This is a genomic window from Streptomyces sp. SX-6 (assembly GCF_059089585.1).
On the sequence record NZ_JBTHHU010000015.1, the window covers coordinates 57,341 to 113,880 of the forward strand.

Annotated in this window: 53 protein-coding genes (2 of these 53 running past the window's edge); 32 read left to right on the forward strand and 21 right to left on the reverse strand. The window is 72.2% G+C overall.

What is annotated here, in order from left to right:
* Window positions 1-593, forward strand: partial view of a hypothetical protein gene (locus ACV530_RS19690; RefSeq protein ID WP_494333853.1) — the 3' portion only. It extends 85 nt beyond the left edge of the window; the window shows 593 of its 678 coding nt (coding positions 86-678); its start codon lies off the left edge, out of view; its stop codon occupies window positions 591-593.
* 4 nt (window positions 594-597) lie between these two features.
* On the opposite strand, the gene ACV530_RS19695 is transcribed toward ACV530_RS19690, so the two are convergent.
* From ACV530_RS19695 to ACV530_RS19705, 3 genes are read right to left on the reverse strand one after another with little or no spacing between them, the layout of a single operon-like run.
* Window positions 598-1,755 (reverse strand): Mrp/NBP35 family ATP-binding protein, encoded by a 1,158-nt coding sequence (locus ACV530_RS19695; protein WP_494333854.1) that lies wholly within the window; start codon window positions 1,753-1,755, stop codon window positions 598-600.
* Window positions 1,756-1,798: 43 nt separating this feature from the next.
* A complete protein-coding gene (locus ACV530_RS19700) occupies window positions 1,799-2,395 on the reverse strand; it encodes a DUF1003 domain-containing protein (RefSeq protein ID WP_494333855.1) in 597 nt (198 codons plus the stop codon).
* Window positions 2,385-3,677 (reverse strand): magnesium transporter MgtE N-terminal domain-containing protein, encoded by a 1,293-nt coding sequence (locus tag ACV530_RS19705; RefSeq protein ID WP_494333856.1) that lies wholly within the window; start codon window positions 3,675-3,677, stop codon window positions 2,385-2,387. Before ACV530_RS19705 ends, ACV530_RS19700 begins: the two co-directional genes overlap by 11 nt.
* Window positions 3,678-3,880: 203 nt before the next feature.
* Between ACV530_RS19705 and ACV530_RS19710 the strand changes: the two genes are divergently transcribed.
* Window positions 3,881-4,630, forward strand: a complete 750-nt coding sequence (locus tag ACV530_RS19710; RefSeq protein ID WP_494333953.1) for a hypothetical protein — start codon at window positions 3,881-3,883, stop codon at window positions 4,628-4,630.
* Here ACV530_RS19710 and ACV530_RS19715 read toward each other — a convergent pair.
* Entirely contained in the window at window positions 4,627-5,127 is a 501-nt protein-coding gene (locus ACV530_RS19715) for a hypothetical protein (RefSeq protein ID WP_494333857.1), read from the reverse strand. The genes ACV530_RS19710 and ACV530_RS19715 overlap by 4 nt on opposite strands.
* A gap of 94 nt (window positions 5,128-5,221) precedes the next feature.
* Between ACV530_RS19715 and ACV530_RS19720 the strand changes: the two genes are divergently transcribed.
* A complete protein-coding gene (locus tag ACV530_RS19720; protein ID WP_494333858.1) occupies window positions 5,222-6,178 on the forward strand; it encodes a DMT family transporter in 957 nt (318 codons plus the stop codon).
* On the opposite strand, the gene corA is transcribed toward ACV530_RS19720, so the two are convergent.
* Entirely contained in the window at window positions 6,156-7,250 is a 1,095-nt protein-coding gene (corA, locus tag ACV530_RS19725; RefSeq protein ID WP_494333859.1) for a magnesium/cobalt transporter CorA, read from the reverse strand. The genes ACV530_RS19720 and corA overlap by 23 nt on opposite strands.
* A gap of 433 nt (window positions 7,251-7,683) precedes the next feature.
* On the opposite strand from corA, the gene ACV530_RS19730 reads away from it, so the two are divergent.
* From ACV530_RS19730 to ACV530_RS19745, 4 genes are all read left to right on the forward strand, one after another.
* Window positions 7,684-8,274: a suppressor of fused domain protein gene (locus ACV530_RS19730; RefSeq protein ID WP_494333860.1), complete on the forward strand. Its 591-nt coding sequence runs from the start codon at window positions 7,684-7,686 to the stop codon at window positions 8,272-8,274.
* A 106-nt stretch (window positions 8,275-8,380) separates the two neighbouring features.
* The gene (locus tag ACV530_RS19735; protein WP_494333861.1) at window positions 8,381-9,031 is read left to right on the forward strand and encodes a DUF6758 family protein; all 651 of its coding nucleotides are present in this window, start codon (window positions 8,381-8,383) and stop codon (window positions 9,029-9,031) included.
* 70 nt (window positions 9,032-9,101) lie between these two features.
* The gene (locus ACV530_RS19740) at window positions 9,102-9,956 is read left to right on the forward strand and encodes a PHP domain-containing protein (protein WP_494333862.1); all 855 of its coding nucleotides are present in this window, start codon (window positions 9,102-9,104) and stop codon (window positions 9,954-9,956) included.
* Window positions 9,957-10,101: 145 nt separating this feature from the next.
* Complete coding sequence (locus ACV530_RS19745) at window positions 10,102-10,707, forward strand: MarC family protein (RefSeq protein ID WP_494333863.1); 606 nt, start codon at window positions 10,102-10,104, stop codon at window positions 10,705-10,707.
* A gap of 73 nt (window positions 10,708-10,780) precedes the next feature.
* Here the strand turns inward: ACV530_RS19745 and ACV530_RS19750 are convergent, their stop codons facing one another.
* On the reverse strand, window positions 10,781-10,933 hold the full coding sequence (locus ACV530_RS19750; RefSeq protein ID WP_494333864.1) for a DUF8834 family protein: 153 nt from the start codon (window positions 10,931-10,933) through the stop codon (window positions 10,781-10,783).
* A 136-nt stretch (window positions 10,934-11,069) separates the two neighbouring features.
* On the opposite strand from ACV530_RS19750, the gene ACV530_RS19755 reads away from it, so the two are divergent.
* Together ACV530_RS19755 and ACV530_RS19760 are read left to right on the forward strand one after the other, a co-directional pair.
* Window positions 11,070-11,993 (forward strand): NYN domain-containing protein, encoded by a 924-nt coding sequence (locus ACV530_RS19755; RefSeq protein ID WP_494333865.1) that lies wholly within the window; start codon window positions 11,070-11,072, stop codon window positions 11,991-11,993.
* An 88-nt stretch (window positions 11,994-12,081) separates the two neighbouring features.
* Window positions 12,082-12,855, forward strand: a complete 774-nt coding sequence (locus ACV530_RS19760) for a VOC family protein (RefSeq protein WP_494333866.1) — start codon at window positions 12,082-12,084, stop codon at window positions 12,853-12,855.
* Here the strand turns inward: ACV530_RS19760 and ACV530_RS19765 are convergent.
* Together ACV530_RS19765 and ACV530_RS19770 are read right to left on the reverse strand one after the other, a co-directional pair.
* Complete coding sequence (locus tag ACV530_RS19765) at window positions 12,827-13,714, reverse strand: alpha/beta fold hydrolase (RefSeq protein WP_494333867.1); 888 nt, start codon at window positions 13,712-13,714, stop codon at window positions 12,827-12,829. The genes ACV530_RS19760 and ACV530_RS19765 overlap by 29 nt on opposite strands.
* Before the next feature lie 70 nt (window positions 13,715-13,784).
* A complete protein-coding gene (locus ACV530_RS19770; protein ID WP_494333954.1) occupies window positions 13,785-16,037 on the reverse strand; it encodes a DEAD/DEAH box helicase in 2,253 nt (750 codons plus the stop codon).
* A 530-nt stretch (window positions 16,038-16,567) separates the two neighbouring features.
* Between ACV530_RS19770 and ACV530_RS19775 the strand changes: the two genes are divergently transcribed.
* Window positions 16,568-17,284, forward strand: coding sequence for a ferritin-like fold-containing protein (locus tag ACV530_RS19775; protein WP_494333868.1), 717 nt, complete (start codon window positions 16,568-16,570; stop codon window positions 17,282-17,284).
* Window positions 17,285-17,322: 38 nt separating this feature from the next.
* Here ACV530_RS19775 and ACV530_RS19780 read toward each other — a convergent pair whose 3' ends face one another.
* From ACV530_RS19780 to ACV530_RS19795, 4 genes are all read right to left on the reverse strand, one after another.
* Entirely contained in the window at window positions 17,323-17,601 is a 279-nt protein-coding gene (locus tag ACV530_RS19780) for a hypothetical protein (RefSeq protein ID WP_494333869.1), read from the reverse strand.
* A gap of 156 nt (window positions 17,602-17,757) precedes the next feature.
* Window positions 17,758-17,985 carry a DUF3107 domain-containing protein gene (locus ACV530_RS19785; RefSeq protein ID WP_494333870.1) on the reverse strand — a complete coding sequence of 76 codons (228 nt, stop codon included), beginning with the start codon at window positions 17,983-17,985 and terminating at the stop codon, window positions 17,758-17,760.
* A gap of 186 nt (window positions 17,986-18,171) precedes the next feature.
* Entirely contained in the window at window positions 18,172-18,807 is a 636-nt protein-coding gene (locus ACV530_RS19790; RefSeq protein WP_494333871.1) for a TetR/AcrR family transcriptional regulator, read from the reverse strand.
* A 175-nt stretch (window positions 18,808-18,982) separates the two neighbouring features.
* Window positions 18,983-19,201, reverse strand: coding sequence for an Rv3202a family protein (locus ACV530_RS19795; protein WP_494333872.1), 219 nt, complete (start codon window positions 19,199-19,201; stop codon window positions 18,983-18,985).
* A gap of 127 nt (window positions 19,202-19,328) precedes the next feature.
* Here ACV530_RS19795 and ACV530_RS19800 point away from each other — a divergent pair, with 127 nt between their 5' ends.
* The 12 genes from ACV530_RS19800 (at window position 19,329) to moeZ (ending at window position 32,663) form a co-directional block, all read left to right on the forward strand.
* Complete coding sequence (locus tag ACV530_RS19800) at window positions 19,329-20,315, forward strand: alpha/beta fold hydrolase (RefSeq protein ID WP_494333873.1); 987 nt, start codon at window positions 19,329-19,331, stop codon at window positions 20,313-20,315.
* A complete protein-coding gene (locus ACV530_RS19805; RefSeq protein WP_494333874.1) occupies window positions 20,308-21,336 on the forward strand; it encodes a DUF3152 domain-containing protein in 1,029 nt (342 codons plus the stop codon). The genes ACV530_RS19800 and ACV530_RS19805 overlap by 8 nt, the downstream gene beginning before the upstream one ends.
* Window positions 21,337-21,408: 72 nt before the next feature.
* Window positions 21,409-21,501 carry an Ms4533A family Cys-rich leader peptide gene (locus ACV530_RS19810; protein ID WP_494333875.1) on the forward strand — a complete coding sequence of 31 codons (93 nt, stop codon included), beginning with the start codon at window positions 21,409-21,411 and terminating at the stop codon, window positions 21,499-21,501.
* A gap of 168 nt (window positions 21,502-21,669) precedes the next feature.
* On the forward strand, window positions 21,670-23,412 hold the full coding sequence (locus ACV530_RS19815) for an ABC transporter substrate-binding protein (RefSeq protein ID WP_494333876.1): 1,743 nt from the start codon (window positions 21,670-21,672) through the stop codon (window positions 23,410-23,412).
* Window positions 23,409-24,377 carry an ABC transporter permease gene (locus ACV530_RS19820; protein WP_494333877.1) on the forward strand — a complete coding sequence of 323 codons (969 nt, stop codon included), beginning with the start codon at window positions 23,409-23,411 and terminating at the stop codon, window positions 24,375-24,377. Before ACV530_RS19815 ends, ACV530_RS19820 begins: the two co-directional genes overlap by 4 nt.
* Window positions 24,374-25,363 carry an ABC transporter permease gene (locus tag ACV530_RS19825; protein WP_494333878.1) on the forward strand — a complete coding sequence of 330 codons (990 nt, stop codon included), beginning with the start codon at window positions 24,374-24,376 and terminating at the stop codon, window positions 25,361-25,363. Before ACV530_RS19820 ends, ACV530_RS19825 begins: the two co-directional genes overlap by 4 nt.
* Window positions 25,360-26,967, forward strand: coding sequence for an ABC transporter ATP-binding protein (locus ACV530_RS19830; RefSeq protein WP_494333879.1), 1,608 nt, complete (start codon window positions 25,360-25,362; stop codon window positions 26,965-26,967). The genes ACV530_RS19825 and ACV530_RS19830 overlap by 4 nt, the downstream gene beginning before the upstream one ends.
* 167 nt (window positions 26,968-27,134) lie before the next feature.
* Entirely contained in the window at window positions 27,135-28,655 is a 1,521-nt protein-coding gene (locus ACV530_RS19835; protein ID WP_494333880.1) for a DUF3492 domain-containing protein, read from the forward strand.
* Entirely contained in the window at window positions 28,652-29,710 is a 1,059-nt protein-coding gene (locus ACV530_RS19840; protein WP_494333881.1) for a hypothetical protein, read from the forward strand. Before ACV530_RS19835 ends, ACV530_RS19840 begins: the two co-directional genes overlap by 4 nt.
* Before the next feature lie 53 nt (window positions 29,711-29,763).
* The gene (locus ACV530_RS19845) at window positions 29,764-30,678 is read left to right on the forward strand and encodes an NAD-dependent epimerase/dehydratase family protein (protein WP_494333882.1); all 915 of its coding nucleotides are present in this window, start codon (window positions 29,764-29,766) and stop codon (window positions 30,676-30,678) included.
* Window positions 30,666-31,421: a spherulation-specific family 4 protein gene (locus ACV530_RS19850; protein ID WP_494333883.1), complete on the forward strand. Its 756-nt coding sequence runs from the start codon at window positions 30,666-30,668 to the stop codon at window positions 31,419-31,421. The genes ACV530_RS19845 and ACV530_RS19850 overlap by 13 nt, the downstream gene beginning before the upstream one ends.
* Before the next feature lie 63 nt (window positions 31,422-31,484).
* Window positions 31,485-32,663, forward strand: a complete 1,179-nt coding sequence (gene moeZ / locus ACV530_RS19855) for an adenylyltransferase/sulfurtransferase MoeZ (protein ID WP_494333884.1) — start codon at window positions 31,485-31,487, stop codon at window positions 32,661-32,663.
* 54 nt (window positions 32,664-32,717) lie between these two features.
* Here moeZ and ACV530_RS19860 read toward each other — a convergent pair whose 3' ends face one another.
* The 7 genes from ACV530_RS19860 to ACV530_RS19890 all read right to left on the reverse strand — a co-directional run bounded on the left by ACV530_RS19860 (window position 32,718) and on the right by ACV530_RS19890 (window position 42,262).
* The gene (locus ACV530_RS19860) at window positions 32,718-34,283 is read right to left on the reverse strand and encodes an alpha/beta hydrolase (RefSeq protein ID WP_494333885.1); all 1,566 of its coding nucleotides are present in this window, start codon (window positions 34,281-34,283) and stop codon (window positions 32,718-32,720) included.
* Window positions 34,284-34,293: 10 nt separating this feature from the next.
* Window positions 34,294-34,536 carry a hypothetical protein gene (locus ACV530_RS19865; RefSeq protein ID WP_494333886.1) on the reverse strand — a complete coding sequence of 81 codons (243 nt, stop codon included), beginning with the start codon at window positions 34,534-34,536 and terminating at the stop codon, window positions 34,294-34,296.
* Between the two features lie 127 nt (window positions 34,537-34,663).
* The gene (locus ACV530_RS19870; RefSeq protein ID WP_494333887.1) at window positions 34,664-36,241 is read right to left on the reverse strand and encodes an alpha/beta hydrolase; all 1,578 of its coding nucleotides are present in this window, start codon (window positions 36,239-36,241) and stop codon (window positions 34,664-34,666) included.
* Window positions 36,242-36,297: 56 nt separating this feature from the next.
* Window positions 36,298-38,352, reverse strand: a complete 2,055-nt coding sequence (locus tag ACV530_RS19875) for an ABC transporter permease (RefSeq protein ID WP_494333888.1) — start codon at window positions 38,350-38,352, stop codon at window positions 36,298-36,300.
* The gene (gene modA / locus ACV530_RS19880; protein WP_494333889.1) at window positions 38,349-39,104 is read right to left on the reverse strand and encodes a molybdate ABC transporter substrate-binding protein; all 756 of its coding nucleotides are present in this window, start codon (window positions 39,102-39,104) and stop codon (window positions 38,349-38,351) included. Before modA ends, ACV530_RS19875 begins: the two co-directional genes overlap by 4 nt.
* The gene (locus ACV530_RS19885) at window positions 39,104-39,505 is read right to left on the reverse strand and encodes a TOBE domain-containing protein (RefSeq protein ID WP_494333890.1); all 402 of its coding nucleotides are present in this window, start codon (window positions 39,503-39,505) and stop codon (window positions 39,104-39,106) included. The genes modA and ACV530_RS19885 overlap by 1 nt, the downstream gene beginning before the upstream one ends.
* A 66-nt stretch (window positions 39,506-39,571) precedes the next feature.
* A complete protein-coding gene (locus ACV530_RS19890) occupies window positions 39,572-42,262 on the reverse strand; it encodes a lysylphosphatidylglycerol synthase transmembrane domain-containing protein (RefSeq protein ID WP_494333955.1) in 2,691 nt (896 codons plus the stop codon).
* A 176-nt stretch (window positions 42,263-42,438) separates the two neighbouring features.
* On the opposite strand from ACV530_RS19890, the gene ACV530_RS19895 reads away from it, so the two are divergent.
* From ACV530_RS19895 to nudC, 5 genes are all read left to right on the forward strand, one after another.
* The gene (locus ACV530_RS19895) at window positions 42,439-42,783 is read left to right on the forward strand and encodes an MGMT family protein (protein ID WP_494333891.1); all 345 of its coding nucleotides are present in this window, start codon (window positions 42,439-42,441) and stop codon (window positions 42,781-42,783) included.
* A gap of 120 nt (window positions 42,784-42,903) precedes the next feature.
* Complete coding sequence (locus ACV530_RS19900; RefSeq protein WP_494333892.1) at window positions 42,904-46,170, forward strand: ATP-dependent helicase; 3,267 nt, start codon at window positions 42,904-42,906, stop codon at window positions 46,168-46,170.
* 34 nt (window positions 46,171-46,204) lie between these two features.
* The gene (locus tag ACV530_RS19905; protein WP_494333893.1) at window positions 46,205-49,669 is read left to right on the forward strand and encodes an ATP-dependent helicase; all 3,465 of its coding nucleotides are present in this window, start codon (window positions 46,205-46,207) and stop codon (window positions 49,667-49,669) included.
* A 61-nt stretch (window positions 49,670-49,730) separates the two neighbouring features.
* Window positions 49,731-51,134 carry a dipeptidase gene (locus tag ACV530_RS19910; protein ID WP_494333894.1) on the forward strand — a complete coding sequence of 468 codons (1,404 nt, stop codon included), beginning with the start codon at window positions 49,731-49,733 and terminating at the stop codon, window positions 51,132-51,134.
* Window positions 51,135-51,192: 58 nt separating this feature from the next.
* Entirely contained in the window at window positions 51,193-52,122 is a 930-nt protein-coding gene (gene nudC / locus ACV530_RS19915) for an NAD(+) diphosphatase (RefSeq protein WP_494333895.1), read from the forward strand.
* A gap of 8 nt (window positions 52,123-52,130) precedes the next feature.
* Here the strand turns inward: nudC and ACV530_RS19920 are convergent, their stop codons facing one another.
* Window positions 52,131-52,373 carry a mycoredoxin gene (locus ACV530_RS19920; RefSeq protein ID WP_494333896.1) on the reverse strand — a complete coding sequence of 81 codons (243 nt, stop codon included), beginning with the start codon at window positions 52,371-52,373 and terminating at the stop codon, window positions 52,131-52,133.
* Between the two features lie 153 nt (window positions 52,374-52,526).
* On the opposite strand from ACV530_RS19920, the gene ACV530_RS19925 reads away from it, so the two are divergent.
* The 5 genes from ACV530_RS19925 to ACV530_RS19945 all read left to right on the forward strand — a co-directional run bounded on the left by ACV530_RS19925 (window position 52,527) and on the right by ACV530_RS19945 (window position 56,319).
* Window positions 52,527-54,731 (forward strand): ATP-dependent DNA helicase UvrD2, encoded by a 2,205-nt coding sequence (locus tag ACV530_RS19925; protein WP_494333897.1) that lies wholly within the window; start codon window positions 52,527-52,529, stop codon window positions 54,729-54,731.
* 141 nt (window positions 54,732-54,872) lie between these two features.
* Window positions 54,873-55,178 carry a hypothetical protein gene (locus ACV530_RS19930; RefSeq protein WP_494333898.1) on the forward strand — a complete coding sequence of 102 codons (306 nt, stop codon included), beginning with the start codon at window positions 54,873-54,875 and terminating at the stop codon, window positions 55,176-55,178.
* A 131-nt stretch (window positions 55,179-55,309) separates the two neighbouring features.
* The gene (locus ACV530_RS19935) at window positions 55,310-55,669 is read left to right on the forward strand and encodes a WhiB family transcriptional regulator (protein ID WP_494333899.1); all 360 of its coding nucleotides are present in this window, start codon (window positions 55,310-55,312) and stop codon (window positions 55,667-55,669) included.
* Entirely contained in the window at window positions 55,666-55,992 is a 327-nt protein-coding gene (locus tag ACV530_RS19940; protein WP_494333900.1) for a putative WhiB-interacting protein, read from the forward strand. Before ACV530_RS19935 ends, ACV530_RS19940 begins: the two co-directional genes overlap by 4 nt.
* A gap of 120 nt (window positions 55,993-56,112) precedes the next feature.
* Window positions 56,113-56,319 carry a hypothetical protein gene (locus tag ACV530_RS19945; RefSeq protein ID WP_494333901.1) on the forward strand — a complete coding sequence of 69 codons (207 nt, stop codon included), beginning with the start codon at window positions 56,113-56,115 and terminating at the stop codon, window positions 56,317-56,319.
* 16 nt (window positions 56,320-56,335) lie between these two features.
* Here the strand turns inward: ACV530_RS19945 and ACV530_RS19950 are convergent, their stop codons facing one another.
* Window positions 56,336-56,540, reverse strand: the end of a protein-coding gene (locus ACV530_RS19950) for an ABC1 kinase family protein (protein ID WP_494333902.1). 1,160 nt of this gene lie beyond the right edge of the window; 205 of the gene's 1,365 nt are visible here — the last part of the coding sequence; its start codon lies off the right edge, out of view — the gene reads right to left on this strand; it ends in the stop codon at window positions 56,336-56,338.

Below are 56,540 nucleotides of genomic sequence, written 5' to 3' on the forward strand. Positions count from 1 at the left end.
GGTACGGCCTGGACGAGGCGTTCACCGGACCGCGCTGGCCGATGCAGGTGGGCACCGCCGCCGACGGCACCGTCGAGCACGGCTCGACCGGGCACGGCACGGAACCCACGCTCCGTGCCGACTGGAACGGCAAACCCGACAAGGCGGCCGGGACCGAGAAGTACTCCGGCGCCCAGCGCTTCGCGGTCGTCGTGACCGTCGCCAGCCGCCCGGTGCGGCGCAGCGCGGACGGCACCGGAGTGCTCGAGGCCACCTCGGTGTCCTCGGCGGCCTGGCTCGCCGGTGCCGGTCTGCTGTCGTACACCTGGCCCGCCCGGATGGAGCGGGCCCTGCGGCAGAACTGGCTCGACCAGCAGACCGCCCTCGCCTGGGAGCTGGCCGACCGGCTCGACGAGGCCCCGTGGTCCACCCTCTCGCTGCCGGTCGACGGCGTGGCGACGGACTTCCGCTACCGCGAGTCCGACTACGGCTGGGTCCTCGCCGGGTCGGCCGAGGGCACCGGGGTGAACATCGGGGCCTACGGGCGCGGCATGAGCGCGTACGGCATGGGCTTCACGGTGGTGAAGGACATCACCGACTACGCACGCCGGTAGCCGGTCAGAACTTGTTGCGCGGCGTGATGCCGAGCGACATGCCGGACAGTCCGCGCTGCCGCCCGCCCAGCTTGCCCGCGATGGCGCGCAGCGCGCTGCCCGCCGGGGAGTCCGGGTCGCTCAGCACGACGGGCTTGCCGTCGTCGCCGCCTTCGCGCAGGCGCACGTCGATCGGGATGGAGCCCAGGACGGGCACGGTGGCGCCCGTGGTGCGGGTCAGGCCGTCGGCGACCGTCTGGCCGCCGCCGGTGCCGAAGACGTCGACCATCTCGTCGCAGTGCGGGCAGGGCAGCCCGGACATGTTCTCCACGACGCCGACGATCTTCTGGTGGGTCTGCACGGCGATGGAGCCGGCGCGCTCGGCGACCTCGGCGGCGGCCTGCTGAGGCGTCGTCACCACCAGGATCTCGGCGTTGGGCACCAGCTGGGCGACGGAGATGGCGATGTCGCCGGTGCCCGGGGGCAGGTCGAGCAGCAGCACGTCGAGGTCGCCCCAGTAGACGTCCGCGAGGAACTGCTGGAGCGCGCGGTGCAGCATCGGGCCGCGCCACACGACCGGGGCGTTGCCCGGGGTGAACATGCCGATCGAGATGACCTTCACGCCGTTCGCCGACGGCGGCATGATCATGTTCTCGACCTGGGTGGGCCGGCCGTCGGCGCCCAGCATGCGCGGCACGGAGTGGCCGTAGATGTCCGCGTCCACGACGCCGACCTTGAGGCCGTCGGCCGCCATCGCGGCGGCGAGGTTGACGGTCACCGAGGACTTGCCGACGCCGCCCTTGCCGGAGGCCACGGCATAGACCCGGGTCAGGGAACCGGGCCTGGCGAAGGGCACCTCGCGCTCGGCCTGGCCGCCGCGGAGCGCGGTGGCGAGCTCGCGCCGCTGCTCGTCGCTCATCACGTCGAGCTCGACGGAGACGCTCGTGACGCCCTCGACGCCCGCGACGGCGTCGCGCACGTTGGCCGTGATCGTCTCGCGCATGGGGCAGCCCGAGACCGTCAGGTACACCGCCACCGCGACCGCGCCGTCCGGCGTGATGTCCACGGATTTGACCATGCCCAGTTCGGTGATCGGCCGGTGGATCTCGGGGTCGTTCACCGTCGCGAGGGCGGCGCGGACCGCCTCTTCGGCGGGTGCGGGGGCATGGGTTTCGGTAGCCATGACCCGATGGTACGGCGCCCCACCGACACCCCGGGAAGGGCCGTCAGCGGTCGCGTTCCTCACTCTCCTGCGGGAATATCCGCCGCTGCTCCATCTCCTTGATCAATTCATGGAACTCCGAGCGGATCCAGTCCCGCGTCGCGACCTCGCCGAGTCCCGTGCGCAGCGCGGCGATCTCCCGCGTCAGGTACTCGGTGTCCGCGATGGACCGCTCGTTCTGCTCGCGGTCCTGCTCCAGGTTGACGCGGTCCCGCTCGTCCTGCCGGTTCTGCGCCAGCAGGATCAGCGGTGCCGCGTAGGAGGCCTGGAGGGAGAGCACCAGGGTCAGGAAGATGAACGGGTACTCGTCGAACCGCAGGTGGCGGGGCGCGGAGGTGTTCCACACCACCCACAGCACGATGAGGACGGTCATCCAGACGATGAACCGCCCGGTGCCCAGGAAGCGGGCGATCTCCTCCGACATCTTGCCGAAGGCCTCGGGGCTGTACTCCGGCAGCCAGCGCCGTCGCCGTGCCTTCGGCTGGTCGAGCCGTACGCGCTGGGACGGCGGGGCCGTCGTCCACTCCACCGGCACCGCGAGGCCACGGTGTTTGCCGTGCTCGCCGCGCCGGTCGTGGTCACGCATGCGGTCAGGGGCCATGGGTGCCCTCCGGCAGATCGTTCATCCCCCGGGGATGGGCGTGGAGTTCGGTCTCCCGCCAGTCGTCCGGGAGCAGGTGGTCCAGGACGTCGTCGACGGTGACCGCGCCGAGCAGTGAGCCGCTCGTGTCCACGACGGGCGCGGCGACCAGGTTGTACGTGGCGAGGTAGCTGGTGACGGCCGGCAGCGGGGTGTCCGGCGCCAGCGGCTGCAGATCGGTGTCGACGACCGCGCCGACGAGCACGAACGGCGGGTCGCGCAGCAGCTTCTGGAAGTGGACGATGCCCAGGTACTTGCCGGTCGGCGTCTCGTCCGGGGGACGGCAGACGTACACCTGCGCGGCGAGCGCGGGGGAGAGGTCGGGGTTGCGGATGCGGGCGAGGGCGTCGGCGATGGTCGCGTCCGGGCGCAGCACGATCGGCTCGGTGGTCATCAGGCCGCCCGCCGTGCGCTCCTCGTAGGCCATGAGCCGCCGGACGTCCGCCGCGTCGCCGGGCTCCATCAGCGTCAGCAGGCGTTCCTTGTCGTCCTCGGGGAGCTCGGAGAGCAGGTCGGCGGCGTCGTCGGGGTCCATGGCCTCGAGGACGTCGGCGGCGCGCTCCTCCTGGAGCTTGCCGAGGATCTCGACCTGGTCGTCCTCCGGCAGCTCCTCCAGGACGTCCGCGAGGCGGGCGTCGTCCAGGGCCGCGGCCACCTCGGCCCGCCGCTTGGGGGAGAGGTGGTGGAGGACATTGGCGAGGTCGGCGGGGCGCAGCTGCTCGAAGGTCGCCAGGAGGTTGGCCGCGCCCTGCCCGTGCTCCTCGAGGGAGAAGCCGGTGACCTGCGACCACTCGACGGTCAGCGTCTCGCCCTTGCGGCTCCACGTGCCGCCCTTGCCGCGGCGTACGAAGACCTTGTCGATCTCCCAGTCGCGGCGGGACTGGAGCTGGGTGATCGAGACGTCGAGGACCGTGACCTCGTCCCCCGAATCCACCATCCGCACCCGGCGGTCGAGGAGTTCGCCGAGGACCAGGGTCTCGGTGGGGCGCCGTTCGAAGCGCCGCATGTTGATCACGCCGGTGGTGATCACCTGGCCGGACTCCACGCCGGTCACCCGGGTCATGGGCAGGAAGACGAGCCTGCGGCCCGGGACCTCCACGACCAGCCCGAGGACGCGCGGCGGACGGGCGCCGACGCGCAGCATCGCCACGACGTCGCGGACCCGGCCGACCCGGTCGCCGTTGGGGTCGAAGACGGCCACTCCGGAGAGATGGGATACGAACACCCTGGCGCTCGCCGCCATGCCGTGCGCACCTCCTCGGTACCGTCCGCTGTGGGTGATGTCCCGATCAGGCTAACGTGGCCGGTTCCGCACTGCCGCAGGGCGGTCTCGTACGGGACGTGCCCGGCACGGGCACCGCAGGGCGCGAGTACGCTGCCGTACTCCACCTGCAACAGGAGGCATGAGCGAAGGTGCGAACCCGGAACACCGTTCCCGTCGTGGCCTTGTGCGTGGGGCTGTCCACCGCCCTCGTGGCCTGTGGCGGTGGCGAGGATCCCGATGCGGGCACCAACGGCGTCGGCAAGCTGCGTGCCGCCGCGATCCAGGAGAAGGCGCAGGCCGCCGCCCGGGCTGCGGAGGCGGTCCATCTGTCGGGCAGCGTCATCAGCGGGCAGCGCACGTACCGGATCGACATGCGGCTCAAGAAGAGCGGCGGCACGGGCCGGGTCTCCTCCGACACCGTCGCGTTCGAGCTGCTGAGGGTCGGGGACGACCTCTTCCTGAAGGCGAACCCGGCCTTCTGGGCGCGGGGCGACGGCGGTACGAACACGAAGACCGCCGCACCGGCGCCGTCCAAGAGCCCGGACGGCAAGGGGGACGGCACCGCGGCCGACAAGCTGGGCGGCAAGTACGTGAAGGTGCCGTCGGGTGACCCGTCCTACCACCGGCTGAGAGGTTTCACCGACAAGGACGTCCTGCTCGACGGCCTGCTCGGGCTGCACGGCAAGCTGCTGCGCGGCGAGCACGGGACCGTGGGCGGCGTCCGCTCGGTCCGCGTCAACGGCGCCGACGACAAGGGCTCCGGCGGGATGCTCGACGTCTCCCTGAGCGGGACGCCCTACCCGCTGCGCGTCCGGCGTCCGGGCGGAGCGGGACAGGTCGAACTGGGCGACTGGGGAAAGGATTTCGCACTGGCCGTCCCGGCGAAGGGGCAGCAGCTCGACTACGGCAAGAAGATTCCCACCGGCAGTTAACGCCGTCCTCTGCGGAGCAGCTTCGGCAGGGCCGCCGGGACCGGTCCTCGGGTCGTCGCGGACGTGGCGAGCGGTACGGCGGTGAGCGGGCCGTCCGGCAGGCCGGCCGTCGCGCCCGTGGGCTCGAGCCGCAGGATCCGGCAGCCGTCGGCCCACCGGTCCTCGATGCCGTCCGCGTCCACGGCGTTGAGCCGCTTGCCCTTGAGCTCGGCGACGGCGCCCGTCCACGCCTCGCCGCGCGGGGGCAGTTCGGCGACCCGGGCGGTCCAGGTGACGAGCCGGCCGCCCTTGTCCTTGCTGCGCACGGTCACGGCGGCCGTGCCGCCGTCGGTGAGGCCGAGGCCGTCCAGCGGCTGTTCGCCGGGGCCGCCGACGAGGTGGGCGGCGCCCTCGTGCCAGACGTGCCACAGGGCCCGGGCGGCCCCCTCGGGACCCTGCACCCAGATGAGGCCGGACTTCTTGGTGGCCTCTTCGACTAGTGCCTGCGTCAGCGTCATGCGCCCACCCTACGGTCCCGCTCCTGGAGACAACGCTGCCTGGTGACAACGCTTCCTGGTGACACTGTGCGACGCATACGCATACGCTCGAGAAGTGAGTGATGCCCGTACGCGAAGCGCAGCGCCGTCGACCGGTCTCTCCGCCTCCGGGACACCGGCGCCGCCCGCGCTCCGTACGGAGTTCGTCCTCCTGGCCGTGGCCGTCGCCATGGTCTCGCTCTCGGCCCCGCTCATCGCGGCCACCGCCGTCCCCTCGCTCGCCATCGCGTTCTGGCGCAATGCGATGGGCGTCGCGGCGCTCACGCCCCTGGTCCTCGCACGGCACCGCACGGAGCTGCGGACGATCGGCCGCCGGGCGGTGCTCCTCGCGGTCGCCGCGGGCTCCCTGCTCGCCCTGCACTTCGGGCTCTGGCTGCCGAGCCTGCGGATGACGTCGGTCGCCTCCTCGACCGCGCTCGTCACCACGACCCCGATCTGGACGATGCTCCTGCTGCGGCTGCGCGGCCGGCGCCAGGCCGGGCTCGTGTGGGGCGGTGCCGCACTCGCCTTCCTCGGCGTGGTGATCCTCACCGGCGTCGACTTCTCCGCCTCGCCGCGCGCCCTGGCCGGGGACGCGCTCGCGCTCGTGGGCGGCATGGCCGCCGCCGGGTACGTCCTGCTCGGCGCCGAGGTGCGCCGGACGGCGAGCACCATCGCGTACTCGTTCGTCTGCTACTCCACCACGGCCGTGCTGCTGCTCGGTGCCTGCCTGGTCAGCGGCACCTCGCTCGGCGGCTACGCCGGGACGGACTGGTCGAAACTCGCGCTGCTCACCGTCACCGCGCAGCTGCTCGGCCACTCGCTCATCAACCGGGTCGTCAAGAGCCTCGGCCCGTCCGTCACTTCGACGGCGATCCTGCTGGAGACGCCGGGAGCCGCCCTCATCGCCGGGCTCTGGCTGGGGCAGCAGCCGCCGGCCGCGGCCTGGCCCGCGCTCGGGGTGATCCTGGCGGGCCTGGCCCTGGTGATCCTGGCCGACCGCAGGAGCGCTACAGCCAGCCGTTCCGCTTGAAGCCGCGGTGGATCGTCACACAGATCGCCACCGTGAGGACCATGACGGCGGGGTAGCCGTACTTCCAGCCCAGCTCCGGCATGTATTTGAAGTTCATGCCGTAGACCCCGGCGATCATCGTCGGTACCGCGCAGATCGCCGCCCAGGAGGTGATCTTGCGCATGTCCTCGTTCTGGGCGACGGACGCCTGCGCGAGGTTGGCCTGGAGGATCGAGTTGAGCAGGTCGTCGAAGGAGACCACCTGCTCGTGCACGCGCGCCAGATGGTCGGCGACGTCCCGGAAGTACTTCTGGATGTCCGGCGCCACCAGCCCCATCGGCCGCTCGCTCAGCAGCTGCATCGGCCGCATCAGCGGGGTGACGGCCCGCTTGAACTCCAGCACCTCGCGCTTGAGCTGGTAGATACGGCCCGCGTCGCCGCCGCGCGAGTTGGAGAAGACGTCGATCTCGACCTCGTCGATGTCGTTCTGCACGGCGTCGGCCACCGCTATGTAGCCGTCGACCACCTGGTCGGCGATCGCGTGCAGCACCGCGGAGGGCCCCTTGGCGAGCAGCTGCGGGTCGTCCTGCAAGCGCAGCCGCAGGGCGCGCAGCGAGCCCTGGCCGCCGTGCCGGACGGTGATGATGAAGTCCGCGCCGGTGAAGCACATCACCTCGCCGGTCTCCACCACCTCGCTGGTGGCGGTGAGTTCGGCGTGCTCGACGTAGTGGATCGTCTTGAAGACGGTGAACAGGGTGTCGTCGTACCGCTCGAGCTTCGGCCGCTGGTGCGCGTGCACCGCGTCCTCCACGGCCAGCGGGTGCAGCCCGAACTCCTTGGCGATGTCGGCGAACTCCGGCTCCGTCGGCTCGTGTAGCCCTATCCACGCGAAGCCGCCCTCCGCGCGCACCGCGCGCATCGCCTCCGCCGGGCTGCAGTGCGCACTCGCGCGCTTGCCCTCGCGGTAGACGGCGCAGTCCACGATGGCGCTGCTGCGGGAAGTGCCGCCGCACGAAGTGTCGTACGGGTACGGGGGTTCGGCCCGGCGCAGGGCGGGACGGACGACGGCACGGAGGTCACGGATCATCGACAAGGCTGGCTCCATTCACGGGCCGGCCACCGGGGCACGGGCGCAACGCTGCCGGGAACGAGGACGTGGCCGCAAACGGGCGTACGTCCGCAAAGCAGGCGGCGCTTCGCGCGGTGCGCGGGGCGGACGGCGTTCGCGGAGAACTTCGCGGAAAACGTGCGAGAGGGGCGGAAGGACAGCGCTCCCGTTCAACTGCTGCGGGCGCGAAGGGACTTCTCGGGGAACGTCTCAGTTCACAAGTCGCGCGTCCGGAGCGGGAGGACGGAAGAGCCGTCGGTACTGCACGGTCGACTAGGATCCACCGCAGCCCCACCTCCTCCGGCCGGTCCCGCTGGGGGACGGACGTAACTCCCTGACCAGAGGCCAAGGCTAGCAGCCGTTCGGGAGCGCGGAAGTCCGCCTTTGGCCATTCGATACACGTTCTATGCTCGGCCTCATGTCAGACGTTCTCGCACTCGTCGAGGCCCGGCTGCGCACCACGTTCGGCGAACCGGACGCTCGTGCCGCGGTGACCTTTCTGGGCACGGACCGCATCGAGGTTCTCCGCTTCACCGTCCCCGGCGAGGGCATCGTCCGCTACGCCACCCTCGGCATGTCCGCACAGCCGATGGCCGACCCGACCTCGCCGCTCGCCGACCCCTTCCGCGGTCCGCGCGCCGAGCTCGTCCTCACCGTGCGCGCCGGGCGGGCCGACACGGACAAGGTGCTGCGCCCGCTCGCCGTGCTGGCCGCCTCGCCGCAGGTGGAGGGCCTCGTCGTGGCGCCGGGCGCCTCGCTGGACACCGGCGAGCCGCTGTGGCCGGGCGCATCGTTCACCGCGGTGCTCGTCGCGGAGTCCGGGGGGCTGGTCGAGGATCTCGAGCTGGACGAGCCGATGGAACCCGTCCGCTTTCTCCCGCTTCTGCCGATGACCCGGAACGAGGCCGCCTGGAAGCGCGTCCACGGCGCCGCCGCGCTGGAGGAGCGCTGGCTGCGGCACGGCACCGATCTGCGGGATCCCCTGCGTGCCGGGGTCGCCCTGGACTGACCGGGCCGCGCTGTCCGGCTGTGCTGATCAGACCTGGCCTGGAGGCAGCCTCCGGACGGGTGATCGTCCTTGACGCGACGCCGGACCGGGAGGACCGTTGGACCCTATGAGGGGCGAACCCAGTTGCCCGAAGTGCGGTGGCCGGGTGCGAGCGCCCGGTCTCTTCGCCGACTCCTGGCAGTGCGCGGTGCACGGACCCGTGCATCCCCTGCAGCCGGTCGTCCCGCCGAGCGTCGAAGCACTGGCCGTCGTCGTCAACAGGGCCAGGGTCCCGGTGTGGATGCCCTGGCCCCTGCCGGTCGGCTGGCTGTTCACCGGCGTCGTCTGCGCGGGCGACGACCGCAGCGGCGGCCGGGCCACCGCCGTCGCCTGCTCGGGACCGGGCCCGTTCGGCGGGCCGGGCGAGCTGGTGCTGATCGCCGAGGAGCTCGGGGTCGGACTGGGGGCCCGCTACGCCGGCATCAAGGGGCCCGACCCCGGCCCCTATCTGAGCGTCGACCGCCCCCCGCACGCCAAGGTCTTCGCCGCGGGCCGCCCCACCCACCTCTGGCATGTCGAGGGCGCCCCCGGCGACCGGGCCGTCTTCGCGGGCGAGGCCCGCGGCCTGTGGCTGTGGGCCGTCGTATGGCCGGAGACCTCGGCACTGCTGATGTACGGCGAGCTCGTGCTCACGGACCTGCGCGACGCGGGCGCCGAAGTCGACCTCGTACCGTGCGGGGCGCTCTCCCCGCGCATCCTGGCGCCCGACGCGCCCTGACGCGACGGTTATCCTGAACCGGTTCCGTTCACACCGTTCCGCTCACACCGTCTTGAGGGAGGCCCGAGTCGTGCGCATCGACCTGCACACCCACTCCACGGCCTCGGACGGTACGGACACCCCCGCCGAGCTGGTCCGCAAGGCGGCCGCGGCCGGGCTGGACGTCGTCGCGCTGACCGACCACGACGGTGTCGGCGGCCACGCGGAGGCCATCGCGGCCCTGCCCGCCGGGCTCACCCTGGTGACCGGCGCCGAGCTCTCCTGCCGCCTGGGCGGCATCGGCGTGCACATGCTCGCCTACCTCTTCGACCCGGCCGAGCCGGAGTTCGCGCGGGAGCGCGAGCTCGTCCGCGACGGCCGGGAGCCGCGCGCCCGGGCCATGGTCGCCGCGCTGCGCGACCTCGGCGTGCCCGTCACCTGGGAGCGGGTGGCCGAGCTCGCGGCCGGCGGCGCCGTCGGCCGTCCGCACGTCGCCACCGCCATGGTCGAGCTCGGGGTGATCGACAGCGTCTCCGACGCCTTCACCGCGGAGTGGATCGGGGGCGGCGGCCGGGCGTACGTCGAGAAGCACGAGTTCGACCCCTTCGACGCGGTGCGCCTGGTCAAGGCCGCCGGCGGCGTGACCGTGCTCGCGCACCCGATGGCGGTCAAGCGCGGCATGTGCCTGCCCGAGAGCGCGATAGCCGAGCTCGCCTCGGCCGGTCTCGACGGCATCGAGGTGGACCACATGGACCACGACGCGCCCACCCGCGCCCGGCTGCGCGGCCTCGCCGCCGAGCTCGGTCTGCTGACGACCGGCTCGAGCGACTACCACGGCAGCCACAAGACGTGTGAACTCGGCGAGTTCACGACCGACCCGGAAATCTACGGCGAGATCACGCGCCGGGCGACGGGCGCGTTCCCCGTTCCGGGCGCGGGCGGCTGACCGCCGCTCACCACCGGGCACGATGCACGGGCCGGGCGCGCAAGGGCGCGTCCATGGCTCCGTATGCATCTGTGCGCCGTGCGCATCCCTTCCGCACCTTCTCTCCCGTCCCCCCGCTCGGCACCACTTCTTGCAAGGCACCACTGTGTTCGACTTCGCAGTCTTCGGATCCCTCTTCCTCACCCTGTTCGTGATCATGGATCCCCCCGGCATCACGCCGATCTTCCTCGCCCTCACCGCGGGCCGTCCGGCCAAGGTCCAGCGGCGCATGGCCTGGCAGGCGGCGGCGGTCGCCTTCAGCGTCATCACCGTCTTCGGCATCTGCGGCCGGCAGATCCTGGACTACCTGCACATCACCACCCCCGCGCTGATGATCGCGGGTGGTCTGCTCCTGCTGCTCATCGCGCTGGACCTGCTGACGGGCAAGTCGGAGGAGCCGAAGCAGACCAAGGACGTCAACGTCGCGCTCGTGCCGCTGGGCATGCCGCTGCTCGCCGGGCCGGGTGCGATCGTCTCGGTCATCCTCGCGGTGCAGCGCACGGACACGGTGGCGGGGCAGGTGTCGGTATGGGCCGCGATCGCCGCGATGCACGTCGTGCTGTGGCTGGTGATGCGCTATTCGCTGCTGATCATCCGGGTCATCAAGGACGGCGGCGTGGTGCTGGTCACGCGCCTCGCGGGCATGATGCTCTCCGCGCTCGCCGTTCAGCAGATCATCAACGGCATCACCCAGGTGATCGCACACCGGTGAGCCGCCGGACACAGGACGCCCCCGTACGGACCGATCCGTACGGGGGCGTCCACGTATGAGCGAGGTGCGGGTGTCACCGCGTCCCGGTGTCGGCCGGGCGGATATAGATGCGTTGGCCTATCGAAGCGGCCTGCTGCACGATCCGGTTGACGGAGGCGGCGTCCACGACGGTGCTGTCGACGGCCGTACCGTCGACGTCGTCCAGGCGCATGATCTCGAAGCGCAAGGCTTCTCCCTTCGTCCTGATCCTCCTGAGGAGAACTGAATGAACAATGACGCACGCCGCTCCAGTGCGGCGAGGTTCTGTAGGTGTCAACGAGGTGACAGCTGCAAACATTCCCTACGCTAAGGAAATTTTTTCAGTGACTAATGACTATGCGCTCCCACCGGACCTCACCGCCGTCGCGGCCGGTATCGAGCGCACCAACGAGCTGCTCACCCGCGTGCTCGCCGAGGTCGCGACCACACCCTCCACCCATGCGATCTTCGTGGACGCGGGCTACGCCTATGCCGCCGCCGGCCGGCTCGTCGCCGGCACCGAGGACCGGCGCGCCTTCGAGCTGGACGCCGAGGGGATGATCGAGGCGTTCATCGACAAGGCCCGCACGATCTTCCCCGACAGCAGACTGCTGCGCGTCTACTGGTACGACGGCGCCCGCCGCCGCATCCACACCGCCGAGCAGCAGAGCATCGCCGAGCTGCCCGACGTCAAGGTCAGACTCGGCAACCTCAACGCCAACAACCAGCAGAAGGGCGTCGACTCCCTCATCCGCACCGACCTCGAATCGCTCGCCCGGCACCGTGCCATCAGCGACGCGGTGCTGATCGGCGGCGACGAGGACCTCGTCTCGGCCGTCGAGGCCGCCCAGGGCTACGGCGCACGCGTGCACCTGTGGGGCATCGAGGCCGTCGGCGGGCGCAACCAGGCCGAGCCGCTGCTGTGGGAGGTCGACAGCCAGCGCACGTTCGACCTCGACTTCTGCAAGCCGTACGTGACGCGCCGCACCGTCCACGAGTCCCTCGGCGACGCCTCCGCCCGAGGGCCCGCGCCCTCCCGCGAGGACGTGCGCTTCGTCGGCGCCCGGGTCGCCGCCCAGTGGCTCGGCGCCCGCGGCCATGAATCGCTCGCCGAGCTGCTGCCCGGCCACCCCTACCTCCCCGGCACGGTCGACCAGGAGCTGCTGGTCGAGGCGGAGTCGCTGCTCGGGCTCTCCCTGCGGGGCCACGCGGACCTGCGCCGCGCCCTGCGGGACGGCTTCTGGGACCACCTGCGGATGCAGTACTGAACCCCTGCCGCGTGCCGGAATGCGTATGGGGGGAGCGAGTGGAACCCTGGCACTGGAGATTCCCGGAACAGAAACGAGGCGATCGGCCATGTCGGCTTCCGACCGGGCGGGGCCCGGGACGCCCTGCTGGGTGAGCCTCCTGACCGGTGACCTCGCCGCGGCGCAGGACTTCTACGGAGCGGTGCTGGGCTGGACCTTCCGTCCCGGCTCGCTCGGCGAGGACTTCTCCGTGGCCCTCCGCGACGGCAAGGCCGTCGCCGGTATCGGCAACGTCGCACGGCGCATGGGCGTGAAGGAAGCCTGGACCGCCTACTTCGCGGTCGACGACGCCGACGCCGTGGCCGCCCGGATCCGTGAGCGCGGCGGCACGGTCGCCGTGGGGCCGCTCGCCCTCGGCCGCGGGCGAGCCGTGCTGGCCGCCGACCTCGACGGCGCCGTCTTCGGCTTCTGGGAGGGCACGACCCTGCGCGGCTGGAGCATCGGCACCGGCGCCGCCCCCGCGTGGCTCGAGCTGCGCACCCGGGACTGCTTCGACGCCGCCGTGTTCTACAGCGGGGTCTTCCGGTGGGACAGCCAGGAGACCGACGTCGCCTACGAGGACGACGCCGTGATGGTGCGGGTCGGGGGCCACACGGTGGCCTGCCTGCGCGGCGGCGGCGTCGAAGCGGCACCGGACCCGCGGGTCCGGCCGCGCTGGCACGTCTACTTCCGCGTCGACGACGTCGAGAAGGCCGTCGCGGCCGCGCTCGCGGCCGGCGGCAAGCTGGCCGCCGAGCCGCGGCACTCCCGCGTGGGCCACGAGGCGACGCTCTGCGACCCCGAGGGCGGCCTGTTCACCGTGACGGTCGACCAGGGGGAGTGACCCCGTCCGCCCCGTCCCAGAAGCGCACCAGCGCGTCGGCCGTCACGGCCGGCCGCTCGGCGTTCGGGGAGTGGCCCGCGCCCTCGACGACCGTACGCACCGCTGACAGCTCCTTCGCCATGGCGTCGAGCTCCGGCACCGGCCACGCGTAGTCCTCCGCGCCGGAGACGACGTGCTTGGGCAGCGGCACCCGGGCCAGTTCGGCGACACGGTCCGGCTCCCTCGTCAACTGCAGCCCGGTCACCACGAGTTGGACCGGCTTCGTGGCCAGCCAGCGCCGGTGCAGGAAGTCGGCCAGCTCCTGCGGCTCGGCGCCGCCCCCGGCCTCCGCGTCCAGCCTGCGCATCTCCTGCCAGACGCTCTCCATGTCCATCCGCAGCTCCGTGACAGCATGGACCAGCATCCGGATGCGGGCCCGCTGCGATTCCGAGATCGCCGCCCGGCCGCTGCTCACGAGCGTGAGCGAGCGGAACGGCGCCGCGTCGCCGAGCACCGCCGCGCGTGCGATCAGCCCGCCGCACGAGTGCCCGAGCAGGTGCACGCTCCCGCCGAGGGCTGCCGCCTGCGCCCGTACGTCCAGCGCCAACTCGGCCTGTGCGTAAGCCGATTCGTCGCCGGATCCGTCGCTCTCGTACTGCCCGCGCCCGTCCATGGCGACGGCCCGGTAGCCGGCCGCGGCGATCGGCTCGAGGAGCGCGATGAAGTCCTCCTTGCTGCCGGTGAACCCGGGTACGAGCAGCACGGTGCCGCGCGGCGGTGCGTCGGGGCGTGCGTCGTGCACGGCGAACTCTCCGCGCCCGGTGGCGAGACGGTACGCGCGGGCGCGCGGGGGCAAGGTGAGGAAGGGGGGCCTGCTCATGTGCCGAGGCTAACGCGCGCCGACGGCCGGCCCCCTGGTGCGGGGTGACCGGCCGTCGGCGGACGGGGTATCAGCTCTCCGCGGCTGCGGCCTTCTTGGCCGTGCGCTTCTTCGGCTTCGCCTCGGTGGCCTCGGTCGCGGCGGCGGTCTTCTTGACCGTGCGGGTGCGCTTCGGCTTCTCTTCCGTCGTTTCGACGGCGGCTGCGGCCTTCTTGGTGGTGCGGGTGCGCTTGGGCTTCGCCTCCACGGCATCCGTCGTCTCGACGGCGGCAGCGGCCTTCTTCACCGTGCGCGTGCGCTTGGGCTTGGCCTCCACGGCCTCCGCCGTGTCGACGGCGGCAACGGCCTTCTTCGCGGTACGAGTCCGCTTCGGCTTGGCCTCCACAGCCTCCACCGTCTCGACGACGGCGACAGCCTTCTTCGCGGCGCGCGTGCGCTTCGGCTTCACCTCGGCCACCTCCACCGTCTCGACGATGGCCTCGGCCTTCTTGACCGTGCGGGTGCGCTTGGGCTTGGCCTCCGCGGCCTCCGTCGTTTCGACGGCAGCAGCGGCCTTCTTGGTGGTGCGGGTGCGCTTCGGCTTCGCCTCCACGGCATCCGTCGTCTCGACGGCAGCAGCGGCCTTCTTGACCGTGCGAGTCCGCTTCGGCTTCGCCTCCACGGCCTCCGCCGTGTCGACGGCGGCTTCCGCCTTCTTCACGGTGCGGGTGCGCTTCGGCTTCGCCTCGGCGGTCTCGACCACGGCCTCCACCGTCTCGACGACGGCCTCGGCCTTCTTCACCGTGCGCGTGCGCTTCGGCTTGGCCGGAGCCTCCGGCTCCTCCACCGTCTTCACGGGCGCCGGGGCCACGACGGCCTCCTCGACCGCCGGAGCCGCCACCGGAGCCACCACGGCCGCCCCGCTCGCGCCGCTGCGCGTGCGGCGGCGACGACGCGGACGGGCCGGCGTCTCGGGGGCCGTGGTGCCCTCGGCGGGAGCCGGGGCGACAGCGGCCTGCGGCGCCGCGTCCTCCGCCGGTGCACCGGAACGCGTGCGGCGGCGCTGGCGCGGGGTGCGGGTACGGGCCGGACGCTCCTCGGCGTCCCGGTCGTCCCGGCCTCCGCGGCCGCGGTCACGGCCACGACGGCCGCCCGGCTCGCCGAGGTCCTCGATCTCCTCCGCCGCGAGCCCCGCACGGGTCCGCTCGGTGCGCGGCAGGATGCCCTTCGTGCCGGCGGGGATGTTCAGCTGCTCGTAGAGGTGCGAGGAGGTGGAGTACGTCTCCTCCGGGTCGTCGAACTGCAGGTCCAGCGCCTTGTTGATGAGCTTCCAGCGCGGGACGTCGTCCCAGTCGACCAGCGTGACGGCCGTACCGGCCTTGCCCGCGCGGCCCGTGCGGCCGACGCGGTGCAGGTAGGTCTTCTCGTCCTCGGGGGACTGGTAGTTGATGACGTGCGTGACGTTGTCGACGTCGATGCCGCGCGCGGCGACGTCCGTGCAGACCAGCACGTCCACCTTGCCGTTGCGGAAGGCGCGCAGCGCCTGCTCGCGGGCGCCCTGGCCGAGGTCGCCGTGGACCGCGCCGGCGGCGAAGCCGCGGCGGGTGAGCTGGTCGGCGATGTCGGCGGCCGTCCGCTTCGTACGGCAGAAGATCATCGCGAGGGCGCGCCCCTCGGCCTGGAGGATGCGCGCGACCATCTCCGGCTTGTCCATGGAGTGGGCGCGGTAGACGTGCTGCGCGATGTGGGCGTGCGTCTGGCCCGAGTCGTCCGGCTCGGTGGCGCGGATGTGCGTGGGCTGCGACATGTAGCGCCGCGCGAGCGAGATGACCGCGCCCGGCATGGTGGCGGAGAAGAGCATGGTCTGCCGCGTGGCCGGGAGCATCGTGATGATGCGCTCGACGTCGGGCAGGAAGCCCAGGTCGAGCATCTCGTCGGCCTCGTCCAGCACGAGAGCCTTGACGTGCGCGAGGCTGAGCTTCTTCTGGCCGGCCAGGTCCAGCAGCCGCCCGGGGGTGCCGACGATGACGTCGACGCCCTTCTTGAGCGCCTCGACCTGGGGCTCGTACGCCCGGCCGCCGTAGATCGCCTGGACCCGCACATTGCGGACCTTTCCGGCGGTGAGGAGGTCGTTGGTGACCTGCTGGCACAGCTCACGGGTGGGGACGACCACGAGCGCCTGCGGGGCGTCGGTCAGCTCCTCGGGCTTCGCCCGGCCCGCCTCGACGTCGGCGGGGACGACGACGCGCTCCAGCAGCGGCAGGCCGAAGCCCAGGGTCTTGCCCGTGCCGGTCTTGGCCTGGCCGATGACGTCGGAGCCGGCGAGGGCGACCGGGAGCGTCATCTCCTGGATGGGGAACGGGTTGACGATGCCCACGGCCTCGAGGGCCTCGGCGGTCTCGGGGAGGATCCCGAGTTCTCGGAAGGTTGCCGTGTTCTGCTGCGTTTTCAGGGCTTTGCCTCTTCTTGTGAGACGCGGCGCGAGGCGGCGAAGGGGGTCGTACGAGGGGTCCGTACGTACCGCACCGGGGTACTCGGCCGGCCAGGGGCCGGATGGCGCGGGACCACTGCCTTCGCTCGAGCACACGTACCGCGAGCGGATCCCTCCTGGCGTGCGCGGATCTCGTGCGCACCGCGCGGAGGGCGGTCGGTTTTGTGGAAGCCGATCGGGCCACCGACCGGGCATCCGCTGGCGCTCCGGGGAAATGCTCCCAGAAGAACCGGCATGGGTGCGGCCCGCCGAGAACTCGGCCGGCCACATAGCACTGTACCCCGGAAAGCCGCACCTGTGTCCGGACTGTCCGTGATCGCATCCTTCGACGACTGGCTGACCAGGCACTTCCGTCCCTGACGGGGCGGGCTATCGTTCGCTGCATGGAGACGCCCGAAGAACACACCGGAATCGCCGCCCAGGACTGGGCGCAGGCTGCCGCCGACCCGCAGTACCGGGCGGCCGTCGTCGATCTGCTCGGCGCTCTCGCCTATGGCGAGCTGGCCGCCTTCGAGCGGCTCGCCGAGGACGCCAAGCTCGCCCCGTCCCTGGACGACAAGGCCGCGCTGGCCAGGATGGCCGCCGCGGAGTTCGGCCACTTCGAGCGGCTGCGCGACCGGCTGTCGGCCATCGATGTCCAGCCGACCGGGGCGATGGAGCCCTTCGCGGCGGCGCTGGACGAGTTCCACCGCCAGACCGCGCCGTCCGACTGGCTGGAGGGCCTGGTCAAGGCCTATGTGGGCGACTCGATCGCCAGTGACTTCTATCGCGAGGTCGCGGCCCGGCTGGATTCGGACACCCGGACCCTGGTGCTGAATGTGCTCGACGACACTGGGCACACCACGTTCGCGGTCGAAAAGGTGCGGGCCGCGATCGAGGCCGACCCGCGGGTCGGCGGGCGGCTGGCGCTGTGGGCGCGGCGGCTGATGGGCGAGGCGCTCTCCCAGGCGCAGCGCGTGGTCGCCGACCGGGACGCGCTGTCCACGATGCTCGTGGGCGGCGTGGCCGACGGCTTCGATCTCGCGGAGGTCGGGAAGATGTTCTCCCGGATCACCGAGGCGCACACCAAGCGGATGGCGGCGCTCGGTCTGGCGGCGTAACCGGAGCGATCGGGCCACCGGCCGCTGCTCCCGGTGGCTCAGGCCGCCGCTGAGCGTCGCGGGGGCCCGGACGGGACGAGCAGCAGCGACAGCAGGGCGACGGCCATCACGAGGGACCCCGCCAGCGTGCCGAGAAGGTGGCCGGGGCCGAGGACCGAGTGCGTCAGCAGGGCGCCGAAGAGCCCGGCGCCCGGCCCCGTCGACAGGGCGAGCGGGCGGGAGCGGAACTCACCGAAGCGCGGGGGGAGCCGGTGCAGTGCCCCGGCCGAGACGCCGAGGCCGATGAGGACCGAGCCGAGCGCTTCCCAGAGGATCATGTGGGGTCCCTCCCGTGCGGTGGCCGAGAAGCGGGTGCAATTCGGTCGTGGCCGTCCTACCCCGGGACATCACGGAGCAACCCTCGCGCACAACGGCGGGGGACGGGGGGAGTCCTCACCCAGGGCCCACCTTTTTGTTTTCCGTCGGACGCGCGCTCAGATCGTGCTGAAGCCGACCTTGCGGGTCGCCGGCTGGCCGATCTCCACGTACGCCAGCTTGTCGGCGGGGACCAGGACCTTGCGGCCGTGGTCGTCCGTCAGGCTGAGCATCGAGGCCTTGCCCGCCAGGGCGTCGGCCACCTGGCGCTCGACCTCCTCGGCAGACTGCGCGCTCTCCAGAACGATCTCGCGGGGCGCCTGCTGCACGCCGATCTTGACCTCCACGCTGATGTCCCTCCGAAGATGTGCGGTCCCCCGTGGTGTGGCCCAGGGGGAAAGGTGCGTGTACGGCAGCGCCGTACGTCCCACACATTAGCCCGGCGGACCCGCGGGCCGGGCGGCCCGGCCGCACGCTCGCAGCGAACAAACGGTGCAGGTCGTCAGCGTTCGCCGGCGTTCGCCGGCGCTTCGTCAGTGCTCGCCGGCGCTCTTCGGGAAGCCCGCGATGCCGCGCCAGGCCAGCGAGGTGATCAGCTGGACCGCGGTGCCGCGCGGGACGGCGCTCTCGCTGGAGAGCCAGTAGCGGGCCACGACCTGGGAGACGCCCCCGAGGCCCACGGCCAGCAGCATGGCCTCGTCCTTCGCCAGCCCGGTGTCCTCGGCGATGACCTCGCTGATCGCCTCGGCGCAGGCCAGGGAGACCCGGTCGACGCGCTCGCGCACGGCGGGCTCGTTGGTGAGGTCGGACTCGAAGACGAGGCGGAAGGCGCCGCCCTCCTCCTCGACGTAGGCGAAGTAGGCGTCCATGGTGGCCGCCACGCGCTGCTTGTTGTCGGAGGTCGATGCCAGCGCGGTGCGCACGGACTGCAGCAGGTTGTCGCAGTGCTGGTCCAGCAGCGCCAGGTAGAGGTCCAGCTTGCCGGGGAAGTGCTGGTAGAGGACCGGCTTGCTGACGCCCGCGCGCTCGGCGATGTCGTCCATCGCCGCCGCGTGGTACCCCTGGGCCACGAAGACCTCCTGGGCGGCGCCCAGGAGCTGGTTGCGTCGGGCTCGGCGCGGCAGGCGCGTGCCCCGCGGGCGCGCCTCGGTCTGCTCGATGGCTGTCACGCCGCCTCCCATGATCGTTTCGTGCACGGTGTGCACCGCGCCCGCCATCGTACTTTTGGGTAACCGCGCAGCGCGTGGTCGGAGGGGAGAATTTCACCTGGGCGACGCTGTGGGAAGCCCACAAATATCCGACAAAACGCGCAGGTCATCCCAGGTCACCTCGGTTCGCCGCGCGTCACCGGTAGTCGTCCTCGTCCAATTCCACGACACGGGCCTGCTCGGCCAGGTCTGCCTCGTTCGCCGCGTCCGGGTGGACATGGTTCAGTGAATCGTCGTGGTGGGGGGACAGGTCCGCGTGCTGCTCCGCGGCGTCGGCCTCAGGGGCCTCGACGTCGAATTCGCCGGTTTCGGCTTCGTCCTCGAACGTGTCCGGGTCGGTCGGGTCGACAGGCATGCCGTACTTCCCCTTCTCCCGTTTGGCTCCCGCTTACGAGCGTAGGAGACCCGGCCCCGCACCGCCAGACGATCTGTGACGCCCGCCACAGCAGTTTCCGGCGTGATCGTCTCGTAACATTGCCCGCATGTCCGAGACCGAGTCGCCGGTGTCCAGCGCGCTGCCCGTGGTGCCCCCCGCGGGGGCCGCGCAGCCGGGTGCGGGGGAGGAGCTGCGCACGGTGGGCCTGCCCGGCGCCACCGTGACGGTGCGCAGACGCCCGCCCGCACGCCCGGGGCTGCCGCCCGCGCTCTTCGTGCACGGGCTCGGCGGCTCGTCGCAGAACTGGACGCCGCTCATGGAGCGGCTCGCGGACCGCGTCGACGGCGAGGCGGTCGACCTGCCCGGCTTCGGCGACGCGCCGCCGCCGGACGACGGCGACTACTCCATCACGGGGTATGCGCGCGTGGTCATCCGGCTGCTGGACGCGAGCGGCCGCGGCCCCGTGCATCTGTTCGGCAACTCGATGGGCGGGGCGATCGTCACCCGGGTGGCGGCGGTCCGGCCGGACCTGGTCCGTACGCTCACGCTGATCTCGCCCGCCCTGCCCGACCTGCGGCCGAAGCGCACGGCGCTGCCGACCACGATGCTCGCGGTGCCCGGCGTCGCCCCGCTCTTCGCCCGCCTCACCCGGGGGTGGACCCCCGAGCGGCGTACGAGGGAGGTGCTGGCGCTCTGTTACGGCGACCCCGGACGGGTGACACCGGAGGGGTTCGCCGCGGCGGTCGCCGAGTACGAGCGGCGGCTCGAGCTGCCGTATTTCTGGGATGTGATGGCGCGCTCGATGCGCGGTCTCGTCGACGCGTACACCCTCGGTGGTCAGCACTCGCTGTGGCGCCGGGCTGAGCGCGTCCTTGCCCCTACCCTGCTGGTGTACGGAACGCGCGACCAGCTCGTCCCCTTCCGCACCGCCCGCCGTGCCAGCGCCGCTTTCCGCGACTCACGGCTGGTGGCGCTGCTGGGGGCGGGCCACGTCGCGATGATGGAGGACCCCGACGCGGTGGCCCGCGCCTTCGGCGAACTCCTCACGGAGACCGCAACGACGTCTGAACGGAGCGCCCCGCCCCGTGGGTAAACACAGTGCACGCGCCCCCCAGGCCGACCACGAGCTCGGCGACGAGCAGGCGTGGCCGGTCACGCCGCACGGCCGCCCGGAGCCCCAGGGGTCCGTCGACGGCTGGGCCGTCATCGGCGCCCAGCGCGGGCAGCAGGTCACGCCCGCCCGGGTGCCCGTGCCCCGGCGCGAGGCCGCCGTCGCGCGACGCGGCGACGCGGGCGGCGCCCACCGGGCCTCCGGCGGCGGTGTCGCGCGGACGATGACGGGCGTGGCCGCCGCCGTGGTGACCGCCGTGCTGGCCGTCGTGGTGGCGGGCCAGGTCGAGGACGGCACGGAGAGCAAGGCCCAGGCGCGTACGGCGGACACCGACGAGCACAGGGTCCCCGAGGCCGCCTCCCGCGGCGACAGCCGTCCGACGCCCAACGGCGGTGCCGTGGTCCCGGCGACGTACGAGCAAAAGATGGCGATGAAGTACCCGCTGGACGCCAAGGCGAAGTTCTCCGGCGACTTCGAGACCGTGGGGGGCCACGACAAGGCCCCCGGTAAGGGTGAAGTCCGGCGCTACCGCATTGACGTGGAGAAGGGGCTGCCGCTCGACCCCGCGCTCTTCGCCGAGGCCGTGCACAAGACGCTCAACGACAGCCGCAGCTGGGGCCACGGCGGCAGCCTCACGTTCGAGCGCGTCTCCTCCGGCCGCGCCGACTTCGTCGTCACCCTGGCCAGCCCCGGCACCACGGCCACGTGGTGCGCCAAGTCCGGCCTGGACACCACGGAGGACAACGTCTCCTGCGACTCGGCCGCGACCGACCGTGTCATGATCAACGCCTATCGCTGGGCGCAGGGTTCGCAGACGTACGGCGAGCAGATGCACGCCTACCGGCAGATGCTGATCAACCACGAGGTCGGCCACCGGCTCGGGCACGATCACGAGTCCTGTCCCAAGGCCGGGGCGCTCGCGCCCGTGATGATGCAGCAGACGAAGTTCCTCACCACGGACGGGGTGACCTGCAAGCCCAACCCCTGGCCGTTCCCGTCCTGATATACGAGAGGGATCGTCTCGCATGCCGGGACACCTTTGCTCCTGGGCGAAAATTCGTTCAATCTTCTACGCATGTCGCATCGTCACGCACTCGAGCTCGCCGGCTTCCAGCTGGCGCTCATCGGCGTGACCGCGCACACTGTCGCCGACATCGACTGTCGCTGAGACTGCCCTCATCGCTGAACAACACAGCATCCCCCGAGCCGCTTCCCGCCGGGGGCGGTCTCGTTTTCCTTCGCGCTCTGCCGCGCATCTGGTCAACCGCCTTCCGCGGGTGTTTCCTGCCCGGAATCCCCCTCTCCTCAGCCCGCGAAGCCCGCGAAAGGCACCGACATGCGTCGTCAACTCCCCGTCCCCGCCCGCCGAATAGCCGCTGCCGCCGCCGTGGCCGCCCTCGTCACCGGTGCCGCGGCCTGCGGTCCCAAGGACAGCGGCGGCGACGCCGGAAAGGGGGCCGCCGGTGCGCCGCAAAAGGGCGGCACGCTGACCGTCCTCAACAGACAGCCGCAGAAACAGTTCGACCCCGCGCGCCTCTACACCTCCGGCGGCGGAAACGTCCCCGGGCTCGTCTTCCGTACGCTCACCACCCGCCACCGCGCCGACGGCGCCGAGGGCACCAAGGTCGTCCCCGACCTCGCCACCGACACCGGCAAGCCGAGCGAGGACGCCAAGGTGTGGACGTACCGTCTCAAGGACGGGCTGAAGTACGAGGACGGCTCGCCCATCACCTCCGCCGACATCAAGTACGGCATCGAGCGCTCCTTCGCCCCCGAACTCTCCGGCGGCGCGCCCTACTTGCGCGACTGGCTGGTCGGCGGCGACACCTATCAGGGCCCCTACAAGGCTGCGTCTGATGAAAAGAGGGGGAAGGGCCTCGACTCCATCGAGACGCCCGACGACAAGACGATCGTCTTCCGCCTGCGCAAGTCCGAGGGCGACTTCCCCTACCTCGCCACCTCCACCCAGTTCGCGCCCGTGCCCAAGGCGAAGGACACCGGCGCCAAGTACGCCGAGCACCCCGTCTCGTCCGGGCCGTACAAGGTCGTCAAGAACGAGGGCGACGGGCAGCACCTGGTGCTCGACCGCAACCCCAACTGGTCCGAGGCGACGGACAAGGAGCGGCACGCCTACCCCGACAAGGTCGACGTGCAGGCCGGGCTCTCCTCGGCGGTCATCAACCAGCGGCTGTCGGGCGGTTCGGGCGCCGACGCCGCCGCGGTGACCACCGACACCAACCTCGGCCCCGCCGAACTCGCCCAGATCGGGGGCGACAAGGCGCTCGCCGGCCGGGTCGGCACCGGGCACTTCGGCTACACCAACTTCCTGGCGTTCAACACCAGGAACAAGCCCTTCGACGACCCGAAGGTGCGCCAGGCCGTGGCCTACGCGATCAACCGGACGAGCGTCGTCAACGCCGCGGGCGGCTCCTCGCTCGCCGAGGCCGCGACCACCTTCCTGCCCAACCAGAAGTCCTTCGGCTACATGCCCTACGACCCCTTCCCGGCGGGTGCGACCGGCAACCCGGAGAAGGCCAAGGAGCTGCTGAAGGAGGCCGGTTACCCGGACGGGCTGGAGATCACGCTCACCCACAACACCGCCCAGGACTTCGAGACCAGCCCCGACATCGCCACCGCGGTGCAGGCCGCGCTCGGCAAGGCGGGCTTCAAGGTGAAGCTCGCGGGCCTGGAGGACAACGCGTACGACGAGAAGGTCCACAGCGTCAAGACGCAGCCCGACCTCTTCCTCGCCCACTGGGGTGCCGACTGGCCCTCCGGCGGCCCCTTCCTGGCCCCCAGCTTCGACGGCCGCCAGATCGTCAAGGACGGCGCCAACTTCAACACGTCGCAGCTCGACGACCCCAAGGTCAACGACGAGATCGACGCCATCAACAAGATCACCGACCATGACGCCGCCGCGCAGCGCTGGGGAGCCCTGGACAAGAAGCTCGGCGAGCAGGCGCTGACCGTGCCGCTGTTCCACCCGGTCTACAAGCGGCTGTTCGGCAAGGACGTCAAGAACGTCGTCATCAGTGACTGGACCGGTGTCCTCGACGTCTCGCAGGTCGCGGTCAAGTGAGTGCCCGACTGACCGGAGCGTGGCAGCGGCTGCGCGCGCGCAAGTCCGCGCTCGCGGCCGCCGCCGTGCTGGCCCTGCTCGTCGTCCTCGCCCTCGCCGCGCCGCTGCTCGCGGCGCTCGAGGGCCAGGACCCCAACGCGTACCACGACGGCCTCGTCAACTCGGCCCAGGGCGGCGTGCCGCTCGGCTCGTTCGGCGGGATCAGCGCCGACCACTGGCTCGGCGTCGAACCCGGCACCGGGCGCGACCTGTTCGTCCGGCTCCTCTACGGCGCCCGCGTCTCGCTGCTCGTCGCCCTCGGCGCGACGCTGGTGCAGGTCGTGGTCGCCCTCGTGGTGGGGCTGGCGGCCGGGCTCGGCAACCGGCTCGCCGACAGTGTGCTCGGCCGTATCACCGATGTGATGGTGGCGATGCCGCTGCTGGTCTTCGCCATCGCCGTGACGGTCGTCGTCCCCGAGGACTTCCCGCGTCCCGTGCTGCTCGTCATCGTCATCGGCCTCGTCGCCTGGGGCGGCATGGCGCGCGTCGTACGGGCGCAGACGCTCTCCCTGAAGAAGCTCGACTATGTCTCGGCCGCCCGGCTGACCGGGGCGTCGTCCTGGCGCATCGCCCGGCGCGAGCTGCTGCCCGCGCTCGCCGCACCCGTGATCACCTACGCGGCCGTGATGCTGCCGACCAACATCGTCCTGGAGGCGTCCATGTCCTTCCTCGGAGTCGGCGTGAAACCGCCGACCCCCTCGTGGGGACAGATGCTCTCGTCGGCCACGATGTGGTACCGCGCGGACCCCATGTACGTGGTGCTCCCGGCGCTGCTGCTGTTCGTCACCACGCTCGCCTTCACCGTGCTCGGGGACGCCGTGCGCGTCGCGCTCGACCCGCGCGAGGCGTCGCGGCTGCGCGTCGGCAGGATCCGGGGCAAGGGCCGCCTCCTGAAGGACCGCCGTCCGGCGGGGGGTTCGGCATGACCGGCTACCTGCTGCGCCGGATCGCCGGCGGGATCGTCGTCCTGCTGGTGCTCTCCGTCGTCATCTACGCGACCTTCTACCTCGCCCCCGGCGACCCCGCGCGCCTGGCGTGCGGCCCGCGCTGCAACCCGGAGCAGATCCGGCAGGTGCGCGAACAGCTGAGCCTCAACGACCCGGTGTACGTGCAGTACTGGCACTTCCTCCAGGGGCTCGTCGCCGGGCACGACTACTCCACCGGCACCGGCGTGCTGCACTGCGACGCCCCCTGCTTCGGCCTCTCCTACCAGAACGACCAGCAGGTCACCGGTCTCATCGCGGACCGGCTGCCCGCCACCACGTCGCTCGCGCTCGGCGCCATGGTGATGTGGCTGATCCTGGGCATCGGCACCGGACTGCTGTCCGCGCTGCGGCGCGGCGGGGTGACCGAGCGGGTGCTGACCTGGCTCACCCTCGCCGGGACCGCGACGCCGGTCTTCATCACCGCGCTGGGGCTGCTGCTGCTCTTCTGCTCCTACCTGGAGTGGCTGCCCTTCCCCAACTATGTGCCGCTGAGCGACGATCCGGAGCAGTGGGCCTGGAACCTGCTGCTGCCCTGCCTGTCGCTGGCGCTGCTGGAGTCGGCCAAGTACGCCCGTCTGACCCGCAGTTCGGTGCTGGAGACACTCGCCGAGGACCACATCCGCACCTTCCGTGCCTACGGCGTCCCCGAGCGGTCGATCGTCACCCGGCACGCGCTGCGCGGCGCGCTGGCGCCCGTCATCGCGCTGACGGCAGCCGACCTGGGGTCGATGTTCGGCAACGCCATGCTGACCGAGGCGATGTTCGGCCTGCCCGGCATCGGACAGCTGCTGGTGAACGCCACCAGGACCATCGACCTGCCGGTCGTGGTCGGTGTGGTGATGGTCACCGGTGCCGCCGTCGTGATCGCCAACATCGCGGCGGACGTGCTCTACGCCGTCGCCGACCGAAGGGTGGCCCTGCGATGACCGCGCTGGTTTCCGTCGCGGACCTCTCCGTCGTCTTCGGAGGAGAGGAAGGCGGCGAGGTACGGGCCGTGGACGGCCTCTCCTTCGAGGTCGCCGAGGGTGGCGCGCTCGGCATCGTCGGCGAGTCCGGCTCCGGCAAGAGCACGGCCGCGTCCGCGCTGCTCGGGCTGCATCGCGGCACGGGCGCGAGTGTCGGCGGCACGGTCCAGGTGGCCGGGCACGACATCGGTACGGCCGACGAGGCCCAACTGCGCCGGGTGCGCGGCGGGGTGGCGGCCATGGTCTTCCAGGACCCGCTCTCCTCGCTCGACCCCTACCACGCCATCGGCGACCAGATCGCCGAGGTCCTCCGTGTCCACCGGCGCGGGATGACCCGGCGCGCGGCGCGCGCACGCGCCGTGGAGGTGCTCGACCGGGTGGGCATCCCCGACGCCGCGCGCCGGGCGCGCTCCCGCCCGCACGAGTTCAGCGGCGGGCAGCGCCAGCGCGCCCTCATCGCGATGGCGATGGCCTGCGAACCCCGCCTGCTGATCGCCGACGAGCCCACCACCGCCCTCGATGTCACCGTCCAGGCCCAGATCCTCGGCCTGCTGCGGGAGTTGCGCGCCGAGACCGGGATGGGCCTGATCCTGGTGACCCACGACCTGGGCGTCGCGGCCGACAGCGTCGACGAACTGCTGGTGATGAGGAACGGCCGCGCGGTGGAGCGCGGGCCCGTGGGCACGGTGCTCCGGTCCCCGCGCGAGACCTACACCCGCGACCTGCTGGCCGCTGTGCCGCGGGTCGAGGTCCGGCGCGAGCAGAGCCCCGCGGAGGACGGGGAGGTGCTCCTCGAAGCCGATGGCCTGGGGCGGCGGTTCGGGAGCGGCAAGCAGACCGTCACCGCCGTCGAAGAGGTGTCGCTGACCGTACGGGCCGGCGAGACGGTCGGCGTGGTGGGGGAGTCCGGCAGCGGCAAGACCACGCTCGGGCGGATGCTCGTACGCCTGCTGGAACCCACCGGCGGCCGGCTGTGCTACCGGGGCCGCGACATCGGCGGGCTGAAGGAACGCGAACTGCGGCCCTTCCGCAGCGAATTGCAGATGGTCTTCCAGGACCCGGTCTCCTCGCTCAACCCCCGCCGCAGCATCGGCGAATCGATCGCCGACCCGCTGCGCGCGGCGGGGAAGCTCGGCGACGCCGAGATCGTCGCCCGGGTGCGGGAGCTGCTGGAGCGGGTGGGCCTCGACCCCGACGCCTACCACCGCTATCCGCACGAGTTCAGCGGCGGCCAGCGGCAGCGCGTGGGCATCGCCCGGGCGCTCGCCCCCGAGCCGAAGCTGATCGTCTGCGACGAGGCCGTCTCGGCCCTCGACGTCACCACACAGGCTCAGATCGTGCGCCTGCTCGGAACGTTGCAGAAGGAACTCGGCATCGCGCTCGTGTTCATCGCACACGACCTCGCCGTGGTGCGGCAGGTCAGCGACCGGCTCGTGGTGATGAAGGACGGCCGGATCGTGGAGGAGGGACCGGCCGACACCGTCTACGAACGGCCGCAACACCCCTACACCCAGGGCCTGCTCGCCTCCGTCCCCCGGCTCGAACCGGCGGAGGCCACCGCTTAGAGCCCGATAACGCCCGTCGAACGGGAAAGTCACGCCCGTTCACCCCTTCCGGTGGCGCGACGGACAACCGTCCGTCGCGCCGCCTCCGCACCCCCATAGCGTGCTCCCGGCTGCCGTACGTCGGTGTCGAGTCGGTGTCGAGGAGATTCGGGGGTGCACTCGTGCGCGTGGGACTGCTGACCGAGGGTGGTTACCCGTACGCCGTGGGTGAGGGTGGGGAGTGGTGCGACCGGCTGGTGCGGGGACTCGGCCGGCACGAGTTCGAGGTCTATGCGCTGAGCCGCACCGCCCGTCAGGAGGACGGCGGTTGGCACGCACTCCCGGGCAACGTCCGCCGCGTACGGGCCGCCCCGCTGTGGGGTGGCCCCGCACCGGGCTGCGCCGGGCGCGCCTACGGATCGTACGGACGGCGCGAACGCAGGCGATTCGCCGGGCACTTCGCCGACCTCGCCACCGCGATCACCGCACCGGAGGAGGAGGCGTACCGTTTCGCCGACGGCCTCTACGGACTCGCCGACCTCGCCCGCGACGAGGGCGGCCTCGCCGCCGCGCTCCGCTCCGAACAGGCCCTGCGCACACTGGAGACGGCCTGCCGCGCACCCGGCGCCCACCCGTCGGCGTACGGTGCCCGGGTCGCCGACCTCCTCGTCGTCTCCGGCCTGCTGGAGCGGGCGCTGCGCCCGCTGTCCCAGGACTGGTACGGGGCCGCCGACGGCGATCTCGGGCTGGCCCGGGTGGACCTGTGCCACGCGACCTCGGCCGGGCCCGCCGCACTCCCCGGGCTGCTCGGCAAACGCTTCTTCGGCACGCCGCTCCTCGTCACCGAGTACCGCGTCCACCTGCGCGAGTACTACCTCGCGAGCCCGGCGGGGCTCTCGCCCGCCGTCCGCGCGCTCATGTCGGCCTTCCACCGGCGGCTCGCCGCCGAGGTCTACGGCCAGGCGTCCCTGATCACCCCGGGGGACGCGCAGGTCAGACGATGGCAGGAGCGGTGCGGCGCGGAACGCGCGCGACAACGCACCGTCCACCCCGGCATGGACGCGACCCTCTACGAGGAGGTCGGCGAGGGGGAGAGCGGCGGCGGCACGTCGGCCGTGCTCGTGGTCGGCGGCCGGACCGAACCCTCGCTGCGCCTGGCCCTCGCCGCCCTGCGCGAGGCCGAACCGGACGTACAGGTGAAGGTCATCGGCACACGGGAGGACGAGGACGGCCTCGAGGGCGTCTGCCACGCCACGTCCTGCGGCCCGGAGGACTACGCGGCGGCCGGCGTCGTCGTCCTCTCCGGCGCCTCGGACGGCTTCCCCGTGCCGCTGGCCGAGGCGATGTTCTGCAGCCGGGCCACCGTCTCCCCCGACGCCGAGGCGGTGCGCGAAGTCATCGGCGGCACCGGCCTGTTGGTGCCGCCGAACGACCCGGGCGCTCTCGCCGACGCCTGCCTGGCCCTGCTGCGCGACCCCGGGCGCGGGGCCCGCCTCGGCGCCGCCGCCCGGGCCCGGGCCCTCGAGCTCTTCACCGTGGAACAGAACATCTCCGCGTTCGGCGCCATCTACCTCGAGATCCTCTCCCGGGCCCCGGTCCGGCCCGAAACCACCGACGAGACGGCCCCGTTCGCCGAGTCCGCCCGATCCGACGCCGCCCTCTCCTGGTCGCCCCGCGCCGGCTCGCCGACCTGGGCGGGTCGCCGATGACCGTATCCGCGTCCGCCGTTTCGACGGCATCCGGCGAGCCTCGTACCGACACCTCACCGGCCCATGCCGGCATAGCCGCCGGGGCGACGGCCGACCCCGTCAAGTCACTGATGCACCGTCACCATGCGCTGTGCGCCCACGCGGTGGACCCGCTGGAGATCGCCGCCGGGCTCGAGGCGCACGGGGTCACCGACCGCGTGGCCGCGGAGTACCGCCACCGCGATGTGTTCTCGCTCGCGGAGGAGCTCCACGCCCGCGTGGAGGGCGAGCCGCTGGCCCCCGCTGTTGCGGTGTCTCCGGGGCCTTCGGATCCGGAGCGGCGGGGGCCCGGCCGCCGGTGCGCGGTGCGTCCCGGCAGGAGCGGCTGGGGAGCCACCGGGCGGCTCGCCTGGCTGTGGCTCCTCGCCTACGGCTTCGTCGGCGACCGGATCCTCCTCGCGCTGCTGCACGGCCACCATGTCCCCGGCGCCTACGCCCTGGCCGCGGTCGCCGCGCCAACCGCCCTCGCGCTGGCCTGTGTTGTCGCGCCCGCCGCCTGGTGCGCCCACTGGTTCGCCGCGCGGGCGCGCGACGCGCTCGCCGCGAGCCGCTCGCTCGCCGAGTTCCGGGCGCGCGTACGGCCCGTACTGGCGGTCGCGGTCGGCGTCTTCCTCGCCGTGCTGCTGGCGTCCGTGTGGTCCGGGCGCTCGGCCCTGCCCGCCGGCCGGCCCGCCTCCTCCGCCCTCGCCTTCGCCGCCGTGACGGCGCTCGGCGGGCTGCTCTTCCTGGCCCGTCTGCTCGCCGCGCACGGGTTGCCCCGGCCCGCCGTCACCGCCACCCTCGCCGCCGCGGCGGCGGAGGCCGTGCCGCTCGGCGCCCTGCTCGCCGCCCGGCTGCCCGGCTGCGGCGCCCTGGCCTGGCCCGTCGGCTCGGTGACCGGCGCGTACGGGGCCGCGGCCCTGCCGCTCGCGGCCTGCGCCCTCCCCGCGCTCGCCCTGCTGGCCCACGTCTTCCCCGCGCTGTCCCGGGCCTCGGTCCACGGGCGCGGGGAGTCCTTTCCCGTCAGAGGAGCATGAAAGATGACCGTTCACCCCCTCCGCATCACCGGGCGAGAGCGAGGACGCGACCGATGAGGGTCCTGTTGCTCGGAGCCAACGGCTACCTCGGCCGCTTCGTGGCCGACCGGCTGCTCGCCGACCCCGCCGTCCAGCTCACCGCCCTCGGCCGGGGCGACGACGCCGACGTCCGGTTCGACCTGGCCACCGGCAGCCCCGGCGCACTCACCCGGTTCCTCAACGCCGTCCACCCCGGCGTCGTCATCAACTGCGCGGGCGCGACCCGGGGCGGGGCGCGCGACCTGGCCCGGCACAACACCGTCGCCGTCGCCACCGTCTGCGAGTCGCTGCGCCGCAGCGGCTGCGGGGCGCGCCTCGTCCAGCTGGGGTGCTCCTCGGAGTACGGGCCCTCGCAGCCCGGCTCCTCCACGGCCGAGGACGCCGTGCCGCGCCCGGGCGGGCCGTACGGGGTGAGCAAGCTCGCCGCCACCGAGCTGGTGCTCGGCTCCGGCCTGGACGCCATCGTGCTGCGCGTGTTCTCGCCCGTCGGGCCCGGCACCCCCGCGGGCTCCCCGCTCGGCCGCCTCGCCGAGGCCATGCGGCGCGCGATGCAGAACGGCGACAGTGAGCTCAAGCTCACCGGCCTCGGCGTCCAGCGCGATTTCGTCGACGTCCGCGACATCGCCCGCGCCGTCCACGCCGCCTCGCTCTCCGCCGCCCAGGGCGCGGTCAACATCGGCACCGGCCGCGCGTTCCGGCTGCGCGAGGTCGCCGCCACCCTCGCCCGCGTCGCGGGGTTCGGGGGTGCCCTCCACGAACTCGACGACCCGCACCTGGGCACCACGCCCGCCTACCCCTACCCGGACGGCTGCGGCAGCTGGCAGCAGGCCGACGTGCGCACGGCGCGCGACCGGCTCGGCTGGCGGCCCCGGATCGCCCTGGAGGAGTCGCTGGCCGACATCTGGATGGAGGCCGCGTGTCGCATCTGACCTCGCCGGGCAGGCGCCGCCCGCCGCCCGCCGGGAGCGTCCCGCTGCGGATCGGCGTCCCCGGCTTCGGCCACCCCCTGCTGGCCCCCGTCGAATGGGGGCGGCTCTCCCGCGCGGGCCTGCCCCTGGACTGGGCGGTGCTGGGCGGCGCCTCCGCCGGTCCGGGCAGCCGCCCGGACCCGTACTGGTCGGCCGCCGTCGTCCCGCTGCGCACGGCGGGCGTACGCGTCCTCGGCCACCTGGACATGGCCTTCGGCGCGCGCCCCTTCGGCGAGCTCCTGTCGGACGCGCAGCGCTACCTCAACTGGTACAAGGCCGACGGCTTCGCGCTCGCCCGCTGCCCCATGGACACCGAGGCGCTGCCCGAGGTGCGGCGCCTGACGGGCGCGCTGCGCACGCTGCGCGAGCGCGCGTACCTCGTGCTGTGGCACGGCCGGCATCCGGTGCCCGGATACGCCTCCCTCGCCGACCAGTTGGTGACCTTCTCCGGCACATGGTCCCGCTACCGCTGGTCCCAGGCGCCGGAGTGGACCGCGGGCCATCCGCCCGGCCGGTTCTGCCATCTCGTGCACAGCGTCCCGCGCTCCCACCTGGACGACGCGCTGTCCCTCGCCCGCGCCCAGGGCGCGGGCACGGTCTATCTCACCGACCGCACCGATCACGACGGCGTGAACCCCTGGGAGTCCGTGCCCGGCTACTGGGACGATGTCGTCTCGCGCATCGGACCTGGTCTCTTGGAATGAGACGGGGCGTGGCAGTGTTACGGGGAGAACGACCGTACTGACATACCGACCTACGGAGTCCCCGTGTCGCTGCCACCCCTGGTCGAGCCGGCTGCCGAGCTCACCGTCGACGAGGTCCGCAGATACTCCCGCCACCTGATCATTCCCGACGTCGGGATGGACGGGCAGAAGCGGCTCAAGAACGCCAAGGTGCTCTGTGTCGGCGCGGGCGGCCTCGGCTCGCCCGCCCTGATGTACCTCGCCGCGGCCGGTGTGGGCACGCTGGGCATCGTCGAGTTCGACGAGGTCGACGAGTCCAACCTGCAGCGCCAGATCATCCACTCGCAGGCGGACATCGGCCGTTCCAAGGCCGAGTCCGCGCGGGACTCGGTGCTGGGCATCAACCCTTATGTGAACGTCGTTCTCCACCAGGAGCGCCTGGAGGCGGAGAACGTCATGGACATCTTCGCCCAGTACGACCTGATCGTCGACGGCACGGACAACTTCGCCACGCGGTATTTGGTGAACGATGCCTGCGTGCTGTTGGGCAAGCCCTATGTGTGGGGATCCATTTACCGGTTCGACGGCCAGGCATCGGTGTTCTGGAGCGAGCACGGTCCCTGCTACCGCTGCCTCTACCCGGAGCCCCCGCCGCCGGGCATGGTCCCCTCCTGCGCCGAGGGCGGCGTGCTCGGCGTGCTCTGCGCGTCGATCGGCTCGATCCAGGTCAACGAGGCCATCAAGCTGCTCGCGGGCATCGGCGAGCCGCTCGTCGGCCGGCTGATGATCTACGACGCCCTGGAGATGTCCTACCGGCAGGTCAAGATCCGCAAGGACCCGGACTGCGCGGTCTGCGGCGAGAACCCGACCGTCAAGGAGCTCATCGACTACGAGGCGTTCTGCGGCGTCGTGTCGGAGGAGGCCCAGGAGGCGGCGGCCGGTTCGACGATCACTCCGAAGCAGTTGAAGGAGTGGCTCGACGAGGGCCAGAACATCGACATCATCGATGTCCGCGAGCCGAACGAGTACGAGATCGTCTCGATCCCGGGTGCTCGTCTCGTGCCGAAGAACGAGTTCCTGATGGGCGGTGCCCTGCAGGACCTGCCGCAGGACAAGAAGATCGTCCTGCATTGCAAGACGGGTGTCCGCTCGGCGGAGGTGCTGGCCGTGCTGAAGTCCGCGGGCTTCGCGGACGCGGTGCACTTGGGCGGCGGCGTGATCGGGTGGGTCAACCAGATCGAGCCGGACAAGCCGGTGTACTGATGGCTGGTGCGGGCCGGTTTCGCCGGCCCGCACGGCCGTTACTCCGCTACTCCGCTACGAGCAGGTCGTGCCTGCTGACGGGACCGTGCCGTCCAGCAGGTACGTGTTGACCGTGCGCACCATGCAGGTGTTGCCGCTGTTGTACGCCCCGTGGCCCTCGCCCTTGTACGTGACCTCGACGCCCACCTTGTCGCCGAGTTGCCGTGCCATCTGGCTCGCGCCCTCGTAAGGGGTGGCCGGGTCACCGGTGTTGCCGACGACGAGGACCGGCGCGGAGCCCTTGGCGCTCACGTCCGGCGTGCGCCACTTGCCCTTGACCGGCCAGCCCGTGCAGTCGAGCAGCGACCAGGCCGCCGATTCCCCGAAGACGGGGGAGGCCGCGCGGAATTCCGGCAGGTGTGCCTGTACGTCCTGCACCGAGTAGCGCTGTTCGGCGTCCGTGCAGGTGATGGCCCGGTTGGCCGCCTGGAGGTTGCTGTAGCGGCCGTCGGGGCCGCGGCCCGCCATCGAGTCGTAGAGCAGCAGGAGGGTGTCGCCGGTGCCCTTGACCGTGGCCTCCTTCAGGCCGATCGTCAGGTACTTCCACGTGTCCTTGGAGTAGAGCGCGGACGCGATGCCGTTCACGGCCTCGTCCTGGTTGAGCACACGGCCCGCCTGCGAGGTCGGCAGGGGCTTCTTGGCGAGCTGCTGGAGGAGATCCGTGATGTCGCCCTGGGACGGGCATCCCAGGTCGCCGCTGTGCGCCGCGCAGTCCTTGAGGTAGTCGTCGAGGGCGAGCTGGAAGCCCTTGGTCTGGCCGAGGTTGCCCTGCACGGGGTCCTGGGTCGGGTCCACCACGGCGTCGAGGACGGACCGGCCGACGTGCTGGGGGTACAAGTGCGCGTAGACGCCGCCCAGTTCGGTGCCGTACGAGATGCCGAAGTAGTTCAGCTTGGCGTCGCCGAGCGCGGCCCGGATCAGGTCGAGGTCGCGGGCTGTGCTCGTCGTGTCGATGTAGGGGAGCAGCTTGCCCGCGTGCCGGTCGCAGCCGTCGATGAACTTCTTGTTGGCGGCCAGGGTTTCCTTCAGCTCGGCGTCCGTGCGGGGGGTTGTATTGACCTGTTCTGTATCGTCCATCTCCTTGTCGCTCAGGCATTGGACCCCTGCGCTCTCGCCCACGCCGCGGGGGTCGAAGCTCACGAGGTCGTAGCGCGAGCGCAGCTTGGCGTAGCTGCCGGCGAACTCCGGCAGGGACGCCACGCCGGAGCCGCCGGGGCCGCCGAAGTTGAACACCAGCGAGCCGATGCGGTGTGCCTGGTCCGTGGCCTTCGCCCGGATCAGCGCGAGCTCGATCTTCTCGCCGTCCGGCTTCGTGTGGTCCAGCGGGACGGGCAGCTTCGCGCACTGCCAGTCCTTGCCGGGCGCCTTGCCGCCGCCCTGGGCGGCGGTGGGAGCGGAACACGGCTGCCAGTCGATCCGGGTGCCGCCGCCGCTTGCCGCTTCCTGCCGGTCCTTGCCGTTGGCGTTCTTGTCCGTGTTGTCGTCGGCGCCGCTCCCGCCCCCGCCGCAGCCGGCGGCCATGAGAGCGAGCGCGAGCGCGGCGGACGCCAGTGGGAGGGTCCTTGGCCGTGAGGGACTCATGCCCTCGACTTTACGGAGGAATCCGCGTGGGCTCATGGCCCGAAGGGGCGTACTCATGGTTCGTGGGCAGGGCGCGCGGGGTCGGGACGGGTGAGCGCGCCGGTGTGTGGTCCGGCGCGTGCGTCGGCTCGTGCGCCGGGCCCGGTTCGGTCAGGGGGCCCGACTGCGTCTGCCACAGCGCTATGAGCGTCGCCAGCAGCGCGGCGACGGCCAGGGCGCCGGTGACCACCCGTGATCGGTTGGACGGAGGCATTTCCCGCCCCCCTTCGGCCTGTTGGCAGTACGTGGCAGTGTGTGGCAGTGCGTACGGGCGATCGTAGTGCGGGCCACTGACATTCGAGAGGGGGTGGGACGGTGGATGTGTTGCTGTGCTATGGGTGCTATGAGCACACCTTGTCGTGTCCCGGAACCGTACCGTTCAGGAGGTACGCGTCCACTGCGTTCTTCACGCAGTTGTTACCACTGTCGTACGCCCCATGGCCTTGGCCCCGGTACGTCATCTCCACACCCACCCCCGGACCCAGCGCCTGCGCCATCTTGTGCGCTCCCTCGTAAGGGGTGGCCGGGTCACCGGTGTTGCCGACCACGAGTATCGGCGCGGCGCCCCTCGCGCTCACATCGGGTGTCTGCCATTCGCCCTTTACGGGCCAACCGGTGCACTGGGTCAGGCCCCACGCCATGAAGTCCCCGAAGACGGGGGACGCCTTGCGGAACTCCGACAGCTTGGTGGTGATGTCGTCGATGCCGTAGCGCTGCGAGAAGTCCGCGCAGGTGATCGCCGTGAGCGACGCCTGCAGCGAGCTGTAATGGCCGTCCTGGCCGCGGCCGTTCATCGCGTCGCCGAGGGCGAGGAGGATCCGTCCGTCACCGTTCTCCGCGTCCTCCACGCCCTCGGTGAGGTAGTCCCAGAAGTCCTTCGAGTACAGCGACTGTGCGATGCCGCTGGTCGCGAGGGACTGGGTCAGTTCGCGTCCGTCGCCGCCGGAGACCGGCTTCTTGCTGAGACGGTCGAGAAGGGTGGTGATGTCGTGTTCTGTGGGGCAGTTGTCGTGGGTTTGGGGACATGACGTCATGTAGTTGTTCAGGGCCAGTTGGAAGCCGCTGGTCTGGGCCAGTGCGCTCTGGACCGGGTCTGTTGTGGGGTCCACCACTGCGTCGAAGAGGGCTCTGCCTACCTTGTCGGGGAACAAGTGGGCGTATACGCCGCCCAGTTCGGTTCCGTACGAGACCCCGAAGTAGTGCAGTTTGTCGTCGCCGAGCGCCTCGCGTATGAGGTCCATGTCGCGGGCCGCGTTGGCCGTGCCGACGTACGGGAGGACCTTCCCGGACTTCTTCTGGCAGCCTGCCGCGTATTTCTGTACGCGGGTGACCAGGTCGTTTTCCTCTGGTCTGGTGGTGGGGGTTGAGCCTGCCGCGTAGTACTCGTCGAGTTCCTTGTCGTCCAGGCATGTGACGCCGCTGCTGCGGCCCACGCCGCGGGGGTCGAAGCTCACGAGGTCGTAGCGTGTGCGCAGGTTCTTGTAGTCGTCCGAGAACGCGGGGAGGGTTGTCACGCCGGAGCCGCCGGGGCCGCCGAAGTTGAACACCAGCGAGCCGATGCGGTGCGCCTGGTCCGTGGCCTTCGCGCGTATCAGCGCGATGCCGATCGTGTCGCCGTCCGGGTGCGCGTAGTCCAGGGGCGCCTGGAGCGTTGCGCACTCCCAGTCGTTCCCCGGCTTCTTGGACGGTGCGCCCTCGCTGGTCGCCGGGGCCGGGCACGTGCTCCAGCTCAGCTTCTGGGCGTGCGGGTGCGGGGTGGACGACTGCTGGTCTGCCTGATGTTGTTCGGCGTTGCCGCCGCTTGTGCAGGCCGCCAGCGCGAGCAGTGTGGACGAGAGCAGGCACCCGGCCCGTAGGGATCTGGACACGGTGCGCTCCCGGGGTTCGGCGGAACTCGATGGAAGGGGGACGTCATCCATCCTCCGGGCGGGGGAGCGGGGAGCGCGCGCAGTGTGGTGCGTTCGGGTGAGGAGCGTCAGGTGGTGGTGAGGGTGACCTCTGTTGCCTTTACGCTCACCCAGACCTCTGTGCCCTCGGTCAGGCCCAGGTCGGCTGCCGCTTCCGGGGTGATCTCGGCGATGACGTCCGGCTGTGCGTCGACCAGGACGCGGAGGCGGCTGCCCTGGGCGGTGATCTCCCGGACCGTGCCGGGCCAGATGTTGCGGGGGCTGCTGGTGGTGGGGCGGTCTTTGTGGAGTGACACCGCTTCCGGGGCGACGATCGCCAGGGCTGTTGTCGCGGTGGGGGGCAGGGGGTCCGCGGAGGTGAGGGTCATGCCGTTGTCGAGGAGGACGGTGCGGTCCGTGGTGGTCTTGCCCTGCCAGGCGTTGCGGCCCAGCATGCGGGCCACCCAGGGAGAGCGGGGATGCTGTGTGAGGTCTGTCGGTGTTGTGTACTGGGTTGTTCGGCCGTTGTCGAGGACGAGGATTCTGTCCGCGAGGGATATGGCTTCCACCGGGTCGTGGGTGACCAGCAGGCAGACGCCCGGGAAGGCGGAGAGGTGCGTGCGCAGCGTCTGGCGTACGTGCGCTCGTGTCGTCTGGTCCAGCGCCGCCAGTGGTTCGTCCAGGAGGAGGAGCTTCGGCCGTGCGGCCAACGCGCGGGCCAGGGCCACGCGTTGGGCCTGGCCGCCGCTGAGTTGGCCGGGGTGGTGGTGGGTGAGGTCGCCTACGTCCAGGCGGTCCAGCCATTGCTGTGCTTCGGCGTAGGCGTCTTGTCTGCGTACGCCCTGGGCACGCAGTCCGTAGGCGGTGTTGGCCAGGGCGGTGAGGTGGGGGAAGAGGGCGTTGTCCTGCGGGACCCAGGCGATGCGGCGTTGGTGCGGGGGGAGTTGCGCGACGTCGGTGTCGCCGAGGAGGAGGGGGTGCGCGGTTGCGCGGGGGGTGAGGCCCAGGAGGGCGCGCAACAGGGTTGTCTTGCCCGCGCCGTTGGGGCCCACGACGGCGATGGTGGTGCCGGCGGGGGCGTCGAGGCCGGTGTTCGTCGCACCGTGGACGGTGGTGCGCAGGGGGTGCGGGGTGGGTCGGGGCCGGGGCGGGGCGGGCCCTTCTGGGACTGGATTATTTACGGGCCGGAGCCCGGCGTCCCCAAAGGGAACCCGGAACTTGGCCCGCAAATAACCCTTACGTCCCTGCCAGGGCCCGCCCCGCCCCGTCCCCTCCTGCCCGTCGGGCGTCATCCGCCGCAGTCGCCGAGGTTGGGAGCCACGGGTGGTGCGGGAGAGTCTCCCCAGGGGCGTGCCCCCCGACGGCTCCGGGCCGAGCCAACGGCCCCGCAAACCCAGCAGCACTGCCGCCGCAATCACCAACAACAGCAGCGAAACAGCCGTAGCCCCCTCAGGGTCGTCCTGCAGCAGCAGATACACCTGCAACGGCAACGTCTGTGTCTCCCCCGGCAAGTTGCCCGCGAACGTGATCGTCGCCCCGAACTCCCCGAGCGCCCGCGCCCAGCAGAGCGCCGCCCCCGCGGCCAGCCCCGGCGCGACCATCGGCACCGTGACCGTACGGAACACCCGTAGAGGTGAGGCCCCCAGCGACGCCGCCGTCTCCTCGAAGCGGGGCTGGAGCCCTGCGAGCGACCCCTCGAGGCTGATGACAAGGAACGGCATCGCCACGAACGTGGACGCGACCACCGCCCCCGCCGTCGAGAACGGCAGCGTCACCCCGAACTGCTCGAGCCATGGGCCGACGATTCCTCGTCGTCCGTACCCCTGCAGCAGTGCCACGCCCGCGACCGTCGGCGGCAGCACCATCGGCAGCATCACCAGGGACCGCACGAGTGCTTTGCCGCGGAACTCCACCCGGGCCAGCAGCCAGGCCAGCGGCACCCCGAGGCAGAGGCTCAGCAGGAGTGCCCAGGCTGATACCAGTAGTGAGAGCGTCAGTGCTTCCTTGACCTCGGGCGAGGTCAGCCGGGACGGCAGTGTGTCCCAGGGCGTACGCGCCAGCACGCCCGCCAGCGGCAGCAGGAGGAACACCACCGCCAACGTGGCAGGCACCCCGAGCGTCAGAGGGGTCCGGCAGGCTCTCACGGCTGCTGGAAGCCGGCCGTACGCAGCAGCTGCTGCGCCTCCGGCCCGGCGAGCCACTTCACGAACTCGTCCGCTTCTTTCGTGTGCTTCGAGTCCTTCAGCGTCGCGGCCGGGTAAGCGGCCAGCGCGTTCTGCGCGTCAGGGACATCCACTGTCCCGACCTTGCCCTTCGTCGCCATCGCATCGGTGACGTACACGATCCCCGCGTCCGCCTCGCCGAGGGAGACCTTGCTGAGCACCGCCCGGACGTTCGGCTCCTGCGAGACCGGCTTGACGGTGATGTGCTGGCGGTCGAGGACCTTCTTGCTGTAGCGGCCTACGGGGACCTCGGGGGCTGCGAGGACGACCTTGAGGTTGTTGTCCGCCAGGTCCGCAAGTCCCTTGATGTGCTTGGGGTTTCCCTCTGTTGTCGCGATGACCAGCCGGTTCTTCGCGATGGTTTCGGGGGTGTTTGTCTGGGACCGCAGGTCGTCCATGGTCTTGGTGTCCGCCGTGACCAGCGCGTCGGCCGGTATCCCCTGGCGTACCTGCGCGGCCAGTTCCTGCGAGCCCGCGAAGGAGAACTTCACCGTCGTGCCCGGGTGTGATTTCTCGTATGCCGAGCCTGCTTGGCGGAAGACGTCCGTGAGGGACGCCGCGGCCAGCACTTTGAGGGTGGTGGGGTCCTTGGCGTCGTCCTTCGACGATCCGCAGGCGGCCAGGGGCAGCAGCAGGGCGACGGCCAGGGCGGTACGGCGTGTGGTGCGGTGCATCAGTTCTCCTGCGCGCGGTCAATGTGCACGTTCGTGGCCTTGACGCGTGCCACGGCCTCCATGCCCACGGTCAGGCCGAGTTCCTCCACGGCCTCGCGGGTGAGGAGCGAGACCAGGCGATGCGGTCCTGCCTGGATCTCGACCTGGGCGGCGACGTCGCCGAGCTTCACGGCGGTGACGATGCCGGGGAACGCGTTGCGGGCGGTGGTGTAGGGATCTTCGGCCGCCGCGTTCTCCGCGGCGAGGGCCGCCGAGAATGCCGCGAGGTCAGTGCCGTCGATGATCCGTCTGCCGGACTCGTCACGTTGGGTAGGTATTCGTCCGGCGTCCGCCCAGCGGCGGACGGTGTCGGAGCTGACGCCGAGCAGACGGGCCGCCCGGCCGATGGTGTAGGACCGCATGCGCGGCACGTTATGGCGATGCCGGTCGCATCTGCAAGGTGGGGCGGTTGGTTCGGCTTGCTGTTGCTAGATCGCGCCCTTGCGGGTCAGGTGCGTGAAGGAGAACCAGCCGGGCAGCACCGGGAGCCAGAGGGTCATGAGGCGGAACAGCAGCACCGCGGGCGCCGCGATGTCCGCCGCGAGACCGGCGAAGGTCAGTGCACCGGTCATCGCGAACTCGACGGCTCCCACGCCGCCGGGTGTGGGCGCGGCCGAGCCGAGTGCGTTGGCGGTCAGGAAGACCACCGCGATGCTCGCGTAGCTCAGCTCACCGCCGAAGGCGCGGATCGAGGCGTCGAGGCACATGACGTTCGCCGCGGTCAGCAGGAGCATGCCGCCGATGCCGGAGAGCAGCTTCTGGGGCCGCTGGAGCACGTCCAGCATGCGGGGGACCACGCCGGCGAAGAGGGAACGGACGCGGGTGGAGACGAACTTGCGGAGCACCGGGATCGCGGCCACGACGAGGACCAGGACCGCTGCTGTCAGCAGTCCGCCGATCACCGTGCGGGAGGGGCCCAGCGAGGAGCTGCGTTCGGTGCCGGTCACATAGCCGAACGACAGCAGGAGGAGGACGTGGCAGGCCAGGCCGAAGAGCTGTGACGCGCCCACGCTCGCCACGGCCAGGCCGGGGCGTACTCCCGCGCGCTGGAGGAAGCGGGTGTTGAGCGCCACGCCGCCCACCGCGGCCGGGGCGACAAGCTTGACGAACGAGCCCGCCACCTGGGCCAGGATCGTGCGTCCGAACCCCACTTTTTCCGGCACGAAGCCCAGCAGGCTCATCGTGGCGGCGACATAGGTGAGTACCTGGAAGGCCACCGCCACTGCCACCCAGATCCAGTTGGCCCGGTCGACGAGGTCGCCGAACTGGATGTGTGCGAGCTGGGTGAGGAGGAAGTACGCGGCGAACGCGCCGGCGACGAAGCTGACCAGGGTGCGCGGCTTGATGCGCTCCAGGCGTACGGGCTCTATCGGCGCCTGGGGGCGGATGAGCAGGACCTGGCGGCGGATGCGGGCCAGGAGGTCTTCCTCGCGGGCCTCTTCGAGCGCTTCGTCGACGGCCTTCTTCTCCGCCTGGCGTTCGGCCTTGAGCGCCTTGCGGTCGCTGCTCGTGTCCGCGGCCCGGGCTTCTTTGGCCAGGCGCGCGTTCTCCAGCACCCGCTCGCGCTCCCGCTCGGCCCGGTCGCGGGCGAGCCGGCGCAGTGTCGCGCGGCTGACGCGGGTGAGGGCGAGGGGCTGGAGGAGCGGGAGGCTGTCCGCGATGGCGTCCGGGCCCAGGACGTCGACGCCCGTGGTCACCGCGCGCTCGGCGCCGACCCGCAGGCCGAGGGTGACCAGGAGCTGGGCCACGTCCATGCGCAGCACCAGGTCGCCGGCCGCGATCTCGCCGCCGCGCAGGTCGGTGAGCACCACATTGCCGGAACGATCCACCAGGAGGGCGTCGCCGTCGAGCCTGCGATGGGCGATGCGACGGGACTGGAGGGCCTGTACTTGTTGCCAGGCGCTGGTCATCAGCTCGTCGGTGATCTCCTCGTCGGGGATGCCGTCGAGCGACCGGCCGCTGATGTGCTCGTACACCAGCATCACCGCGTCCGGGCCGAGCTCGGAGGTGGCGATGAGCTTGGGGGCGTTGGCGCCCGCGGCGATGGCCGCGTAGGCGAGCAGCGCCTCCTGCTCCAGGGCCTGGCGCAGGGACTGGAGGCTGCGGCGCTGGGTGATGCCGCGCAGCGCGAGGCGCTGCCAGAGCCGGTAGAAGAAGCCCTGCGCCTGTTGTTCGCGGTCGACCACCGTGACGTCGAGGGGCGCGCCTTCTTCCAGGGTGACGATGTAGCGGCGGCCCCGGTCGTGGTGGATGAACTCCGCGGGGTCCTCGGTGCGCAGGGCGGTGACGGGCGAGAAGCCGACGCGGCGCAGTCCGGCGAGCAGGTGCTGGCCGGTGGGGCGCACGTTCGGCGAGCCGACGGCGTAGAGCGTGCCGTAGGCGACGGTCCAGCCGATGAGCACGGTGATGACGATCGAGAACGGTGTCGTGTAGCCGTTGACGAGCACTGCGAAGGCGTCGAGCAGGAGTACTGCCCACATGACCACTCGCCAGCGCGGGCGTCGCTGCATGCCGACGGCGGTCATATAGGCGATCACGGGGGCGAGATAGCCGTGCACCGGGTCGGTGACGCCGCCGCCGGGGATGCGCCGGATGAGCGCGTCGTGGATCGTGTCGGGGGCGGACTTCGCGACCCATAGATCGGTGGCGAGGGAGACCCCGTGGGCGAGGACGGCGGCGAGGACCCCGTCGGCGATGCGCAGCCCGTCGCGCTTGATCAGCCGCTCGACGGCGAACGCCACGGGCACGATGAAGATCGCCACGTTGGCGGTGAGGCCCGCCAGGCTCGACAGCAGCTGGGGCGCCTGGCCGGTGCTCTCGTGGACGTCCTTGGTCAGGCCCGTGGTCGTCTCGTGCGCGAAGGCCACCACCGCGAGCACCAGAGCGATGCCGAGGATGCCCAGGAAGAGGCGCACCAGGTCGGCGGGGCGGTGGACGCGGGCCGGAAGCAGCGGCTCGTCGCCGGAGACCTTGTCGATGTGGAACTCGCCGTCCTCGTTGTCACAGGGATACGGGTCGCCCGTCGACCGGCCGGTCTGGGTGGGCAGCGCCCCGCGGGCGCGGTCCTCCGCGCCCTGCGGTTCGTCCGTTTCGTCCTGGTCTTCTCGTTCTTGTATCACCGTCACCGCCCGGAAGATGGTGGCATGGCCCGGCCGGGCAAGGGGGTATCAGGGTGCACTTCAGGGGCGCGGACCTTGGATCGTACGCCCTGTAGTGCGGCGGCGCACTCTGGGTGATCTTGTGGAACATCGGGCTCCGGGTGCCGGCGGGAATGCGGTGCGAGGCCTGCGGCAGTATGGACCGGATGAGCGAGGATGCGCTGCCCGACTATGCCGAACGGGTGCTGGCCGTCGCCGAACGGATTCCGCCGGGCCGGGTGATGACCTACGGCGACGTCGCCGAATGGCTCGGCGAGGGAGGGCCGCGCCAGGTGGGCCGGGTCATGGCGCTCTACGGCGGCGCGGTGCCGTGGTGGCGGGTCGTCCGCGCGGACGGCGTGCTGCTGCCCGGCCATGAGCGGCGCGCTCTCGAGCACTACCGCGTCGAGGGCACCCCGCTGCGGGAGGCCGAGGGGCGTGCGCCGCGGATCGCGATGGCCCGGGCGCGCTGGGACGGCGTGACGCCTTACCCGAACGGGTGAGGTGACGCCGCCCGTACGGTGACTCCCGGGACGCCCTGCACCCCACCGGCATCCTGGCGTACCGTCGGGGGTCGTTTCCCCTGCCGACGGCAGTACCTTCCACCAGGACCGGCGACCCACGTGAGCTCAACCCCTTCCACCGGACACGCCGGCGTTCCCCAGCGGGCGCGCCGGTCGTCGTCGGGTGCGTACCGCCTCGTCCGTAACGGGCCGGGCCGGGTGGCCCCCCCTGTGCTGGACGCCAGGCAGCGCGCCGTGGTTGAGCACGGGGCGGGACCGCTGCTGGTGCTCGCCGGGCCGGGCACGGGCAAGACCACCACGCTCGTCGAGGCCGTCGCGGAGCGGGTGCGCCGGGGCACCGACCCGGAGCGGATCCTCGTACTGACCTTCAGCCGCAAGGCCGCTGTGGAACTGCGCGACCGGATGGCCGCGCGGCTCGGCGGTGCGCAGGGGCCGCAGGCGACGACTTTTCACTCGTACTGTTACGCGCTGGTGCGTGCGCATCGGGACGTCGAGCTGTTCGCCGATCCGCCGCGGTTGCTGTCCGGCCCCGAGCAGGACGTCGCCGTGCGCGAACTGCTCGCCGGGCAGGCCGAGCTGGAGCGCGAGGGGCGCGGGGCGGTGCGCTGGCCTGATGAGCTGCGGGCCTGCCTGACCACGCGCGGCTTCGCGGACGAGGTCCGCGCGGTCCTCGCGCGCAGCCGCGAGCTGGGGCTCGGCCCCGACGCGCTCGGCGCCTTCGCCGCCCGTACCGGCCGGCCCGACTGGGGTGCGGCGGCGTCCTTCCTCGCCGAGTACCTGGACGTGCTCGACGCCCGGGGGGTGATCGACTACGCCGAGCTCGTGCACCGGGCCGTGCTCCTCGCCGAGCGGCTGGGGGCGGGGGTGCGGGAGTACGACGTTGTTTTCGTCGACGAGTACCAGGACACCGATGCCGCTCAGGCGCGGCTGCTGCGGGCATTGGCCGGGGGCGGGCGCACGCTTGTTGCTTTTGGTGATCCCGATCAGTCGATCTACGCCTTCCGCGGTGCCGATGTGAACGGCATCCTCGACTTCCCGCACGCCTTCCCGCGTGCCGACGGCTCGCCCGCGCCTGTCGAGGTGCTGACCACCTCGCGCCGTTCCGGCGCCGCCCTCCTCGAGGCGACCCGGCAGCTCACCCGCCGGATGCCGCTGACCCGGCTGCCCTCCGGCGCCGTCCGCGCCCACCGCGAACTCGCCGCCGTCCGGGAGAGCGGCCGGGTGGAGGCGTACACCTACCCGACCGCCGGCGCCGAGGTCGACAACATCGCCGACATCCTGCGCCGCGCCCACCTCGAGGACGGGGTGCCGTGGGGCGGGATGGCCGTGCTCGTCCGCGCGGGCGCGCGCTCCATACCGGGCCTGCGCCGCGCCCTGACCTCGGCGGGTGTGCCGGTGGAGGTCGACGGTGACGACCTGCCGCTGCGCCACGAACCGGCGGTGGCCCCGCTGCTCGCGGCCCTGCGGGCGGCGGCCGAGGCCGCGGTGGACCCCGAGACCGCACTCGGCCTGCTCACCTCGCCCCTCGGCGGCATGGACGGCACGGACCTGCGCCGCCTGGGCCGTGCCCTGCGCGAGGAGGAGCGTGCCGCGGGTTCCGCCGTGCCGCGTCCTTCGGACGTCCTCATCGCCGAGGCGCTCGCCGAGCCGGAGCGCCTCGTGGCGCACGACCCGGCGTACGCGCGGGGCGCGCAGCGGCTCGGCGCGCTGCTCCGTACCGCGCGCGAGCTGCTCGCCCACGGCGGCACCGTCGAGGACGCGCTCTGGGCGCTCTGGAACGGCACACCCTGGCCCGAGCGCCTCGAGCGGGCCGCACACCGCGGCGGCGCCGCGGGCCGCAACGCCGACCGCGACCTGGACGCCGTGTGCGCGCTGTTCGAGACCGCCGCCCGCACCGAGGAGCACACCGGCGCACCGGGCGCCCTCCTCTTCCTCGACGAGCTGGACGCCCAGGACATCGCCGCCGACACCCTGAGCCGCCGGACCGTACGGCCCGATGCCGTACGGCTGATGACGGCGCACCGCTCCAAGGGCCTGGAGTGGCACCTCGTCGTCGTCGCGGGTGTACAGGAGGGCCTGTGGCCCGACCTGCGCCGCCGAGGCTCGCTGCTGGAGGCCGACCGCATCGGACGGGACGGGATCGCCGAGCCCCTCGGCCACGGTGCGCTGCTCGCCGAGGAGCGGCGGCTGTTCTACGTGGCCGCCACCCGTGCGCGGGAGCGGCTGGTCGTCACGGCCGTCAAGGCCGCCGCCGAGGACGGCGACCAGCCGTCGCGGTTCCTCGCCGAGCTCGGCACCGAGCCCGTCGACGTCACCCAGCGGCCCCGCCGCCCCCTCGCGGTCGCCGCGCTCGTCGCCGAGCTGCGCGCCACCACCGTCGACCCCGCCGCCTCGGACGACCTGCGCGCCGCCGCCGCCGAACGGCTCGCCCGGCTCGCGGCGCTGCACGACGACGAGGGGCAGCAACTCGTCCCGTCGGCCCACCCCGACCGGTGGTGGGGCCTGTACGAGACCACGCACAGCGCGGTGCCGCTGCGCGACCGGGAGCTGCCCGTCGCGCTGTCCCCCTCGGCCGTCGGTCAACTCGCCGACACCTGTTCACTCCAGTGGTTCCTGGGCCGCGAGGTGAAGGCGGACGCCCCCGCCACCGCCGCCCAGGGCTTCGGCAACGTCGTGCACGTGCTCGCCGACGAGGTCGCCTCCGGCCGCACCCCGGCCGACCTCGCCGTGCTGATGGAACGCCTCGACACCGTCTGGGACGCGCTCGCCTTCGACGCCCCCTGGAAGTCGCGGCAGGAGAAGGAGAACGCCCGGGCCGCCCTGGAGCGCTTCCTGCGCTGGCACGTCATGGAGCGGGGCGGCCGCGCGGCTGTCGCGACCGAGCACGCCTTCGACGTCACGCTCAAGGCGGACGACTACCGGATCCGCGTGCGCGGCTCCATGGACCGCGTGGAACAGGACGCCGGGGGACGCGCCTACGTCGTCGACTTCAAGACCGGCAAGAGCGCCCCGAGCACGCAGGAGGTCGCCCGCCATCCGCAGCTCGCCGTCTACCAGCTCGCCGTCGAACAGGGCGCCGTCGACGAGGCCTTCGGCGGCGTACGCCCGCGGCCCGGCGGCGCCGAGCTCGTCCACCTGCGGCAGGGCGCGGCGAAGAGGGACGGCGGCGAGACCCTGCCCAGGGTCCAGACGCAGGGCTCGCTGGAGGAGGGGCCCGAGGGGGAGTGGATCGGCGACCTCCTCGCCACCGCGGCCGGCCGGGTCCTGGAGGAACGCTTCGCCCCGAGCCCCGGCCAGCACTGCGGCCTCTGCGCGTTCCGCGCCTCCTGCTCCGCCCGGCCCGAAGGCCGCCAAGTGGTGGAGTGAGCCGGTTGTCAGTGGTGCCCGCTAGGTTTTTCGCGTGACCCCGCGCCTGACCGATCCCGAGCAGCTCAAGGAGCTCCTCGGCATCCCCTTCACCACGGAGCAGACGGCCTGCATCACCGCGCCGCCCGCCCCGCAGGTCATCGTGGCCGGCGCCGGGTCGGGCAAGACCACCGTGATGGCCGCCCGCGTCGTCTGGCTGGTGGGCACCGGGCAGGTCGCGCCCGAGCAGGTCCTCGGGCTCACCTTCACCAACAAGGCGGCCGGCGAGCTGTCCGAGCGCGTGCGCAAGGCCCTCGCCGAGGCCGGAATCACCACGGATGCCTCTGACGGCGACGAGGACGGTCTGCCCGGCGAGCCGCAGATCTCCACCTACCACGCCTTCGCCGGGCGGCTCCTCAAGGACCACGGCCTGCGCATCGGCCTCGAGCCCGACGCCCGCCTGCTCGCCGACGCCACCCGCTTCCAGCTCGCCGCCGGCGTCCTGCGCGCCTCCCCGGGCCCGCACCCCGCGCTCACCCGCCCCTTCGGCGACCTCGTCTCCGACCTCCTCGCCCTCGACGCCGAGCTCGCCGAGCACCTCGTGGAGCCGGCCCGGCTGCGCACCCACGACACGGAGCTGCTGGCCGCCCTCGAGAGCACCAAGCTCTCCAACGCCGACCTGCGCAAGGTGCCGGAGGCCGCCCGCGCCCGCCTCGACCTGCTCGGCCTGGTCGAGGCGTACCGCGCCCAGAAGCGCGGACGCGGCCTCCTCGACTTCGGCGACCAGATCGCCCGCTCCGCCGAGCTGGCCGAGCACCGCCCGGAGGTCGGGCGGATCCTGCGCGAGCAGTTCCGGGTCGTCCTCCTCGACGAGTACCAGGACACCTCCGTCGCCCAACGGCGGCTGCTGGCCGCGCTGTTCGGCGGCGGCACGGGCCACGCGGTCACCGCCGTCGGCGACCCCTGCCAGGCGATCTACGGCTGGCGCGGCGCCTCCGTCGCGAACCTCGACGACTTCCCCCGCCACTTCCCGCACGCCGACGGCAGCCCCGCCCGGCGCCAGGCCCTCGGCGAGAACCGGCGCAGCGGCGGCCGTCTCCTCCGCCTCGCCAACGGCCTGGCCGCCGAGCTGCGCGAGCGCCACGAGGGCGTCGAGGCGCTGCGCCCCGCCCCCGGCGCCGAGCACGACGGCACGGTGCGCTGCGCACTGCTGCCCACCCAGGCCGAGGAGCTGGAGTGGCTGGCCGATTCGCTGGCCCACCTGGTGCGCACGGGCACCCGACCGGGTGCGGTCGCGGTGCTGTGCCGTACGGCGGCCGACTTCGCCCGGATCCAGGGCGCGCTCGTGGCGCGCGACCTCCCGGTCGAGGTCGTCGGCCTGTCCGGGCTGCTGCACCTGCCGGAGATCGCCGACCTGGTCGCGGTCTGCGAAGTGCTCCAGGACCCCACGGCCAACGCCGCGCTCGTCCGGCTGCTGACCGGGCCGCGCTGGCGCATCGGCCCCCGCGACCTGGCCCTCCTCGGCCGCCGCGCCCGCACGCTCGTGCCGTACGGCTCCGGCGGCACGGACCCGGAGCGGCGGCTCGCGGAGGCCGTCGAGGGCCGCGACCCGGCGGAGGTCGTCTCCCTGGCCGACGCGCTCGACACCTTCCTCACCGGCCTCACCAGCGAGGCGACAGACGACGGCCTGCCGTTCTCCGCCGAGGCGCGCGTCCGCTTCGCCCGGCTCGCCGCCGAACTGCGCGACCTGCGGCGCTGCCTGGCCGACCCGCTGATGGACGTCCTCCACCGGGTGCTGGCCACCACCGGCCTGGAGGTCGAACTCTCCGCCTCGCCGCACGCCCTGGCCGCCCGCCGCCGAGAGACCCTCGCCCGGTTCCTCGACATCGCCGCGGGCTTCGCCGGGCTGGACGGCGAGGCCGGGCTGCTCGCCTTCCTCGGCTTCCTGCGCACCGCCGTGCAGTACGAGAAGGGCCTCGACAGCTCGCTCCCGGGCGGAGAGGACACCGTCAAGATCCTCACCGCGCACAAGTCCAAGGGGCTCGAGTGGGACGTCGTCGCGGTGCCGGGGCTCGTCGCCAAGACCTTCCCGAGCGAGCAGTCCCGCGACTCCTGGACGTCCCAGGCGAGGGTGCTGCCGCACGCCCTGCGCGGCGACGCCGACACCCTCCCCGACGTCGCGGAGTGGGACGGCAAGAGCCTGACCGCGTTCAAGGACGCGATGAAGGAACACCAGCGCATCGAGGAACTCCGCCTGGGCTACGTCACCTTCACCCGCCCCCGCTCGCTGCTGCTCGGCTCGGGCCACTGGTGGGGGCCGGAACAGAAGCGGCCGCGCGGCCCGTCCGGCTTCCTGCACGCCCTGCGCGAGCACTGCGAGGCGGGCCACGGCGAGATCGAGGCCTGGGCCGAGCCGCCCGAGGAGGGCGCGGCCAACCCGGCCCTGGAGCGGCCCGAGGCCGACCTCGCCTGGCCGCTCCTGCTGGACCCGGGCGCCCTGGCCCTGCGCCGCGCCGCGGCGGCCGAGGTCCGGCGCCGCCTTGAGCGCCTCTCCCTCCCCGGCTCCGAGCCGTCGGGGGCCCGGCCCGCGTACGACCCGGAGTGGCCGCCGGCCGACCCCGATCCCGATCCCGACTCCGAGGACGAGGACCTCGGCGATACCGACTGGGATGACCTGCCCCGAACCCGCCCGGTGCCCGGCGGTGACCCGGATGCTTCAGGCACGGATGAGCCGGGCCGCACCGGCCGCCTGTCCGCGCCGCGGCCCGACCCTGTCGGCCTGCCCGCCCCCCGGCGGGCGTCGGCGGACGACGACGTGGCGACCCTCACTCCGGAGGAGCACCGGCTCACCGCCTCGTGGGACCGAGACCTGGACGCCCTCGCCGGCGAGCTGCGCCGCGCCCGCGCGAGCGTGCACGAGGTGCTCGTGCCGCCGTCGCTGACCGCCTCGCAGCTGGTCCGGCTCGCCGCGGACCCGGATGGGTTCGCCCGTGAGCTGGCCCGGCCCATGCCGCTGCCGCCGCAGCCCGCGGCCCGCCGCGGCACCCGGTTCCACGCCTGGGTGGAGTCGCGCTTCGAGGCACTGCCCCTCCCGCTGCTCGGCCCGGACGAGCTGCCCGGCGGCGCCGACGACGAGCCCGAGATCGCCGACGAGCGCGACCTCGCCGCGCTCAAGGCCGCCTTCGAGCGCACCCCGTACGCCCGGCGCACCCCGCACCGCGTCGAGGCCCCGTTCCAGCTGGCCCTCGCGGGCCGGGTGATCCGCGGCCGGATCGACGCGGTCTACCGCGGCACCGAGCCCGGCACCTTCGAAATCGTCGACTGGAAGACCCACCGCGAGCACGGCGCCGACCCCCTCCAGCTCGCGATCTACCGCCTGGCCTGGGCCGAGCGGCACGGGATCCCGTTGCCCTCCGTCACCGCCGCCTTCGTCTACGTCCGTGACGGCACGGTCGTCCGTCCGCCCGATCTGCCCGACCGCGCGGCCCTTGAGCGGGTTCTGCTGGGGGAGGTGGCGTGAGCACGCCCCGGAGACGGATGTCGGTCCCGGTCACCTCGCGTGTCCGGATAGGCTCGATGGCATGAGCGAGACCCCGGACAGCGCCGTCCGCACGTACATCGACGCACACCGCGCCGCCTTCCTCGACGACCTCGCCGAGTGGCTGCGCATCCCGTCCGTGTCGGCCGACCCCGGCCGTGCGGCCGATGTGCGCCGCAGCGCGGACTGGCTGGCGGCGAAGCTCACCGCGACCGGATTCCCGACCGTGGAGGTCTGGGAGACCGCCGGTGCCCCGGCCGTCTTCGCCGAGTGGCCCTCCGGCGACGAGGGCGCCCCGACCGTCCTGGTCTACGGGCACCACGACGTCCAGCCCGCCGCCCGCGAGGACGGCTGGCACACCGAGCCCTTCGAGCCGGTTGTCAAGGACGGCCGGCTGTACGCGCGCGGCGCCGCCGACGACAAGGGCCAGGTCCTCTTCCACACCCTGGGGGTACGGGCCCACCTGGCGGCCACCGGCCGCACCGCCCCCGCGGTCAACCTCAAGCTGATCGTCGAGGGCGAGGAGGAGTCCGGCTCGCCGAACTTCCCCGCCCTCATCCGGGAGCACGCCGACCGGCTCGCCTGCGACACGGTGATCGTCTCCGACACCGGCATGTGGTCCGAGGACACCCCGACGGTCTGCACGGGCATGCGCGGTCTCACGGACTGCCAGATCGACCTGTACGGCCCGGACCAGGACATCCACTCCGGCTCCTTCGGCGGCGCGGTCCCCAACCCCGCCACCGAGGCCGCCCGCCTGGCCGCCGCCCTGCACGACGAGAACCGCCGCGTCTCGGTCCCCGGGTTCTACGACGGCGTCGTCGAACTCACCGACCGCGAGCGCGAACTCTTCGCGGAGCTGCCCTTCGACGAGGAGCGGTGGCAGCGCACCGCCCACTCGCACGCCACTCTCGGCGAGGCCGGGTACACCACGCTGGAGCGGATCTGGGCCCGTCCCACCGCCGAGGTCAACGGCATTTCGGGCGGCTACCAGGGCCCCGGCGGCAAGACGATCGTGCCTTCGGCGGCCCAGCTCAAGCTGTCCTTCCGCCTGGTCGCCGGGCAGGACGGGGAACGCGTCCAGCGGTCCGTGCGGGACTGGGTGGCCCGGCAGCTGCCCGACGGCATCCGGCACGAGATCACCTTCTGGGGCGCGACCCGCCCCTGCCTGACCCCGCTGGACGACCCGGCCCTCGAGTCCGTCGTCCGGGCCATGGGCCGTGCCTTCGGGCAGAAGATCCGCTTCACGCGGGAGGGCGGCTCCGGCCCCGCCGCCGATCTGCAGGACGTGCTCGGCGTCCCCGTGCTGTTCCTCGGCATCTCGGTGCCCTCGGACGGCTGGCACGCGCCGAACGAGAAGGTCGAGCTGGACCTTCTGATGAAGGGCGTGGAAACCGCCGCCTATCTGTGGGGCGACCTCGCCGCAGGGGGAGGGCGGACCGCCTGACAGGCGGTCCGCGCCCATGACGCACCATCACCATCCGCAGGGGGAGTTGGAAGCAGCCGTGACCACTTGGACCGAGTTCGCCGCCGATCAGCCGATCAAGCTGACCGGCGCCAGCGGCATCGACCGTGCCGCGCACCACCGCCTCGACGAGGCCTGGCTCTCCGCGGCGTGGAGCCACCCCTCGACGCGGGTGTTCGTGGTCTCCGGCGGCCAGGCGCTGATCGACGACACCCCCGACGGGCGCACCGAGCTCGTCATGACGCCCGCCTTCGAGGCGCCCGTCACCGAGACGCACCGTTACTTCCTCGGCGAGGACGAGGACGGCGTCGCCTACTTCGCCCTCCAGAAGGACGCGCTGCCGGGCCGCATGGACCAGTCGGCACGCCCGGCGGGCCTGCGCGAGGCGGGCCTGCTGCTGTCGCCGCGCGACGCCGGCCTGCTGGTGCACGCGGTGGCCCTGGAGAACTGGCAGCGCCTGCACCGCTTCTGCTCCCGCTGCGGCGAGCGCACCGTCATCGCCGCCGCGGGCCACATCCGCCGCTGCCCGGCGTGCGGTGCCGAGCACTACCCGCGTACCGACCCCGCCGTCATCATGCTGGTCACCGACGACCAGGACCGTGCGCTGCTGGGCCGTCAGATGCACTGGCCCGAGGGCCGCTTCTCCACGCTCGCGGGCTTCGTCGAGCCGGGCGAGTCGATCGAGCAGGCCGTGCGGCGCGAGGTCGCCGAGGAGGCCGGTGTGCCGGTCGGCGAGGTGGCGTACGTCGCCAGCCAGCCCTGGCCCTTCCCGTCCAGCCTGATGCTCGGCTTCCGGGCCCGTGCCCTGGCCTCCGACATACAGGTCGACGGCGAGGAGATCCACGAGGCCCGCTGGTTCTCCCGGGCAGAGCTCCGGGCCGCGTTCGAGTCCGGGGAGGTCCTGCCTCCCACGGGCATCTCGATCGCGGCCCGGTTGATCGAGCTCTGGTACGGCGAGCCGTTGCCGTAACGCGCCGCTCAGACGCCGATCTTGGCCTTGACCTGGGCCAGCGAGGGGTTGGTGAGCGTCGAGCCGTCGGCGAAGAGAACGGTGGGGACCGTCTGGTTGCCGCCGTTCGCCTTCTCCACGAAGGCCGCCGAGTCAGCGTCGAGCTCGATGTTGACCTCGTTGTACGTGATCCCCTCGCGGTCCATCTGGCTCTTGAGGCGTCGGCAGTAACCGCACCAAGTGGTGCTGTACATCGTCACGGCAGCGGACATGGATGCTCCTCCAGGGATGGCTTCGTGGTGGGTGGTGCTCCGTAGCTGGAACGTGCGTCGGCCGCCCACCATTCCCGAGCATTAGTACGACTGCGCTGCCGCGCCTGTGGACGACGTTCCCGGTCGTCCCCGCGGACCTGGCAGCATGGCGGGGTGACAGCAGCAACGCACTCCACCCTCTTCCCGCGTGTGCCGGACAGCCCGGACGCGGTGCTCGACGGGCTCGACCCCGAGCAGCGCGAGGTGGCGACGGCCCTCGGCGGCCCCGTGTGCGTGCTCGCCGGGGCCGGCACGGGCAAGACGCGCGCGATCACCCATCGCATCGCGTACGGCGTCCGTTCCGGTGTGCTCCAACCCGCGAGTGTGCTCGCCGTCACCTTCACCAACCGCGCGGCGGGGGAGATGCGCGGCCGGCTGCGCCAGCTGGGCGCGGACGGTGTCCAGGCACGGACGTTCCACTCGGCCGCGCTGCGCCAGCTCCAGTACTTCTGGCCGAAGGCCGTGGGCGGCGACCTGCCCCGGCTGGTCGAGCGGAAGGTCCAGCTCGTCGCCGAGTCCGCGGCCCGCTGCCGGATCCGGCTCGACCGCAACGAGCTGCGCGATGTGACGGGCGAGATCGAATGGGCGAAGGTCACCCAGACCGTCCCCGAGGAGTACCCGGCCGCCGCCGCGGCGTCCCGCCGCGAGGCCCCTCGCGACCCCGCCGAGATCGCCCGCGTCTACGGGATGTACGAGCAGCTCAAGCGCGAGCGCGGGGAGATCGACTTCGAGGATGTGCTGCTGCTGACCGTGGGCATCCTCCAGGACCGGCACGACATCGCCGAAACGGTGCGCCGCCAGTACCAGCACTTCGTCGTGGACGAGTACCAGGACGTCAGCCCCCTCCAGCAGCGTCTCCTCGAGCTGTGGCTGGGCGAGCGGGAGAACCTGTGCGTCGTCGGCGACGCCAGCCAGACCATCTACTCCTTCACCGGCGCCACCCCGGACCACCTGCTGGGCTTCCGCGCCCGTCACCCGCGGGCGACGGTCGTCAAGCTCGTCCGCGACTACCGCTCCACGCCGCAGGTGGTGCGCCTGGCCAACGGGCTGCTCTCGCAGGCCCGGGGGCGGGCCGCCGAGCACCGGCTCGAGCTGGTCTCCCAGCGCGAGGCCGGCCCCGAGCCCGGCTACACGGAGTACCCGGACGAGACCGCCGAGGCCGAGGGCACCGCGCGGCGCATCCGCCGCCTCATCGACTCCGGGGTCCCCGCGAGCCAGATCGCGGTCCTGTACCGCATCAACGCCCAGTCCGAGGTGTACGAGCAGGCCCTCGCCGACGCCGGGGTGGCCTATCAGCTGCGGGGGGCCGAGCGGTTCTTCGAGCGCCCCGAGGTGCGCGAGGCGATGCTGCTGCTCAAGGGCGCCGCCCGGGCCGGCCGGAGCACGGACCCCCAGCTGGCCGATGCGGAGGGGCTGCCCTCCCAGACGCGGGCGGTGCTGTCCACCCGCGGCTGGACTCCGGAGCCGCCGGCCGGCTCGGGGGCGGTGCGCGACCGCTGGGAGTCCCTGGCGGCGCTGGTCCGCCTCGCCGAGGACTTCACGCGGGCCAGGCCGGGCGCCGTGCTCGCCGATCTCGTCGCCGAGCTGGAGGAGAGGGCCGGCGCCCAGCACGCCCCCACGGTCGAGGGTGTGACGCTCGCCTCACTGCATGCCGCCAAGGGCCTGGAGTGGGATGCCGTCTTCCTGGTCGGTCTCACCGAGGGCATGATGCCGATCACTTACGCCAGGACGGACGAGCAGGTCGAGGAGGAGCGGCGGCTGCTCTACGTCGGCGTCACCCGAGCCCGGCACCACCTCACCCTGTCCTGGGCGCTGTCCCGTACGCCCGGCGGCCGTGCCTCCCGGATCCCCAGCCGCTTCCTGGACGGCCTGCGGCCCGGCTCCGGCACGCTCCGCCCGGGGGCCCCGGGGGCGGCACCGTCGGCGGCCGGCGGCGTCGAGCGCGGCGCCGCCGCCAGGAGGGCGCGGCGCACATGTGTGCGGTGCCGGGTCTGCGGGCGCACGCTCACGGAGGCGGGCGAGATCAAGCTGATGCGCTGTGAGGATTGCCCCTCGGAGCTGGACGAGGCGCTGCACGAGAGGCTGCGCGACTGGCGTGCCGAGCAGGCCCGGCTGCTCGGGCAGCCCGCCTACTGCGTCTTCACCGACAAAACACTGCTGGCCATTGCCGAGGCCGTACCGGGAACCGAAGCCGAGCTCTCGGGCATCTCAGGTGTGGGAGGGCGCAAGCTCGGCAGGTTCGGAGCCGACGTCCTGGCGCTGTGTGCCGGCCTCGAGCCGGCCGGGCGCGAGGGGCCGGAAAATTCTCCGGAAAAATAGTTTGCGTGGGTGGACGGCCTACCCATAGCCTTCCGAGCAGGGAAACAACGGCTCCTTCCGGAGCCGATGGCTCCGTGCTGGAATCAACCGAATGTGACGGATCACGATCCGTCCCCGAGACGCCGAGAGGAGGCGAGCCCAATGATCAGCTTCATTTCCGAGAACAAAATGACCGATCGCGAGGTCTTCGCCATGCGTCCGCTCGGTGCCGTCTCCGGTCTTCCGTTCGGTTCCTTCAATGGCACCGGTCTGTCCTTTGCTGCCCCGTCCCTGGTCAATGAGCGACCGACCAAGGCGTCCGAGGTAGCGGAAACGGCAGCGGCGGCACCGGCCCTGGCAGGTGCCCTTGCGTCGGCGACCGAAGGCGCCGGGTCCCTGACCGAGCAGTACCAGCACCACACGATGTGGGCCTTCCGTGGGCTCGAACCCTGGAGAGATCCAGCCTGATCGCGCGATCAGGTCGGCACCTTCCAGGGCCGCGGAACCCACACCGGGATCCGCGGCCCTTTTGTTTGTCCCCAAGCCCGGGGAACCAAGCCCGGCCACCAGCCGGAAACGACAGACGAGGAATGAACACCGTGCAACTCAGGACGCACACCCCGTCAGCCACCGACCTGATCCCCCCGCCCGTTCCCACGGAGGACACTTTGACTTCCCTCACCGCCCTGACCGACCTCGACGAGGCGATCGAGAACCTGGGCGTCCCCGTCCCGTGCCGCAGCTATGACCCGGAGGTCTTCTTCGCCGAGTCCCCCGCGGACGTCGAGTACGCCAAGGCGCTGTGCCAGACCTGCCCGCTGCGCGAGGCCTGCCTCGCCGGCGCCAAGGACCGCCGCGAGCCGTGGGGTGTCTGGGGTGGCGAGCTGTTCGTCCAGGGCGTTGTCGTGGCCCGCAAGCGGCCCCGTGGCCGCCCGCGCAAGAACGCCGTCGTCGCATGAACGCGCCCGGCACCCTCGACCGCCCCATGACGTACGACCCCAAGAAGCAGGACCCGACGATGCAGCATCCGACCTTCGAGCCGGACGGCTCCCAGATCCTCGCCCGTGACACAGCCGATGCGACTGCATCGCGTCAGAACAGGAACCTCGAAATGCAACTCTTCCCAGAAATCCTGGCCCGGGCCCAAATGCAAGACCGGCTCCGCGAGGCCGCTGCCGAGCGCACCGCGACGCGGCTCATCGTCGCCCGGCGCATGCAGCGCCGTGCCGAGCGGGCCTCGCTGCGTGCCCGGCGCGCCCTCGCCATGGCCGTCATGCAGTGAACAGCACTGCCCGGATGCCATCAGGCGGACCCTGAACGGGGCCGGTTCGAACGGACCGGCCCCGTGCCGCGTCGGGTGCGTTGTGCGCTCGTGAACGGCCCACGGGGATATCGTCTGGGAGTGGACCAGAAGACGCCTGATTCAGCGCAGTTGGACCCTGAGGCCACCGGGACCACCACGTGTGCCCGCTGTGGCGCCACCGCCGACGGTACGCCGCCGACCTGGACCTGCTCCGTCGAGAACGGCAGTCGCCGCTACTTCTGCGACGACTGCGCTCGCGCCAACCTCAGAGCGATCGAGGGCCGGCTCGACTCCTCCTGGTGGTGACCCCTCGGGGCCGTCCTCAGGCGGATGTCTCCTGACCGCGGCTGTCGGCCGCGAATCCGGGCACCCACTCCTCCATCTCGTCACGCAGCCGCACGGTCGCGCCGAGCTGGCACAGCACGCCTATGGTGCTGGTCGTCACCCGGTGGATCAGCAAGTACGCGGGCGGCAGATTGAGCTGTCGCGCCAGCTGATAGGCGGGAGAGCGGGGATCGGCGATCCGC

What these genes read in the sequence shown, in the direction of transcription:
- ACV530_RS19695 (WP_494333854.1), bottom strand. Translation starts at nt 1,755, where the DNA reads ATGGCTACCGAAACCCATGCCCCCGCACCCGCCGAAGAGGCGGTCCGC.
- ACV530_RS19700 (WP_494333855.1), bottom strand. Translation starts at nt 2,395, where the DNA reads ATGGCCCCTGACCGCATGCGTGACCACGACCGGCGCGGCGAGCACGGC.
- ACV530_RS19705 (WP_494333856.1), bottom strand. Translation starts at nt 3,677, where the DNA reads ATGGCGGCGAGCGCCAGGGTGTTCGTATCCCATCTCTCCGGAGTGGCC.
- ACV530_RS19715 (WP_494333857.1), bottom strand. Translation starts at nt 5,127, where the DNA reads ATGACGCTGACGCAGGCACTAGTCGAAGAGGCCACCAAGAAGTCCGGC.
- ACV530_RS19730 (WP_494333860.1), top strand. Translation starts at nt 7,684, where the DNA reads ATGTCAGACGTTCTCGCACTCGTCGAGGCCCGGCTGCGCACCACGTTC.
- ACV530_RS19735 (WP_494333861.1), top strand. Translation starts at nt 8,381, where the DNA reads ATGAGGGGCGAACCCAGTTGCCCGAAGTGCGGTGGCCGGGTGCGAGCG.
- ACV530_RS19760 (WP_494333866.1), top strand. Translation starts at nt 12,082, where the DNA reads ATGTCGGCTTCCGACCGGGCGGGGCCCGGGACGCCCTGCTGGGTGAGC.
- ACV530_RS19765 (WP_494333867.1), bottom strand. Translation starts at nt 13,714, where the DNA reads ATGAGCAGGCCCCCCTTCCTCACCTTGCCCCCGCGCGCCCGCGCGTAC.
- ACV530_RS19770 (WP_494333954.1), bottom strand. Translation starts at nt 16,037, where the DNA reads ATGACGCTCCCGGTCGCCCTCGCCGGCTCCGACGTCATCGGCCAGGCC.
- ACV530_RS19775 (WP_494333868.1), top strand. Translation starts at nt 16,568, where the DNA reads ATGGAGACGCCCGAAGAACACACCGGAATCGCCGCCCAGGACTGGGCG.
- ACV530_RS19780 (WP_494333869.1), bottom strand. Translation starts at nt 17,601, where the DNA reads ATGATCCTCTGGGAAGCGCTCGGCTCGGTCCTCATCGGCCTCGGCGTC.
- ACV530_RS19795 (WP_494333872.1), bottom strand. Translation starts at nt 19,201, where the DNA reads ATGCCTGTCGACCCGACCGACCCGGACACGTTCGAGGACGAAGCCGAA.
- ACV530_RS19800 (WP_494333873.1), top strand. Translation starts at nt 19,329, where the DNA reads ATGTCCGAGACCGAGTCGCCGGTGTCCAGCGCGCTGCCCGTGGTGCCC.
- ACV530_RS19810 (WP_494333875.1), top strand. Translation starts at nt 21,409, where the DNA reads ATGTCGCATCGTCACGCACTCGAGCTCGCCGGCTTCCAGCTGGCGCTC.
- ACV530_RS19815 (WP_494333876.1), top strand. Translation starts at nt 21,670, where the DNA reads ATGCGTCGTCAACTCCCCGTCCCCGCCCGCCGAATAGCCGCTGCCGCC.
- ACV530_RS19825 (WP_494333878.1), top strand. Translation starts at nt 24,374, where the DNA reads ATGACCGGCTACCTGCTGCGCCGGATCGCCGGCGGGATCGTCGTCCTG.
- ACV530_RS19830 (WP_494333879.1), top strand. Translation starts at nt 25,360, where the DNA reads ATGACCGCGCTGGTTTCCGTCGCGGACCTCTCCGTCGTCTTCGGAGGA.
- ACV530_RS19840 (WP_494333881.1), top strand. Translation starts at nt 28,652, where the DNA reads ATGACCGTATCCGCGTCCGCCGTTTCGACGGCATCCGGCGAGCCTCGT.
- ACV530_RS19845 (WP_494333882.1), top strand. Translation starts at nt 29,764, where the DNA reads ATGAGGGTCCTGTTGCTCGGAGCCAACGGCTACCTCGGCCGCTTCGTG.
- ACV530_RS19860 (WP_494333885.1), bottom strand. Translation starts at nt 34,283, where the DNA reads ATGAGTCCCTCACGGCCAAGGACCCTCCCACTGGCGTCCGCCGCGCTC.
- ACV530_RS19865 (WP_494333886.1), bottom strand. Translation starts at nt 34,536, where the DNA reads ATGCCTCCGTCCAACCGATCACGGGTGGTCACCGGCGCCCTGGCCGTC.
- ACV530_RS19870 (WP_494333887.1), bottom strand. Translation starts at nt 36,241, where the DNA reads ATGGATGACGTCCCCCTTCCATCGAGTTCCGCCGAACCCCGGGAGCGC.
- modA (WP_494333889.1), bottom strand. Translation starts at nt 39,104, where the DNA reads ATGCACCGCACCACACGCCGTACCGCCCTGGCCGTCGCCCTGCTGCTG.
- ACV530_RS19885 (WP_494333890.1), bottom strand. Translation starts at nt 39,505, where the DNA reads ATGCGGTCCTACACCATCGGCCGGGCGGCCCGTCTGCTCGGCGTCAGC.
- ACV530_RS19895 (WP_494333891.1), top strand. Translation starts at nt 42,439, where the DNA reads ATGGACCGGATGAGCGAGGATGCGCTGCCCGACTATGCCGAACGGGTG.
- ACV530_RS19910 (WP_494333894.1), top strand. Translation starts at nt 49,731, where the DNA reads ATGAGCGAGACCCCGGACAGCGCCGTCCGCACGTACATCGACGCACAC.
- ACV530_RS19920 (WP_494333896.1), bottom strand. Translation starts at nt 52,373, where the DNA reads ATGTCCGCTGCCGTGACGATGTACAGCACCACTTGGTGCGGTTACTGC.
- ACV530_RS19930 (WP_494333898.1), top strand. Translation starts at nt 54,873, where the DNA reads ATGATCAGCTTCATTTCCGAGAACAAAATGACCGATCGCGAGGTCTTC.
- ACV530_RS19940 (WP_494333900.1), top strand. Translation starts at nt 55,666, where the DNA reads ATGAACGCGCCCGGCACCCTCGACCGCCCCATGACGTACGACCCCAAG.